This is a genomic window from Thermogemmatispora onikobensis, assembly GCF_001748285.1.
Classification (GTDB): Bacteria; Chloroflexota; Ktedonobacteria; order Ktedonobacterales; family Ktedonobacteraceae; genus Thermogemmatispora; species Thermogemmatispora onikobensis.
The window spans coordinates 1-57,671 of the sequence record NZ_BDGT01000037.1 but is presented as its reverse complement, the minus strand read 5'-3'; the positions used below and the strand labels follow the sequence as shown (position 1 = coordinate 57,671).

Annotated in this window: 42 protein-coding genes, 1 other RNA gene and 1 pseudogene; 15 read left to right on the top strand and 29 right to left on the bottom strand. The window is 60.0% G+C overall.

All coding sequences use genetic code 11. The annotated features are described in order from the left end of the window. The first annotated feature begins 136 nt into the window (after nucleotides 1-136). Nucleotides 137-568 carry a cyclic nucleotide-binding domain-containing protein gene (locus BGC09_RS15865; RefSeq protein ID WP_069805112.1) on the top strand — a complete coding sequence of 144 codons (432 nt, stop codon included), beginning with the start codon at nucleotides 137-139 and terminating at the stop codon, nucleotides 566-568. A 245-nt stretch (nucleotides 569-813) separates the two neighbouring features. Here the strand turns inward: BGC09_RS15865 and nrdR are convergent, their stop codons facing one another. Then, nucleotides 814-1,272 (bottom strand): transcriptional regulator NrdR, encoded by a 459-nt coding sequence (gene nrdR, locus BGC09_RS15860; RefSeq protein WP_052888556.1) that lies wholly within the window; start codon nucleotides 1,270-1,272, stop codon nucleotides 814-816. Nucleotides 1,273-1,550: 278 nt separating this feature from the next. Continuing rightward, nucleotides 1,551-1,835, bottom strand: coding sequence for a DUF6788 family protein (locus BGC09_RS15855; protein WP_141727814.1), 285 nt, complete (start codon nucleotides 1,833-1,835; stop codon nucleotides 1,551-1,553). 390 nt (nucleotides 1,836-2,225) lie between these two features. Here BGC09_RS15855 and hpf point away from each other — a divergent pair, with 390 nt between their 5' ends. Then, nucleotides 2,226-2,891 carry a ribosome hibernation-promoting factor, HPF/YfiA family gene (gene hpf / locus BGC09_RS15850; RefSeq protein ID WP_069805108.1) on the top strand — a complete coding sequence of 222 codons (666 nt, stop codon included), beginning with the start codon at nucleotides 2,226-2,228 and terminating at the stop codon, nucleotides 2,889-2,891. 342 nt (nucleotides 2,892-3,233) lie between these two features. Here hpf and BGC09_RS15845 read toward each other — a convergent pair whose 3' ends face one another. The 4 genes from BGC09_RS15845 to BGC09_RS15830 form a co-directional block, all read right to left on the bottom strand. Further along, nucleotides 3,234-3,872, bottom strand: a complete 639-nt coding sequence (locus BGC09_RS15845) for a ClpX C4-type zinc finger protein (protein ID WP_069805106.1) — start codon at nucleotides 3,870-3,872, stop codon at nucleotides 3,234-3,236. Between the two features lie 40 nt (nucleotides 3,873-3,912). After that, the gene (locus tag BGC09_RS15840; protein WP_084658991.1) at nucleotides 3,913-4,767 is read right to left on the bottom strand and encodes a type 1 glutamine amidotransferase; all 855 of its coding nucleotides are present in this window, start codon (nucleotides 4,765-4,767) and stop codon (nucleotides 3,913-3,915) included. 24 nt (nucleotides 4,768-4,791) lie between these two features. Beyond that, the gene (locus BGC09_RS15835; protein WP_176728949.1) at nucleotides 4,792-6,390 is read right to left on the bottom strand and encodes a MurT ligase domain-containing protein; all 1,599 of its coding nucleotides are present in this window, start codon (nucleotides 6,388-6,390) and stop codon (nucleotides 4,792-4,794) included. A 402-nt stretch (nucleotides 6,391-6,792) separates the two neighbouring features. After that, nucleotides 6,793-8,046: a glycoside hydrolase family 113 gene (locus BGC09_RS15830; protein ID WP_141727813.1), complete on the bottom strand. Its 1,254-nt coding sequence runs from the start codon at nucleotides 8,044-8,046 to the stop codon at nucleotides 6,793-6,795. 368 nt (nucleotides 8,047-8,414) lie between these two features. Here BGC09_RS15830 and topA point away from each other — a divergent pair, with 368 nt between their 5' ends. Both topA and BGC09_RS15820 read left to right on the top strand, forming a co-directional pair. Beyond that, nucleotides 8,415-11,024, top strand: a complete 2,610-nt coding sequence (topA, locus tag BGC09_RS15825; protein WP_084658988.1) for a type I DNA topoisomerase — start codon at nucleotides 8,415-8,417, stop codon at nucleotides 11,022-11,024. 159 nt (nucleotides 11,025-11,183) lie between these two features. Beyond that, nucleotides 11,184-12,269 carry an isocitrate/isopropylmalate dehydrogenase family protein gene (locus tag BGC09_RS15820; protein WP_069805098.1) on the top strand — a complete coding sequence of 362 codons (1,086 nt, stop codon included), beginning with the start codon at nucleotides 11,184-11,186 and terminating at the stop codon, nucleotides 12,267-12,269. A 267-nt stretch (nucleotides 12,270-12,536) separates the two neighbouring features. Here the strand turns inward: BGC09_RS15820 and BGC09_RS15815 are convergent, their stop codons facing one another. The 3 genes from BGC09_RS15815 to gmk all read right to left on the bottom strand — a co-directional run bounded on the left by BGC09_RS15815 (nucleotide 12,537) and on the right by gmk (nucleotide 15,020). Further along, the gene (locus BGC09_RS15815) at nucleotides 12,537-13,061 is read right to left on the bottom strand and encodes a cupredoxin domain-containing protein (RefSeq protein WP_084658987.1); all 525 of its coding nucleotides are present in this window, start codon (nucleotides 13,059-13,061) and stop codon (nucleotides 12,537-12,539) included. A gap of 273 nt (nucleotides 13,062-13,334) precedes the next feature. Further along, entirely contained in the window at nucleotides 13,335-14,351 is a 1,017-nt protein-coding gene (glpX, locus tag BGC09_RS15810) for a class II fructose-bisphosphatase (protein ID WP_069805096.1), read from the bottom strand. Between the two features lie 30 nt (nucleotides 14,352-14,381). Further along, nucleotides 14,382-15,020, bottom strand: a complete 639-nt coding sequence (gene gmk / locus BGC09_RS15805) for a guanylate kinase (RefSeq protein ID WP_069805094.1) — start codon at nucleotides 15,018-15,020, stop codon at nucleotides 14,382-14,384. Nucleotides 15,021-15,509: 489 nt separating this feature from the next. Here gmk and BGC09_RS15800 point away from each other — a divergent pair, with 489 nt between their 5' ends. Next, nucleotides 15,510-17,537 carry an Rqc2 family fibronectin-binding protein gene (locus BGC09_RS15800; RefSeq protein WP_069805092.1) on the top strand — a complete coding sequence of 676 codons (2,028 nt, stop codon included), beginning with the start codon at nucleotides 15,510-15,512 and terminating at the stop codon, nucleotides 17,535-17,537. On the opposite strand, the gene rpoN is transcribed toward BGC09_RS15800, so the two are convergent. The 3 genes from rpoN to selD form a co-directional block, all read right to left on the bottom strand. After that, a complete protein-coding gene (gene rpoN, locus BGC09_RS15795) occupies nucleotides 17,523-18,968 on the bottom strand; it encodes an RNA polymerase factor sigma-54 (RefSeq protein WP_069805089.1) in 1,446 nt (481 codons plus the stop codon). The two genes, BGC09_RS15800 and rpoN, sit on opposite strands and share 15 nt — an antisense overlap. 104 nt (nucleotides 18,969-19,072) lie before the next feature. Continuing rightward, entirely contained in the window at nucleotides 19,073-19,762 is a 690-nt protein-coding gene (rnc, locus tag BGC09_RS15790) for a ribonuclease III (protein WP_069805088.1), read from the bottom strand. A 5-nt stretch (nucleotides 19,763-19,767) separates the two neighbouring features. Further along, nucleotides 19,768-20,835: a selenide, water dikinase SelD gene (gene selD, locus BGC09_RS15785; RefSeq protein ID WP_084658984.1), complete on the bottom strand. Its 1,068-nt coding sequence runs from the start codon at nucleotides 20,833-20,835 to the stop codon at nucleotides 19,768-19,770. 131 nt (nucleotides 20,836-20,966) lie between these two features. Here selD and rnpB point away from each other — a divergent pair. Beyond that, an RNA gene (gene rnpB / locus BGC09_RS15780) (RNase P RNA component class A) lies at nucleotides 20,967-21,464 on the top strand. A 573-nt stretch (nucleotides 21,465-22,037) separates the two neighbouring features. Here rnpB and BGC09_RS15775 read toward each other — a convergent pair. The 6 genes from BGC09_RS15775 to BGC09_RS15750 form a co-directional block, all read right to left on the bottom strand. After that, nucleotides 22,038-22,238, bottom strand: coding sequence for a hypothetical protein (locus tag BGC09_RS15775; protein ID WP_052888571.1), 201 nt, complete (start codon nucleotides 22,236-22,238; stop codon nucleotides 22,038-22,040). A gap of 340 nt (nucleotides 22,239-22,578) precedes the next feature. Further along, nucleotides 22,579-23,742 (bottom strand): glycerate kinase, encoded by a 1,164-nt coding sequence (locus BGC09_RS15770; protein ID WP_069805084.1) that lies wholly within the window; start codon nucleotides 23,740-23,742, stop codon nucleotides 22,579-22,581. Between the two features lie 62 nt (nucleotides 23,743-23,804). Continuing rightward, nucleotides 23,805-24,380: a leucyl/phenylalanyl-tRNA--protein transferase gene (gene aat / locus BGC09_RS15765; RefSeq protein ID WP_069805082.1), complete on the bottom strand. Its 576-nt coding sequence runs from the start codon at nucleotides 24,378-24,380 to the stop codon at nucleotides 23,805-23,807. Nucleotides 24,381-24,494: 114 nt separating this feature from the next. Next, nucleotides 24,495-24,974, bottom strand: a complete 480-nt coding sequence (locus BGC09_RS15760) for a DUF4188 domain-containing protein (protein WP_069805080.1) — start codon at nucleotides 24,972-24,974, stop codon at nucleotides 24,495-24,497. 97 nt (nucleotides 24,975-25,071) lie between these two features. Beyond that, nucleotides 25,072-25,686 carry a TetR/AcrR family transcriptional regulator gene (locus BGC09_RS15755; protein WP_069805079.1) on the bottom strand — a complete coding sequence of 205 codons (615 nt, stop codon included), beginning with the start codon at nucleotides 25,684-25,686 and terminating at the stop codon, nucleotides 25,072-25,074. A 162-nt stretch (nucleotides 25,687-25,848) separates the two neighbouring features. Then, nucleotides 25,849-27,720 (bottom strand): S53 family peptidase, encoded by a 1,872-nt coding sequence (locus BGC09_RS15750; RefSeq protein ID WP_069805077.1) that lies wholly within the window; start codon nucleotides 27,718-27,720, stop codon nucleotides 25,849-25,851. Between the two features lie 915 nt (nucleotides 27,721-28,635). Here BGC09_RS15750 and BGC09_RS15745 point away from each other — a divergent pair. Continuing rightward, nucleotides 28,636-28,917 carry a hypothetical protein gene (locus BGC09_RS15745; protein ID WP_069805075.1) on the top strand — a complete coding sequence of 94 codons (282 nt, stop codon included), beginning with the start codon at nucleotides 28,636-28,638 and terminating at the stop codon, nucleotides 28,915-28,917. A 333-nt stretch (nucleotides 28,918-29,250) separates the two neighbouring features. Here BGC09_RS15745 and BGC09_RS15740 read toward each other — a convergent pair whose 3' ends face one another. Then, nucleotides 29,251-29,676 carry a hypothetical protein gene (locus BGC09_RS15740; protein WP_069805074.1) on the bottom strand — a complete coding sequence of 142 codons (426 nt, stop codon included), beginning with the start codon at nucleotides 29,674-29,676 and terminating at the stop codon, nucleotides 29,251-29,253. Between the two features lie 1,002 nt (nucleotides 29,677-30,678). On the opposite strand from BGC09_RS15740, the gene mnmA reads away from it, so the two are divergent. Both mnmA and lepA read left to right on the top strand, forming a co-directional pair. Continuing rightward, a complete protein-coding gene (mnmA, locus tag BGC09_RS15735) occupies nucleotides 30,679-31,833 on the top strand; it encodes a tRNA 2-thiouridine(34) synthase MnmA (RefSeq protein WP_069805072.1) in 1,155 nt (384 codons plus the stop codon). Then, nucleotides 31,830-33,644: a translation elongation factor 4 gene (gene lepA, locus BGC09_RS15730; RefSeq protein ID WP_069805070.1), complete on the top strand. Its 1,815-nt coding sequence runs from the start codon at nucleotides 31,830-31,832 to the stop codon at nucleotides 33,642-33,644. Before mnmA ends, lepA begins: the two co-directional genes overlap by 4 nt. 216 nt (nucleotides 33,645-33,860) lie before the next feature. Here the strand turns inward: lepA and BGC09_RS22595 are convergent, their stop codons facing one another. Beyond that, nucleotides 33,861-34,073 (bottom strand): hypothetical protein, encoded by a 213-nt coding sequence (locus tag BGC09_RS22595; protein WP_141727812.1) that lies wholly within the window; start codon nucleotides 34,071-34,073, stop codon nucleotides 33,861-33,863. A gap of 463 nt (nucleotides 34,074-34,536) precedes the next feature. On the opposite strand from BGC09_RS22595, the gene BGC09_RS15725 reads away from it, so the two are divergent. Both BGC09_RS15725 and BGC09_RS15720 read left to right on the top strand, forming a co-directional pair. Next, nucleotides 34,537-34,983 carry a cupredoxin domain-containing protein gene (locus tag BGC09_RS15725; RefSeq protein WP_069805068.1) on the top strand — a complete coding sequence of 149 codons (447 nt, stop codon included), beginning with the start codon at nucleotides 34,537-34,539 and terminating at the stop codon, nucleotides 34,981-34,983. A gap of 398 nt (nucleotides 34,984-35,381) precedes the next feature. Then, on the top strand, nucleotides 35,382-35,588 hold the full coding sequence (locus BGC09_RS15720) for a hypothetical protein (RefSeq protein ID WP_052888583.1): 207 nt from the start codon (nucleotides 35,382-35,384) through the stop codon (nucleotides 35,586-35,588). 300 nt (nucleotides 35,589-35,888) lie between these two features. Here BGC09_RS15720 and BGC09_RS15715 read toward each other — a convergent pair whose 3' ends face one another. Continuing rightward, complete coding sequence (locus BGC09_RS15715) at nucleotides 35,889-37,676, bottom strand: acyl-CoA dehydrogenase family protein (RefSeq protein WP_069805066.1); 1,788 nt, start codon at nucleotides 37,674-37,676, stop codon at nucleotides 35,889-35,891. 438 nt (nucleotides 37,677-38,114) lie between these two features. Here BGC09_RS15715 and BGC09_RS15710 point away from each other — a divergent pair, with 438 nt between their 5' ends. The 4 genes from BGC09_RS15710 to BGC09_RS15695 all read left to right on the top strand — a co-directional run bounded on the left by BGC09_RS15710 (nucleotide 38,115) and on the right by BGC09_RS15695 (nucleotide 47,575). Then, the gene (locus BGC09_RS15710) at nucleotides 38,115-39,980 is read left to right on the top strand and encodes a phospholipid carrier-dependent glycosyltransferase (protein WP_069805064.1); all 1,866 of its coding nucleotides are present in this window, start codon (nucleotides 38,115-38,117) and stop codon (nucleotides 39,978-39,980) included. A gap of 347 nt (nucleotides 39,981-40,327) precedes the next feature. After that, entirely contained in the window at nucleotides 40,328-42,709 is a 2,382-nt protein-coding gene (locus BGC09_RS15705) for a DUF2298 domain-containing protein (protein WP_069805062.1), read from the top strand. A gap of 46 nt (nucleotides 42,710-42,755) precedes the next feature. After that, nucleotides 42,756-45,074 (top strand): flippase activity-associated protein Agl23, encoded by a 2,319-nt coding sequence (locus BGC09_RS15700; protein WP_069805060.1) that lies wholly within the window; start codon nucleotides 42,756-42,758, stop codon nucleotides 45,072-45,074. A 218-nt stretch (nucleotides 45,075-45,292) separates the two neighbouring features. Further along, nucleotides 45,293-47,575, top strand: coding sequence for a flippase activity-associated protein Agl23 (locus tag BGC09_RS15695; RefSeq protein ID WP_176728948.1), 2,283 nt, complete (start codon nucleotides 45,293-45,295; stop codon nucleotides 47,573-47,575). A 138-nt stretch (nucleotides 47,576-47,713) separates the two neighbouring features. Here the strand turns inward: BGC09_RS15695 and BGC09_RS15690 are convergent, their stop codons facing one another. From BGC09_RS15690 to BGC09_RS22950, 8 genes and pseudogenes are all read right to left on the bottom strand, one after another. Continuing rightward, the gene (locus BGC09_RS15690; protein WP_069805055.1) at nucleotides 47,714-48,595 is read right to left on the bottom strand and encodes an electron transfer flavoprotein subunit beta/FixA family protein; all 882 of its coding nucleotides are present in this window, start codon (nucleotides 48,593-48,595) and stop codon (nucleotides 47,714-47,716) included. Between the two features lie 56 nt (nucleotides 48,596-48,651). After that, nucleotides 48,652-48,954 (bottom strand): ferredoxin family protein, encoded by a 303-nt coding sequence (locus tag BGC09_RS15685; RefSeq protein WP_069805053.1) that lies wholly within the window; start codon nucleotides 48,952-48,954, stop codon nucleotides 48,652-48,654. Between the two features lie 77 nt (nucleotides 48,955-49,031). Next, nucleotides 49,032-50,342, bottom strand: coding sequence for an FAD-dependent oxidoreductase (locus BGC09_RS15680; protein WP_069805051.1), 1,311 nt, complete (start codon nucleotides 50,340-50,342; stop codon nucleotides 49,032-49,034). Nucleotides 50,343-50,633: 291 nt separating this feature from the next. Next, nucleotides 50,634-51,581: a quinone oxidoreductase family protein gene (locus tag BGC09_RS15675; RefSeq protein ID WP_069805049.1), complete on the bottom strand. Its 948-nt coding sequence runs from the start codon at nucleotides 51,579-51,581 to the stop codon at nucleotides 50,634-50,636. Between the two features lie 190 nt (nucleotides 51,582-51,771). Next, nucleotides 51,772-52,806, bottom strand: a complete 1,035-nt coding sequence (locus BGC09_RS15670) for an electron transfer flavoprotein subunit alpha/FixB family protein (protein WP_176728947.1) — start codon at nucleotides 52,804-52,806, stop codon at nucleotides 51,772-51,774. A gap of 62 nt (nucleotides 52,807-52,868) precedes the next feature. Beyond that, entirely contained in the window at nucleotides 52,869-55,028 is a 2,160-nt protein-coding gene (locus tag BGC09_RS15665; protein ID WP_069805045.1) for a glycoside hydrolase family 15 protein, read from the bottom strand. A gap of 214 nt (nucleotides 55,029-55,242) precedes the next feature. After that, a complete protein-coding gene (locus BGC09_RS15660; protein ID WP_069805043.1) occupies nucleotides 55,243-57,249 on the bottom strand; it encodes a mycofactocin system FadH/OYE family oxidoreductase 2 in 2,007 nt (668 codons plus the stop codon). 78 nt (nucleotides 57,250-57,327) lie between these two features. Further along, nucleotides 57,328-57,671 (bottom strand): annotated as a pseudogene (locus tag BGC09_RS22950) (mycofactocin system FadH/OYE family oxidoreductase 2); the annotation flags it as partial.

Genomic DNA, 57,671 nt, shown 5'->3' with positions numbered 1-57,671 from the left:
AGTGCGTCGCAGTCAGAAAGTCAAAAAGGAGACAAGGCTGAGCCGCTGTGATACAATACAGCCGGGCCAAAACGATGGAAGCGTGGCAGGTGTCTGCTCGGGTAGCGAGCCGATTTTGCACGAGGAGTCATTTGCAATGTATGAAGATCTACTAAGAAAGGTGAGCTTGTTTTCGAGCTTGAGCGACAAAGAACTCAAAAAAATTGCTACAAGCGCTCAAGAGCGGCACTACAGCCCCGGCACAGCGCTGTTTCATCAGGGCGATACGGGAACTGGTCTGTACATTATCACCGCAGGGCGAGTACGCATTGTCCAGGCCACTGATCCTGATCGGGCGGAGGAAGTGATCGGGACAGCCGGGCCGGGGGAAGTGCTGGGAGAGATGGCCCTGCTGGATGATCTTCCTCGCTCGGCCAGTGTCATTGCCGAGGAAGAGACCAGGGCTGTCATTCTACCGATCTGGGAGTTTCGCACTGTCCTGCGGCAGCAACCGGAGCTTGCCCTCAAGTTGCTGGGTGTCCTCAGCCGTCGCCTGAGAAAAGCGGAGGGGCGTCTCGCGGAGCATTAGAGGGGCCGGGAGCGGGGGGCGAGGGACCGGCGAAGGCTGGAGCTGGGGCAGAAAACAAGGGGAGGTGACGGGGTTGGTGACCAGCGCAAGGCCAGAAAGGATGAGGCACGCAAAGATGATCAGCCCCATGTCAAGAGGAGATCAATGTGGTGAGTGAAGAAGAGCGCACAGGTCTTCCTGCCATGCCCATCAGGAGACAGCGCTGCTCACGTCGTGAGGGTGGCGGGATAAGCGTTGTGACGAGCTTATTCTGCCTTCTCGCGATTGAGCAGCTGCTGGATCTCCTCGAACATCGTTTCCACATCGCCGAAGGAGCGATAGACACTCGCGAAGCGGATATAGGCGATTTTATCCATGCGGCGCAGGCGCTCCATTACCAGCTCGCCGATCACGCTGCTAGGCACCTCCTGCCGGCCCATGCGATAAAGCTCCTGTTCAATTTCGTCGATCGCGCTTTCGATCTCGCCGACGGGAAGGGGCCGCTTCTCACAGGCTTTGCGAATGCCGATATAAAGTTTCTGGCGGTCGAAAGGCTCGCGGCGCTGATCACGCTTAATGACCATCAGGTGGGATGGTTCGACTCGCTCATAGGTACTGAAGCGCCCCTTGCAGCGTTCGCACTCACGTCTCCGATGGATGGCGTCTCCGATGTCACGCGAGTCTTTGACACGTGACTCGGTGCCGCCACAATATGGACATTTCATCCCGCAGCTCCCAACTCTGGGTAGAATCCTGTCGAGATGATTCTATCACAGAAGCAGAAGTGGCGACAGAGACAACGGAGTGCTGCGCTACTCTCCTGGCTGGATCTTGCCTTGCTCTCTGCTTCAGGACTCGGCCAGACCCTGGTCCTCGGGTCCGCGTTGCCAGCCAAAGCGGCCCCGACTGGTCTCCCCGTGCCTCACAGGAGGTGGAGGTGCTGGCGGTGGTGGTTGTTCCCCCTCACCCAGCTGCTGATCTGATCCTCTCTGGGCCGATCCTGTCAGCTCAAGACGGCGACCAGAGGTAAGGGAGGGTTTCCCCGATGCGCCTGGCGTTCAGTGCGTCCCCCTGCCGGGCGTCGCTTCCTCTCGCGCTCTGGGAGCTTGTCATCTGCCGGTCGCTCCTTGCCGACATAGCCTGAGCGTAGCCGCGATCCCTCGCGCCAGTAGGCATACCAGTAAGGGCCGTGTCCCTGACCGTCGCGACAGGTGCTGCAGGTTGGTTTCCCACATTTGCGGTACTGGAGCTGATAGGTAATGTGGTGATCGCTCGGAATCTGCGCCATGAAAGCCACTCCCCTTCCTTCATTCCACTGTACAGAGTTGCTGCAACGCTATCATTAGCTTAACAGTAATGGATGAACATTTTATGAATCCAGGACCTCTATAGATGAAAATTTGTTCATCTTTTGGGCCTGCGTCTGTGGCCCGAATGTCGCTCTTTCATAACACCTTTTTCATGAATGTCTGGAGGGCTGGCGGTCCGGGCTGAGTTGAGCTGTTGCGGGAGGGATGGGAATAGGGGGAAACTGGTCATGGCAATTCGAGGGGTGATATAATGAGCAAGACCCGACTGCGCCCACGGTTAGGGTTTGCTCTCCTGCGTTCAGCCAGACGCCTGCAGGTCTGCCTGGAGCGACCGGTGTTGTGGCCTTGGAAAGAGGGAGTCAGAAGCTATGCAGATCATCATCAAAGGCAAGCAGATGGAGGTCATGCCTCGTCTGCGACAGCACATTGAGCGTAAGGCCCACAAGCTGACGCGCCTCATCTCTCCCCGCAACAGTACCGCTCGTCTGGAGATTACTATCGCAGAGGAGCACGCGCGCAGTGCCCAGGACCGCTACACGGTCCAGATCCTGCTGATGGGAGTTGCGCCTGCTCTGCGTAGTGAGGTGAGTGCTCCTAAAGTCACCGTTGCCTTTGACCAGGCTCTTGGCAAGCTGCTTGCCCAGTTCTGTCGACAAAAGGATCGGCTGACCACCGCGCGTCGTCATCAGCGCCCGCTCATCAAGGTTCTGGCGCTGGCGCGTTCGGGGCAGCTCTCGCTGCTTGAGGGGGAGGAGGGGGCTGTTGTCACAGCGGCGAGGGAGGAGACTGAAGCGACGGAAGATCTGCCTGTTCCCACCAGTCTAAGCGAGGAGCAGAACGAAACCTTATGGGCCAGGATTAAAGAGATCCGCAGCCTTCCCACCAAGCCCATGAGCGACAGAGAAGCGATCCTGCAGATGGAAGCTCTCGGTCTTCCCTTCTACCCCTTTGTGAACGAGGCCACCAACAGCGTGAACGTCATGTATCGTCTGGAAAAAGGTGGCTATGGCTTGTTGATCCCCGCTCTGGAGTAGTCTTCATCTCTCTGCCCGCTTGGCCGGGTCGTTCTACCTGGGATGCTTTTTTTACTATCCTCCGCGAGGGGGTAAACAGTCACAATTGCCGGCGCAGGAGCTGTCAGGAGGGCGTCATAAGGTGCCGGAGCGAACGCTCTGGGGCCTGGTCTGTTGAGCAGTGGTTGTCTGAAGAGAAGAGGGGCGCCTGATCAGACCGGGCCAGATTGGCCGGATGGGCTAGCACAAAGGCTGAGGTGCAGTGGCAGCAGCAATGCCCTGCGCCTCAGCCCTTTCTTTCTCTGGATTGTGCTGCTCCCTGGCTGTCTGTCCCCCTTCCTGCCGTCCTCCGCGGGGGAGATCCTAGAACGTGATTTCGAACTGCCACGGACGTGGCGGGGGATCTTCGAACTGGCCAAGCGGGTCGGCGGCGCGAATAGTCAGATGGTGAGCCTCTGGAGAGGGCAAGGGACGGAAGCGCGCCCGCCCCTGGTAGACGGCATGGTTGGGATCACTGGCCAGCTCGGGTCGCGCCAGGAGCATTCCCCCCTGGTCTCCGCTCCACTGCTGGCCCAGATTATCCTTCAGGAAGAAGATCAGGCGTGGAACAAAAGCGAAGCCGGGTGTAAGCGGCGGCCTGATCCACAGGTAATGCAAATCAAAGTAATGGGCGTAGAACTGGATCTGATAGAGCATCAGCGTCATGTCTTGCTGCTTCTGCTCCAGCTCCAGGGTGAGAGTCCGCAGGGCCTCGCGTGGAGCTGGCTGCTCATCCTGGCTGCTGGTAGGGGGTTCCAGGGGGGCGGCGACGACCACGGGGGGGCGTGAGGCCAGCTCCAGGGCCTTGGGAGAGAAGGGCCTTGGATCTTGTAAGATCTCGTTGCAGGTCTGAAGGCAGGCTTCGCAGATATAGGCGGCGCCTGGCCCGGCTATCATCCGTCTGACTTCGGGTGGGCGCCGACCGCAGAAAGAGCAGCGAGCCAGTGTTCGATCAAAGCTCATAATGGCCCAATCCTCGATGCTAGAGCAAGCAAAGCAACCTCTACGCCGCCTTGGCGCGCCGCAGGGCGGCGACGGCCTCCTCGTAGAGTCCCAGGCGTTCCAGGATAGCTGCGTGGGCCTGCCACTCCAGGTGGTCATCCAGGGGCCGCAGCAGAGTGGTAGGGTCCTCCATCGAGGCGGGTTGGGCGGGCGTAGAGCCATTCATGATCTCGCCTGGCGGCATGCTCAAGCTTGTCAGCCGCCGGAGGCCGTACTTGCGCTGCAGTGCCAGGCCGATCAGATGGTCGGCGAAGTGCGGATTCTTTGGCAGGAGCGAGCCATGCAGATAGGTTCCGTAGGCGTTGCGATAGACCGCCCCTTCGGTGCCATCCTCGGCATTATTGCCGTAGCCTTTGAGGACCTTGCCCAGTGGGTGAGCGGTTCCCAGATAGGTACGTCCGCCGTGATTCTCGAAGCCGACCACTGTCATGCCATTCCAGCGAATGACCACGTCGCCGATGCAGCGCGGCGTTCGTGGCCCCTTATGGACTGTCCAGGCATCGAAGACTCCCAGGCCCTTCATATCGGGGCCTTCCGCTGGGCGATAGTAGTGGGCCAACAACTGATAGCCGCCGCAGACTGCCAGCACCGGCATATCATCCTCAATAGCGGCCCACAGGCCGATTCCTTTCGTCTCAAAGAGGTCCTGGGCCACGGGAGCCTGCTCCTTATCCTGACCACCGCCGATGAAGAGCAGATCGTACTCGTCTGGTGCCAGGGCATCGCCAATGCCCAGCCCTACGACGCGCAATTCGATGCCCCGCAGCTCGCAGCGGCGTTTCAACGTCAGAATATTGCCGCGATCCCCGTAGAGATTGAGCTGATCTGGATAGAGATGCCCAAGCGTGAGCGTCAGCCGGGCCTCATTCCTACCGTGCATCTAATCTCGTCCCTCCCAATAATGAGGCGTCAGCCCGCGCCGTTCTAGCTCGCGATGAATCTCCAGCAGTCCTGTGTAGGTCGGCACGATAAAGAGCGTTTCCCCGGCAGGCGTCTGCGCGATGGCCTGTTCCAGCGCTCTTGCCAGTCCGTAGCCTGGGAAGGAGACAGCCATCTCTTGCAGACTGGCGGTCGTTTCCTCTGCCGGCGGCGCGGCTGCGCTGCTCGTCATCGCGGCGGCTGCCTGGCCTTCCTGCAGCTGGCGTCGAGTCCGGCCTCGACCTTTCCCTTTGCGTCCTCGCGGCTGTGGGCCGGTTAGCTCTTCGAGAGCGCGTAGCGGTGTTGACGGAATGAGCGTCATCGCTTCGGGAGCGAAACCGGCGTATTTGAGGCGTAAGGCCAGATCGAAAGCGCGCGTGCCGGTTACCGTCAGGCTGGCGGTCAGGCCCTTAGCGCGTTCGAAGTCGACGTCCCAGATCCAGGAGACATCTCGGCCATCGGCGATATTATCGTTGAGCACGAAAAGCACATGGCGAGGTGTGCCCTCGCTGAAGAGCGTGCGTAGCACCTCATTTAATCCTGTCGGATTCTTCGCCAGCAGCAGGCGCAGGGTACGGCCTGCCACCTGCACGCGCTCACCCCGTCCAAAGGCGGGCTTGAATTGCTCGATCCCTGAGACGATTGGCTCCCAGCTGATCCCCAGGGCCTGGGCTGCCGTGATCGCGGCCAGGGCATTATAAACATTATACAGCCCGGGCAGGGGGATCACAATCTCGCCCAGCTGGGTCGGTGTCTCGACTGTCACGCGCAAGCGATCGAAGGTATCCTGGCGCACGTGGAGCGCGCGTACGAGTGGAGAAGGACGCTCCAGGCCGCAGTGGGGGCACTGATAATGGCCCATGTGACTATAGAAGCGAGCGCTATAGTGATAGTCGCTGCCACAGCGCACGCAGCTGCGGCTGTCCACGACCTGGTAAGTGCCTGGGGTTCCCTGGCCATCCTGGCCACTTACATCGAGCGTCAGATCCTCCAGACCGAAATAGAGGACGGGCCCGCGGGCCAGCTCGCCCAGGCTGGCCGTTGTTGGGTCATCAGCGTTGAGAACCAGAGCCGTTGTCTCTGGCAGCTCCTTGACCATTTGCCGCCAGAGGGAAGCGACGCTTTCCACCTCCCCGTAGCGGTCGAGCTGGTCGCGGAACAGGTTCACGAAGACAACCGCACGCGGCTCTAGCAGGCGCGCGGCCTGGGGTATGACCGCCTCGTCGATTTCGAAGACGGAGATGGCCTGACCCGCACGGCGCAGATTGCCGTTGGGGAGGGCGCGCACCACCAGGGCACCGGCGACGCCGCGCAACAGATTGGCCCCCTCGCGGTTGCGCCAGACGCGCAGGCCGGCGTCGCGCAGGATTGCAGCCAGGAAGCCGCTCGTGGTCGTTTTGCCGTTGGTACCAGTGATCAGGACGCTACCATGTTCCAGTTGGGCGGCCAGGTGGCCGATGATATCCGGGTAGAGGCGTTGAGCCACCAGGCCCACGATACTGGTACCGCCTCCGAGCCGGAGACGGCGACTTAAAGCTCCTGCTGCCCGTCCGCTGATCACCGCCAGGGCTGCCCTCAGCGAGAGGCCTCGCCTCCGTGAGCGCTGGCCGGCTCTTGCCGCTCCGGTGACTGATCCTGGCTTAACTTCTGGGCGGCCTTTCTTTGTCCGAAGCCATCTGCTCCCTCTCGACTCACCTTGGTTGGACCCTTGAGGGAGCACTGGAGATGGCCGATGTTGCTGCATGCTTCTCCTCCGAACCAGCGCCTGTGTCAATAGTTGTATCTATTTTTCTCATTGCCTAGTTGCAGCATAGCATGCGCGCGTGAAGCGGTCAAGACCGCAAGCCAGAGATAGATCTTCTGGTCCCCGAAAGCCTTGGCCCTCCCACGACCAGGAACGCGGGCCAGAGCTGCCAGTCTTGAGGCTCCGCTCTCCACGCTAGAAGCATTCCCAGACCTTCCCTCACGAGCTACTGGGACTCGTGCCGCTGTACCAGCGATGGAGTACTTCGGTGGCCTTCTGACCGCGGATTGAGAAGCGCTCTACTTCGTCCCAGCCCCAGAAGAAGATGCCGGCGATATGCTCATCGGCCATGACGTTGGTGAGTGCGGCGTTGTAAGCATCGGCCTGCTCTTGGGGGTCTGCTGGGGCTGCTGAGGTGGGTGACCAGACCTGGTAGAGGGCGTCAGTGCTGTTGCGATAACCAATTTCACTGATAACGATGCGTCGGTTCAGTTGCTCGGCAAGCTGGTCGAGCCGCGTCTTGATTTGCTCGCGCCAGAGCTGGATCATGGTCTGGGCATCCAGACGTACGGGAGCGTCGCTGAGGGAAATGTACTCAGAGACGCCAATGAAAGTGAGGCGAGAATCATGCAACCAGGCCGGCGGCTGGTCCATTGTGGACCAATTGATGTCATAGGTCAGGTTGCCTGTGTAGATGCTGCGCACGCGCTCAATGAGCTGGCGCCAGAGGGTGCTGGGAGCGTTGCTCTGCAGCCACTCCATTTCAGTAGCCAGGGCAATCTGTTCAACGCCATTGGCCTCGGCTGCCTCAACATAGGGCCGTAGAGCCTGCCAGTAGTGGTCAAACCAGCGCTGTTGGCTCTCAGGAGCTGGCATGACTAGCGCGGCCCAGCCGCCCGGCTGGCGTACGGTCAGCAGGGGGGCGAGAAAGACTTTGAAGCCGACCGCATGCGCTTTGCGCACTCCCGCCACAAAGGAGGCCACACTAGGTGCCGCCTGATCTGCCCCGATGTCGACGGCATCAGGAGTTGACTGGGAGAAAAGTACTGGCATCTCTAGCCATTCAGCAGCGGTGCTGCGCCGAATCTCTTGCAAACTCTCTTGCCAGCGACGGTCACTGAGACCATAGGCGCTCCGGCTCCAGCCAGGGTAGACGATTCCTTTTTGAAAGCCGTACTGTTCCACTGGCCGCGGGACCGGCGTCGGCGTCGGGCTGGCAGTTGCTTGTTTGGGAACAGCGCCTGTTCGTTGGGTGGCCGGCCCCGCACCGCTTCTGCCAAACGGCTCACAAGCGCTGCTGAGTAGCAGGAGAGCGAGGGTGAGGCCATAGAGCAGGAGCGACTGAAGCAGGCTCAGCAGGCGATGAGGCCGGGGACACAGCAGCCTCCTATCAATACAGTCACGGCGCGATCCGCAGCGCGCGAAAGTACCAGACGACATTTTATCAACCCTCCCATCCATCGTTCTGCCCACACTCTCCTCTCGCGCTCTTACCCTCGGAGGCAGAGGACCCCAGAGCTTCCCTTGTATTGTAGAGTAAGAGCAGCGAAAGAGCGGATTCTCCACTATTGTACTCCCGGCGGGAAAGATGGCCGGCGTGCGCAGGAAACTGAGGCCACTCGCTCTGGCTGCCGGGGGAAGATCGGGGGGCTATCTTGTGTTATCTCACTCAGAAGGCATACGTAATGAGAGGAGAGAGAAGTGAGAGGCTGGGGAAGCCGTTGGCCGGTGATCCGGTTTGTCACCCCTCTTGTCAACGTGTGCTATCCTATCCTGTGAGATTGAACGGCTCACCTGGCGTTCAACCGCATAACATCTGCAAATCAGGTACAGGTTGATTAATGGCAAAGAAGCTTGTCATTGTTGAGTCTCCGGCAAAAGCCAAGACCATTGAGAAATTCCTCGGGCGCGATTTCGAGGTGCGCGCCTCAATGGGGCACATTATCGATCTGCCCAAGAAGGGCCTTGGCGTCAACACGCGCAAGGATTTTGCGCCACAATATGAAATTATCGAGGAGCGGAAGGGCGTCATTGCCGAGCTGAAGGCGGCGTCGAAGAAGGCCGAGGAAGTCTATCTGGCTCCCGATCCTGATCGCGAAGGGGAGTTTATCGCCTGGTCCCTGATGCAGACCCTGGGACTCAAGAATCCGCGCCGCGCTGTCTTTAATGAGATTACGAGGAGGGCTGTACAAGAGGCGATTCAGAAGCCGCGGGCCATAAATGAAGACCTGTTCAATGCACAGCAGGCGCGTCGAGTCCTTGATCGTCTGGTGGGCTACAAGATTAGTCCCCTGCTGTGGAGGCGTGTGCAGTCGGGTACCAGTGCTGGACGTGTGCAGTCGGTCGCCCTGCGCCTGATCTGCGATCGCGAGCGGCAGATCCGTGGCTTTGTGCCCCAGGAATATTGGACGATTACCGCCCTCCTGAGCAAGCAAGGCGAGCAGGAACGCTTTGAGGCGACGCTGGTGGCTCGCCTCAACGAGCTGGCTGGCCAGCAGCCAACGGACGGAGAAGAGGAAGGGGCAGCCGAGGGCGAAGAGGGTGAGGGGTCGCAGGAGGGAGAGGGCGAGCGCCGTTCTGAGGAGACGCGGCGACGCTTGCATATCGCCAATCAGCAAGAAGCCGAGGCCATTCTCTCCGAGCTGCGCGGAGCAAGCTTCGCGGTCTGGCGCCTGCTCCAGCGCGAAGTGCGCCGTCAGCCGCCGCTCCCCTATACGACCAGCACCATGCAGCAGGATGCCTCGTCGCGCCTCTACTTTAAGCCCAAGAAGACGATGAGTCTGGCTCAGCAGCTCTATGAAGGCATCGAGCTGGGGCCGCGCGGCTCGCAGGGACTGATTACCTATATGCGCACCGACTCGACACGTGTTTCTGACGAGGCGAAGGCCAGCGTGCGTCGCTTTATTGAGCAGACCTATGGCCAGCCTTTTGTCGGCTCGGGGCGCGTTGGCAAACTCAAGGCCACCGCGCAGGATGCCCATGAGGCTATTCGTCCAACGGATGTGACGCTCACTCCTGAGCAGGTGCGAGAGTATCTGACGCCTGATCAGTACAAGCTCTACAGTCTGATTTGGCGCCGCTTTGTGGCCAGCTTTATGACTCCGGCTCTCTTCGATACGGTGCGTGCCGACATTGTGGCAGGCCAATATGTCTTTCGGGCCACTGGCTCCCATCTTCGCTTTCCCGGTTTCTACGCCGTCTGGCCGCGTGAAGAAGAGGAGCGTCTGCTGCCGGTGCTGGCCGTTGACGAGGTACTGGCTCTTCACGAGCTGCAGCCGCAGCAGCACTTTACGCAGCCGCCGCCGCGCTATACGGAGGCCAGCCTGATCAAAGAGCTGGAGGAGCTGGGCATTGGGCGGCCCAGTACCTATGTGCCCATCATCTCGACCATCCAGGAGCGCGGCTACGTCACTCAGGAACAGCGTCGTTTTGTGCCAACCTGGCTTGGTGAAACGGTCAACGAGCTGCTCAATAAGCACTTCCCTGAGATCGTCGATGTCGGCTTTACCGCCGATATGGAGCAGAAGCTAGACAACGTTGAAGAGGGACGCCAGTCCTGGACCGAGTTTCTGCGCGATTTCTATGAGACCTTCAAGGAGATGGTGGCCAGAGCGGAAACCGAGATGGATCGCGTGCAGAAGCCGGTTGAGGAGCTAGACGAGCTGTGCCCCGAGTGTGGTCGGAAGCTGGTTATCCGCAGCGGGCGCTTCGGGCGTTTTATCTCCTGCTCGGGCTTCCCGGAGTGCCGCTATGGGCGCTCTTTTGTCAATAAGACTGGCGCGCTCTGCCCGCAGTGTGGTGGCGATCTGGTCGAGCGTAAAACGCGCCAGACAAAGCGCACCTTCTATGGCTGTAGCAACTACCCGACCTGCAACTTCGCGATCTGGGAGCGCCCGGTACCGGAACCGTGCCCTCGCTGCGGCGGACTGATGGTGATCCCACGTGGGGGCCAGGAGCCAGTCTGCTACGAGGAGGTCGTGCTACCGCAGCAAAACCCCGAGGAACAACCACAGCAGAATGGTCTGGCATCTTCCTCGCGAGGCGCAGGAGCCAGACGCAGAAAGGTCCAAAAGAGCGCGAAGCAAAGTACGGAGGAGAGTCCTTCTCTGAATGGGGCGATGGAGATGGCCCAGCTACCTTCGACTTCGACAGCCGGGGAACCAGCCTTGTCTGCGACTGCCAGGGGCAGAACCGGGCGAAGGCGTTCAACCTCTCAAGCGACCTCCAATGGAAATGTCAGCAGGAGCGGGCAGAGGCGGAGCACGGCTAAAGCCTCTACTGGTAAAGGCCAGAGGAAGAAGGCAGAAAAGCAAGAGACAAAAGAGTCTGCAGAGAGTGGTAAGAGAAGAAGTAAGCGAGTAGAAAAGACAACGGAGGCAACAACGGCCAGAACTACCAGGGCGGCGCGCGCCTCGCTCGCTGCTACGCCTGCTGAGCCAGATCAGCGCTAAGGCTGCACCTTCTCTCTGCCCAGGCTTCCAGGGTGCCTGGTCCTCGTACTGTCAAGGCTGGTAGCACGGGTGGGCTTGCGGCTGGCATTCGTGCTATAATCTCTACATGATTGCTTAACCTCTTTGCTACAAACAAACTCTGCAGTTCTGGAGGACTTCATGCCGCATGCGGTAACCCTCATCCCTGGAGATGGGACTGGACCGGAGATCACCACGGCGACCCGCCGCGTGCTGGAGGCGACGGGGGTAGAGTTCCGCTGGGAGGTCTGCCAGGCGGGCATGGAAACCCTGGAGAAACAGGGCACGATCCTGCCCGATGAGGTGATTGAATCGATCAAGCGCACCCGGGTGGCCCTTAAGGGGCCGATTACCACTCCTGTGGGCAAAGGAGTGCGTAGTGCTAACGTCACACTGCGCAAGAAGCTGGACCTCTACGCCAATGTTCGCCCGGCCAAGACCTACCCTGGACTCCGCTCCCGCTATGAGCATGTTGACCTGATCATTGTGCGTGAGAATACTGAGGATCTCTATGCTGGAATTGAATTTCAGCGTGGCTCGCCCGAGCTGGCGGAGCTGATTGAACTGGTAGAGCGCGCAACTGGGACACGTCTGGACCCTGAATCGGCGATCAGCCTCAAGTATATTTCGGTAGCCGCCAGCCGCCGTATTGTTCGCTTCGCTTTTAACTATGCTCGTGAGCATGGTCGTCGCAAGGTCACGGCTATTCATAAAGCGAATATTATGAAGTTCTCCGATGGCCTCTTTCTCGCCACTGCCCAGGAGGTGGCCCGTGAGTATCCCGATATTCAGTTTGAAGACCGCATTGTCGACAATATTTGTATGCAGCTGGTGCAGAAACCGGAGCAATACGATGTCCTGGTACTCCCCAATCTCTACGGCGATATTGTCTCCGATCTGTCGGCGGGCCTGATTGGCGGGCTGGGCGTGGCTCCTGGGGCCAATATTGGCAACCAGTACGCTGTCTTTGAGCCAGTGCATGGCAGTGCTCCCAAGTATGCGGGGCAGAACAAGGTCAATCCGATGGCCATGATGTTCTCCGGTGTGCTGATGCTCCGTCATTTGGGCGAGAAGGAGGCGGCCAACCGTCTGGAAAAGGCTATTGCTCAGGTGATCGCTGAAGGGAAGAACGTCACCTACGATTTGAAGCCGCGCCCCGATGATCCAAGCGCCGTCGGTACGTCCCAGGTAGCTGATGCGGTGATTGAGAAGCTCCAGCGCCTCTGAGCGATGAGAACCCTTCGACCCGTTGCTTGGCCCATCCAAGACGAGACGCTTTCATAAAGACTCGTTGCCCTCTTGCGGTGAAGACTGCTGAACGAAACGGCTCATGGGACTCGCTTCAGAGCGCTTTTCTCCGCTTCATCGCCGGCTGGCTTCTCCTCAGCTGCTGAAGCGGGGACCTGAAACGAGCCCCTGGCTTGTGTCCTCGTGGAGCCTCTCTCCGCTCCTCTTCAGTTCAGCCTCTCCTGCTTGCCCTTCTGTCTCGTCAGGTCAGGCCGTCACAATGATGGTGGCAGTCATGTAGGTGTGAATACTACAGTGGTACTGATAGGTGCCTGCTGTACTGAAGAGCAAGGTGAAGGTCGCGCCTTCCCCGATGGTACCGGAGTCGGAGAAGGCTCCCGTATTGCTCGTGACGGTATGCGGTGCATCCGATTTATTGACCCATTCGACTCGCGTGCCTTTCTTGATGGTCAGCGTCTGCGGCGAGAACTGATAGCGCTCGTTCTGCTCAATAATCTGTACTTGCACGATAGGAGCTGTGTCAGAGGCTGGCTGGGTCGCCGGTGGCGTCGTGGTCGAGGCTGTGCCAGGCGTGGACTGGCTGCTGCTGGCCGTCGGTGTGGTGGTGCTGCCTGTGGAAGACCCGCCGTTGCCGCAGGCTACCATAAGCAAGGTGACAAGGACGGCCAGCCCGAGCAATAGTGGCCAGAGGCCGGCTCGCTGACGCTGCCTGCCTGGGTCGTTCCCGTTATCATGAAAAGCCGGGCTCTGATGAAGGGGTTTTAAGGACATGATATGCTCCTGATTGGTTGGGTGGTTTTGTTAAGGGATGCGACTCATCTGTTGGCAGGCCAGGCGGCGCCGTCTCTTGACCTGTCTCTATGAAAGCAATACGTCAGGGGGTTACATCCAGGCGAGGAAGGGCAGCAAGAGAGCAGCGCTCCCCATTCAGCTCGCCTGCTTGCTGAGAGAAGAAGTTGGCCGAAAAGTAGCTGCGGGGTGCAGGGCGAGAGCTGGAAGAATGAGGAGCGCCACCGGGCAGCGCGTCAGGGGTGAGGGCGCTAACTAGCGTGTTGTCTGGGTGTGGGGAGCGCTAAGACCGCGGCGCCACTTATGGCGTGCCTGGATATAGCGCACGGTGCCAGAGCGCGAGCGCATCATAATAGAGGAGGTACGGGCGCCCCAGCCGAAGTATTGGACACCGTCGAGTAACTCGCCGCTTGTAATGCCCGTAGCGGCAAAAGAGACATCATTACTGCGCACCAGATCATCGATGGTCAAAACCTGATCGAGGTCGATCCCTTCGGCTTTAAACTGCTCGCGCTCCTCATCCGAGCGTGGCCAGACCTTGCACTGCATCGCGCCGCCCAGGCACTTAATCGCTGCTGCCGCTAGCACGGCCTCCGGAGCCCCACCAATCCCCATCAAGACATCGACTCCGCGATAGTCCTCCATCGCGGCCAGAATTGCCGCGGCTACGTCGCCGTCGCTGATCAGGCGGATGCGTGCTCCGGCCTGGCGAATCTGGCGGATGATCTCCTGATGGCGAGGGCGGTCCAGAATGATCACCGTCAAATCGTCGATCTGAGCGTCCTTGGCCTGGGCGATCCGCTCCAGGTTAACAGCGACAGGAGCGTTGATGTCGATGACATCCTTAGCCGCGGGGCCGACAGCGATTTTCTCCATATAGAAGACCCCGGGCGGTGCAGAGTACATGCTACCGTGCTCCGCGGTAGCAACAACCGCCAGCGCTCCGGGCAAGCCCAAGGAGAGCAGGCGTGTTCCGTCGATCGGATCGACTGCCACATCGACTTGTGGGGGGGAGCCGTTTCCGACGCGCTCTCCAATATAGAGCATGGGCGCCTTATCCTTCTCGCCCTCGCCGATGACGACAATGCCATCCATGTCCACGCCATCAAGGGCCTGGCGCATGGCGTCCACAGCGGCCTGGTCGGCCTTCTCCTTATCTCCCCGTCCCATCCAGCGGCCTGCGCTCAGGGCCGCCGCCTCGGTAACACGTACCAGCTCCATTGCTAAGTTACGCTCTTTGGTACCGGATTGCTCAAAACGTATATCCGTCATACGGCCTCCTCTCAATCGTCTGAAGCTGCCTTAGAGTTCTACGTAATGCGGTTGTACACGGCAATGCTCGGCGATCATAATCGCCCGAACCTGCTCGACCGCCTGAGCGAGCTGGCCTTCGCGATTAATGACCAGATAATCGTACCAGTGGTACTGGGCCAACTCGTTGGCCGCATCGGCGAGACGCCGGCGAAATTGCTCCTCGTCTTCGGTCTGTCGTCGACTCAAGCGCTGAGCAAGCTCTTCCTGCGTCTCGGGGGCCAGGAAAATAAGGATGGCCTGGGGGATTTTGCGCCGGATGGTGGCGGCGCCTTGCACATCGACCTTAAGGAGAACATCGCGGCCTGCGGCCAGGTTTTCTTTAATCTGGCGTCGGGGCTGCCCATACCAGTGGCCATGAACGTTGGCGTACTCGATCAGCTCGTCGTTGGCCACGAGCTGTTGAAATTCCTCGTAGCTGATAAAATGATAGGGGTGGCCTTCGCTCTCCCCAGGTCTGGGCGCACGAGTTGTCACCGAGGTCACGACATGGAAGTCCATCCCTTGCCGCTTTAGGGCCTCAATGACGCTATCCTTGCCCGTTCCCGAGGGCGCGGACAACACAAAGAGCAATCCTTGCTGCTCTGCTGGCCGGAGCGTGGTGCTTTCTCTCTCGGCTGTAGGCTCCATCTCAAGGTGCATGCTGCTTTTCCCGCTCTGCTGTGCTATGCTCCGTTGTGCTGCTGTCCCAGGTATATCCCTGGCAGGCCGCCTGAGCTGATTCGCGTCTCCCGCCCAGTGCAGGACCGGCAGGGCAGAAGAGTGGCTTCCTTCCCTGGAAAGTGACCTGACTCGTGGATGGTGGTGGACGTCCTTGTCTGTTGGCGTCTCGACGTTTGTGATTGAGTTGGGCCTGCTCAGGCGGGCGGCTGAGATCCCTGCCTGCAGACTGCCCCTCGGGCGACCGGGCCGACTGGATAAAGCGATCCGCTCAACTGGCTACGCGGGCATCGCGACGCGCAGATGAGGCTTTCCGGGGGCACAACGCTTGCGAAGAAGGCTGCGCGAAGGAGGTGCCGCTCTGCTCTCCCTGGCGCCTGCCCGGCGTAAGGGATGAACCAGGACTGCTATAATTGTACAATATCCCGAAACGCTATAGCCACCGGTGAGGTTTCTCGCATGTACGTCGATGCCATCACCCTTGCTGCTGTCGCTGATGAATTGCGCGTGCTCTTAACTGGCGCGCGTGTCGAGGCCATTATCCCACCCACGGAGCACTCCATTGCCATCGAATGCTACTGTCCGCCGCGGGCAGGTGGAGATGAGAAGGGGCAGAAACGCTGGCTCTATCTGTCGGCCCATCCGCAGCTGGCGCGCTTGCATCTGACCCTGCACAAACCGCCGCGCGCAGTGCCCGAGCCGCCGCCTTTTATAATGCTCCTGCGCAAGTATCTGGAGGGGGCCCGCCTTGAGACTGTCGAGCAGCCACGCTGGGAGCGTGTGCTCCATCTGATCTTTCAAGCGCGAGTTCGGCATGGCGATGCAGATGAAGCTCCTGCTGAGGAGACTGAAGAAGCTGACAAGCCGGCTGGGAGTGTCGAACAGAGGCCGACTGCTCGCTATCAGCGACTGCGCCTGATTGCTGAGATCATGGGGCGTACCAGCAATATTGTGCTCTGCAATGAAGAGGGCCTGATTCTTGGCTGCCATAAGCGCGTTGGGGCAGACATGAACCGTTATCGTGTAATCATGCCTAACGTTCCCTATGTGCCGCCACCTCCTCAGCAGCGCACTTTTGCCGGTCAGCTCTTGCCGCGCCTGGAGCCGACGACCGTCACCGCCGCCCAGCTGTCCATCATTCCGGGCAACGAAGGGAAGGAATCAGCCTTTGTGGAAGGGGGAGAGGCTGCCGCCAGGACTGTGCAGCGGCGCAAAGAGGTGGCTCCGAGGCTCTGGCAGCTTCTTGTGCGTCATCTGCTTGGCTTCAGTCCTCTGCTTGCGCGGGAGGCAGTCTATCGTGCCCTGGGCGAGAGCGAGGCCGGGCTGGAACTCAGTCGAGAGCAATGGGAAGAACTGGCCTGGAATATTCGCGATCTGGCGGCCCTCTATGAGACCCATCGCTGGCATCCGCAGCTCGTGGAGCGTCTGGCACCAACCTCCGCAGCCGGAGCGGAATCGGAAGCGCGGGCGATGCCGCTCGCCTTTGCACCCTATGTGCTGGAGCAGTATAGCGCCGTGGAGGGGGTGCGCGTTCACGAATCGCCATCGATCAATGTTCTGATCGACAACTTCTATGCCCGTAGCGAGTGGCTCGACGCGCTTGAGGGCCGGCGGGCGCCGCTACGCAGGTTGCTTCAAAGAGAGGTCGAACGCTGCCGGCGACGTGCAGCTGCTCTGGAAGAAGAGCAGCGGGCGCTGGCTGAGGCAGAGAACTATCGTCGGCAAGGCGAGCTGTTGCTTACCTTTCAACATGAGATAGAGCGGGGGTGGACACAGGTCAGCCTGCCCGATCTCTTTGCTGTCGAGGGGGTCCAGGACAATCCCCCCAAGACCGCTATCGAGCTTGACCCGCGTCTCGATGCCGTGGGCAATGCCAACCGGCTCTTTGCCAGATATCAGAAAATGCGTCGGGCGGCGGCGCTGCTGCCCGAGCAAATAGAGCGCAACCGGGCTGAGCTGGCCACCCTGGAGCAGTTGCTTACCGACTTGCAGTTAGCCGAAACGCCAGAGGAGATCGAGCTAGTCAAGGCCGAGATCCAGGCTGCCGGCTATCTGCATGAGAAGAAAAGCGCTGAGGCGAAGGCTGGGAAAAAGAAGGCCCATCGTGGAAAGGCCCTGCTGCCGGGGGGAGGGGTCCCGCTCTACGTCCAGAGTCGCGATGGCTTCACGATGCTGGTGGGGCGCAACAGTCGTCAGAATGAGGAGGTCACCTTCCGCCAGGCGAGTGGAAACGATCTCTGGCTGCATGCGCGTGGCGTGCCGGGGGCCCATGTCATCATCAAAGCAGCGGGCCGCCAGGTGCCGCGGAGCACCCTCGAACAGGCGGCCAGCCTGGCGGCTTACTACAGTCAGGCGCGTGACAACAGCAGCGTTCCTGTGGACTATACCCTGCAGCGTCACGTGCGTCATATGAAGGGAGGTGGCCCGGGCATGGTCGTCTACGATCACGAGCGCACCATCTACGTGCGTCCGTCAGCGCTCCCGTGAGGAGCCTATCCCCATCTCCTCCCGGTACTTGGTCACGGTACGGCGGGCCAAATGAATGCCGCGCTCGGCCAGCAAGCGGCGCAGCTCCTCATCGCTCAGGCGCCGTTGAGGCGCCTCCTGCTGAATGATCTCGCGCAGAATATCCTTGACGCCGAGCGAGCTATCAAAAAAGTCGGAGAAAGGGATCAGGCGCCCATTAGGCAACAGGGCGTACTTGTTGGCGGTGGCGCGGCTCACCGTACCCTCGTCGAGGCCGAGGCGGGCCGCCACCTCGGCCCGGGTCAAGGGGCGCAGGTAGCGAATCCCTTTCTCTAGAAAATCGCGTTGCTGTTCGACAACGACCTCTGCCACTTGTTTCAGCGTGCGCCAGCGGCGCTGAACACAATCGATGAAAAAGCGCGCCCGATCGCTCTGTTGAGAGAAATAGCGCTGCAGGGCGGGACTTGCGCGCTCGCCATCTGCAGCCTGGTAGCCGCGGTTGACCACGAAGTGATAGCGCTTCTCTTCGATGACCTCGACCTCGAAGCCGTTATCGCCGCGGCGGATAATGACATCTGGGCGCACGTACATGGCGCTACTCTCGCGCTGAGGGAGATGGCTATCGAGGCGGTAGGTGTGGGCAGGGAAAGGATAGAGGCGGCTGCGGATATAAGCGCTTGCGGCGCGGACCTCCTGCTCAGGCACCTTTAGTTCGCGGGCGATCTCCTGGTACTGGCTGCGTCCCAGGCGATCAAGATAGCGCTCGATGAGCGTGCGGGCCAGTGGATGGGGCGTTTCCTGCTCGGCTAGCGCTTCCAGCTGGATCAACAGGCACTCGCGTAGGTCGCGGGCGCCGATGCCTACTGGTTCCAGGGTCTGGAGCTGCTTGAGGACATACTCGACCCGTTCGAGCGGGACATCGAGATAGCGGCTGATCTCTGCCGTACTGATCTCCAGATAGCCTCGCTCGTTCAGATTCCCTACCAGGTGCTCAGCGATGGGGGCCTCTTCAGGAGGAATAAGGGCTTCCAGCTGTTGAAGAAGACGCTCAGCCAGGGGTTCTGAGGTGGCGATACGCGCCAGAGGATCGTCCTCGGCCTCGGCGTCAGCCTCGACGAAGCCGTAGTTATCCATATCGTAGAAAGGCTGGAGGAAGCGCTCCCAGGCGGCGCCGGCGTCATTCTCGCCGGGGGGCGTAGCGCTGCCCTCTGGGGCCCCTGCTGGGGCATAGTGGCCGCACGAGGAGCAAACGCTGCTGCTACCGCGGAGCAAGGCCCCGCAGAAGAGGCAGACGCGCTGCTCCTGAACCTCCAGGGCTGGATTTTCGGTCTGCTCTTGTGTAATGCAGCGCTCCAACTCATCAGAAGACAAATGCAGGATCGTACTCGCTGTGATCAGCCGCGCGCTGACTCGCAGGGTCTGCTCTGGACGCGGCGTTGGCTCCAGTCGCATGCGTTCTCCTCCTCCCTATCCTGCTAACCAACCAACCCTTTCTTCCCGAAAGAGTAAGCATCGTGCTTTTCAAGCAGTCCTTCACGGCGCACGGAGCTGCCAGGCTACAGCCAGCCGCGGCTATCCAAAGCTGCGTGGGCGGCTTCCTGCTCGGCTGCCTGTTTATTGCGTCCCTGACCACGCCCAATAACCCGCTCGCCCAGGAGCACCTCAACAGTGAACTCACGGTTGTGAGAAGGGCCTTCCTGGCTGACCAGCCGATAGGAGGGAGTGATGCCCTCGCGGGCCTGTGCCAGTTCCTGGAGTAAGGATTTGCTATCCTTAAAGAGGCGCTTCTCAACAATAGTGCGGGCCAGTGGCTCCACGCGGGGGATAATTACGCCACGCACTGCCTCCAGCCCTTGATCGAGGTAGATCGCCCCCAGCAGGGCCTCGAAAGCCGAGGCCAGCACGCGCTGGCTGCCTCCGCTCTGCTGTTCGCCTTTACCGAGAAGCAGGAACGAACGCAAATTCAGATCACGTGCAAACTGAGCGAGGGTCTCGGTCTTCACCAAAGCGGCCCGCAAATTGCTCAGCTCGCCCTCATTGAGCTGAGGAAAAGTGCGGTAAAGGAAATCAGCACAGACAAAAGCCAGGATGGAATCGCCGAGAAACTCCAGGCGTTCGTTCGACTCGCGCCCGGCGCCGGGGGTTTCATAGATATAGGAGCGATGGGTGAGAGCCAGTTGCAACAGTGCAGGGTCGTGAAACTCGATACCCAAGGCCTCTTCCAGTGCTCTATATCCTGCTGCCATTGTCGTTAATACACCTCCAGTAACACCTGTGCCTCCTCAGCATGTCTGGTTGTCACCTCGCCGATGAGCCAGAATGGGACAGAGGATCGCAGAGCGGCCAGACGGGGCCACAGCTCTGGTGCGATTGCCGCCAGCAGACCGCCCGATGTCTGCGGGTCCCAGAGAATTGTCTCTGCCGTAGCATCCAATGTCTGGCCCAGATGGGTATGGGGGCCAAAGTAGGCTCGGTTACGGCTTGTCCCGCCTGGAATGCAGCCGCGCGCCGCGTATTCCGCAGCATGGGGCAGGAGCGGCAGCGCGGAGAAGGCCAAGCGCATGCTCGTCAGGCTCTGAGAGGCCATCTCCCAGGCGTGGCCGAGCAGACCGAAGCCGGTCACGTCAGTGACGGCATGTACGCCTCCGCTGCTGGCAGCCAGCTCGGCCAGAGTGCGACTGGCTTCGCGATTGAGGCGTGTCATCGAGGCCACTGCAGCTCTCAGATCCTCCTCAGCGACCTGGTCGCGCTTATGGGCTGTCGTGATCAGGCCCGTGCCCAGCGGCTTGCTCAAGACCAGCACGTCGCCAGGTTGGGCCCCGCCCTTCGTGAAGATGCGCTGGGGATGAACGCTACCGGTGACGGCCAGCCCATACTTTGGCTCACGGTCGCTCACTGTATGCCCCCCGGCGATGACGGCCTGGGCCTGAGCTACTGTCTCGGCTCCGCCACGCAGAATCTCGCTCAACAGCTCCGTCTCCAGATCGTCTGGCCAGGCGACCAGATTAATGGCCATGAGGACCTCACCGCCCATAGCGTAGACATCGCTCATAGCGTTGGCGGCAGCGATCGCGCCAAAAGCATAAGGATCATCTACCACGGGCGGGAAGAAGTCCGCCGTGCTAATAATCGCCTGCTGCTCGTTAATCTGGTAAACTGCCGCATCGTCGGCGGCGCTCAAACCGACGAGCAGAGAGGGCGGAACGCTCTGGGCTTTCAGGGGACGCAGAACCTGCGCCAGGGCCGCCGGGCCCATTTTTGCCGCTCAACCGGCGCAACTGGCGAGCGAGGTTAAGCGAATACGCCGACCGGTGCTCATAGCTGGAATGTTCCGTGCTCGTAACCCGTTTGAATCAGGTGCAAGGTCATTGTAACGCCTTGGTATAAGGCTCGTCAACGCTGTAGACGGACTGTTCTCACTGTGCTACTCTATATTCAGCTGTGCGGGCCTGAGCAGGTCAGGCAATCGCGGGTCATGTCAGCCGAACGTTCCCAATCCTTTGGCCTTCCAGCCCTGCGTACAGGCGGGCCAGGAGAAGGAGCGGCAGGCTGCTGGCTCGAGGAAAGTCCGAACTCCACAGAGCAGGATGCTGGCTAACGGCCAGTGGGGGCGACCCCAAGGAAAGTGCCACAGAAACGATACCGCCCGCCGGCTGAGAGGCCGTTGCGGGTAAGGGTGAAATGGTGGGGTAAGAGCCCACCGGCAGGCGGGTGACCGTCTGGCCGGGCAAACCCCATCCGGAGCAAGACCGAGCAGAGGGAGTAGCATACCCGCTTGTGGGCTGCGCTGGAGGCTACGAGCGGGCGATGCTCGCAGGTTGCTCGCCTGTTACCCCTCGGGTTGGTCGCTAGAGGCGGCGGGTAACCGTCGTCCCAGAGAGATGATTGCCGCCCGGGCCACCGTGAGGTGACACGGGAACAGAATTCGGCTTATGACCTCCTCAGACCCGCGCAGCAAGCCTTGCTACGGAACGAATCTCTTTTGCTTGCTGGAGCTGCAGGAGACCTCGCTGCTTCTGCCTTATACCACCTCCTTTGAGCGATTCCTCGATCTTCACCGTCAAAAAAGATCCCTCGGCGACAGGATTGCCCATCCTTTCCTTCCTCTAGCGAGGAGGGCTGATCGTCTCCTTTCCGCCGTACTTGCTTCCCGGCTGCGTTCTTTTGTCTCACAGTGGCCTCTAAGCGTTCATGAACTACTGAGCGGGTCGAGGTGGTTGAGCGAGCCTTTCGGGAGCGGGGGCTGGGCCTGCTGTCCCTGCAAGGGCGGCTCCTGCTGAAGGGGGGTGCGAGAAGGAAGATCCAGGCCGCTTGCTCTGCCTGGTTAAAGGGACAGCTATGGCCCGACCACCTCCTTGGTGCCAGAGTCTCCAGTGTGTGGGGTAGCAGTGGAGATTCTGCTCTTCATTGGTCTCGTAAGGGGCCAGGCGGCAGTGGTGGGCTGGCGAGGTGATGAAGCAGAAAAAGCGGCAGACCTCTAGTCTGCCGCTCTATTCTACTTTCTGGCTTAATCTATCTGCATTACCTGCTGATCCGATCGTGCTCGATCAGCCAGCGGATAAAGTTAAGTCGACGGCTTTCCTCTAAAATTTCGCGATATTCGACTTGCTCATCGACATGGTCTCGCAGATAGAGAAGCCGCTTGGCTTCGCTTTCTGTGAATCCCAGTGACAGCAGGCGTTCGAAGTCTGCGTTATCGGTCGCGTAGAGACGGTCCGGCATGATAACGGCGCTCCCTCTATTCTGGACTACCAACGGATTGAGCAAGCGTCTCCTGTTATCGCTCTGCTTAATTATAGAGACGCTTGAAACCGTTCACAGGATACAACATCTTTTCACCCTTCCAATATTTCTCAGCTGGCGGGTTGGAAGTGGCAGTCAAGAGTTAGTGATCCTGTTGCTTCCGTAGCCTACCTGGTCGACTCATTGGACTGTGCCAGCGGCCTGAGTGCCCGGGCGCTGTGCTTGCCCAGCGACGAAGGGACAGGCAGGGAGGATGTGGCGGTTTCTTCACGTCTCCGACCCTGAGAAGAGTTCCCATTAGTATAGACGAATTATATCGCTAGAAAGTAAACCCTTCAAGGGGTGGCAGGCGCCGGCCCAGCAGCAGCAGGCGGGCGGCCCGTTCGCTGGCATCGGCCAGCAGTGAGGCGGCCTGAGTCATGGCCTCGTTCAGCGAGAGGGGGGCGGCCAGCAAGGTCATAACCGCCTCGACTCCCAGCGCATAGACCACCTGGTACTCCTCTCCCAGGCTGCCAGCCAGAGCCAGGACGGGGACCCCGCAGCGCTGGGCCAGGGAGGCCACGGCGCCTACACTCTTACCGTAGGCAGTCTGGCGATCGATCTGTCCTTCAGCAGTCACGAGCAGGCTGGCACCTTGCAGACGCTTGGCCAGGCCGACGGCTTCCAGCACGAGGTCGGCCCCCGGGCGGAGAGTGGCCTGAAGGAAGGCCAGGAGGCTGGCCCCCAGTCCGCCGGCGGCTCCCGCCCCGGGCAGATTGCGCACGTCCCGGCCCAGATCGCGTTGAATGATCCCGGCATAGTGAGCGAGAGCTGCGTCGAGCTGAGCGACCATCTCGGGGGATGCTCCCTTCTGAGGGCCGTAGACCGCTGAGGCTCCCTGGGGTCCACAGAGAGGATTGGTCACATCGCAGGCGACCTCAATACGACACTCCTGCAGGCGTGGGTCAATGCCATCGGGCACGATGCGTGCCAGACCTGCCAGGGCGGCCCCGCCGTAGGGAAGATCCTTCCCCTCTGCATCCAGCAAACGGACCCCAAGAGCCTGAGCCATGCCGGCCCCGCCGTCATTTGTCGCACTGCCGCCGATGCCGATGATCAAATGACGGCAACCGCTGTCCAGGGCGGCGCGAATCAACTCACCTACCCCGTACGTTGTAGTCAGGCGAGGATCGCGTCGCTCCGGGGGAACCAGTGGCAACCCAGCGCAGGCGGCCATCTCAATCACCGCCGTCTGCCCATCCCCGAGCAGCCCGAAGGTCGCTTCCACTGGCTCGCCCAGAGGCCCCGTAACCTGCGCATGCAAAAGCTGACCGCCTGTGGCGCTGACCAGAGCCTCAACGGTGCCCTCGCCTCCGTCAGCGATAGGAACGAGATCCAGCTCAGCTGTTGGCAGCACTTTCTGAAAGCCGCCAGCAATGGCGCGGGCGGCCTCGGGAGCCGTCAAACTCCCCTTAAGGGCCTGGGGAGCGATCACAATACGCATGGCTGGCTTCCTTCCTCTCTGCTCTTTGCCTGTGCTTGCTTCTCCTCTTTGCGATTTCTACTCTACCAGGTGCAGGGCAGTTGCAGCGCGTGGCGCAGGCGGCGCTCGTATTCGCGTCGAGGGATCTCGCTGGCCCCCAGGCTTGCCAGGTGAGGGGTCAGAAACTGGACATCGTGAAGGATATAGCCGCGGCTTTTAAGGTGCTCAACGAGTGCTACCAGACAGACCTTCGAGGCATCGGGGGCGCGCGAGAACATGCTTTCGCCCATAAAGGCCCCGCCCAGAGCTACACCGTAGAGACCCCCCACAAGCTGACCGGCGTGCCAGGCCTCGACACTATGGGCTAGACCGAGATGGTGCAGCTCAGTGTAGGTCTGAATAAAGGTTTCGCTAATCCAGGTCTCCTCACGGGCTGCGCAGGCGCGCATCACTTCCGCGAAGGCGCTATCCATGCGGATCTCATAAAGACCTTTGCGTAGGGTAGCGCGTAGAGAACGAGAGACATGCAGCCGCTCGTGTTCGAGGATAGCACGCGGGTCTGGGGCATACCAGTGGATCTGTCCCTGGGAGTCAGCCATAGGAAAGATCCCCCGCGTGTAGGCATAAAGGACAGTCGCGACATCAAGCTGGTCCGCCATCCGGTTGGCCCTCCATGCTGAAGCTAGAGCTGGAGCGCGGGCATTGTGGCAGGCTTGAGCCTGACCTCTTCTCTTGTTTGGGGCCTTGCAATCTATTGTAGCATAGCAGGCTCGCTAGCTTCTGACAAGCCGCCCAGCTGCCGTCGTTTTGCGCCCCACTGCGGAAACGAGCTGACCAGCCTGGCCCAGCCCATAGGGAGGCATATTGTTATAGATGCATTCGTAGGCCCCGGCCTCGACACAATAGGTTTCGTGCCAGATACCAACCGCGCCGCTGCTTCCAACCCGCCGGTTAAAGGCGACCCAGGCCGGCCAGTGCTGAGCATCGCGCTTTCCAGCATAAGCAGCGAGCTGCTCGAAAGAACGCCAGTACTGGACGACCATGCTGATGGGAAAGCCGACGTGAAGATGATAACCGAGCAAGCCAAGCTCGGGCTGCCTCTGAAGCTCCTTGAGCATGCGTGGCATGGCCACAAAGACCGGGAGCCATTTGTAAAGCTGCCAGGGCCGATTGATACGTATGCCGATTAGGAAGACAACAAAGCTGCCTTCGATCTGAGCGGTCATGCGTTGCTTGATGATGGAATGCGCCATTGAAGCTCTCCTTTGTCTGGTAACAACGGCACTCTGTACCTTTCCCGTACAGCTCTCAAAAATCGAACGTTGTTCGGTTATGAGAAGCACAAAAAAATCAGGGGCACTGCAAGCCGGTGATCAGGCCCCGGAGAACCCGCTCGTGCAGATCCTCAAGATCCTGGCCTTCGCTGCTGAGCAGCGTAAGGCGTAGCATCGCCATCCCGTGGACCACAGCCCAGCAGTGGTAAGTCATTTCTCCAAGGCTATAGTCGGGGCGGGGAAGGAAGACGCCCTGGTCGATGCCATCGGCAATGATCTGGCGCAAGAGACTATATGCGCGACTGGCTTCGACGAGACGCAGGGGATCTTGCTCGCCCCTGCTGCTACTAAAGGTGAGCAGGTACTGCTGAGGGAAGGTACGGGCGAAGCCTAGATAGGCCAGTCCTGCTCTAAGCAAGCGCTCGGCAGGTGGCAATTGGGGAGGAATCTTGCTGAGCGTCTCGGCGAGACCTATCAATGTCTTTTCACAGAGAGCAGTCACGATCTCTTCCTTGCTGCCAAAATATTCGTAAAGCGCAGCTGGACTGTATTCGATGCGGCTGGCCAGCTCGCGCATTGATAAAGCCTCCGGTCCCTTCTCGCAGAGGATCTCTTCCGCTGCGCTCACAATGCGCTGTCTGGTGCGAGCACGCCGTCGCTCTCGCGCCTTGCCTGGGTGCTGCTTTTCCATAATTCTAACACCATTTGAAAACTGAACACTGTACGGATAGGATACACGAATACGGTGTTTCTGTCAAGAGGAAGCGGGGGTAGAGAGGGAGAAAGGAGACCTTACTGGTGCAGGAGCAAGGGCAGGAAGCTTTTCTGCAGCCCCTGCCCCTGCTGGCTGCTCTCAGGCCGACTGCAGGCACTGGAGGAGGGCGAAGAAGTTGGGTGAGCCCCAGCCTGTAACGTAGTCCCAGCCGGGGGTAGCGCGGTAGAAGCCGTTATCACCGCTCACAATATCGTTGAAGGGTTGGAAGCTCCCGGGATGGTTAGCCAGCCGGTAGGTGGTCGGTGTGCTGCCGAAGAGGGGCTTCTGCTGCTGGCGCAGGCCCTGGTCCAGCAGAGCCAAACCTGCGGCCCAAATGGGGGCGGCGGCGCTGGTGCCACCGGCTCTCACCCAGCGTCCACTCCAGAAGATGGCGATGTTGTCGGCAGCGGCGGCCACATCGGGGACCTGGCGCAAGCCATTTGGAGCCTGCACGGGAGTAAGATTCGGGGTAAGGATCAGGCCCGCTGTCCCATCGTAATGGCTATTCAGGCCGGGACCGACCTGCCAGGAAGGGCGCTTAAAGAAAGAGGACTGAGTGACGCCTCCGCCGCTCCCCCAATCGTTCTGGCAAACCGATCCGGAGCCGCTCATACGTCCCCACGCCTTTTCGGCAGTACGCACATTATGAGCATTCACCTGCAGAATCGTACCGCCCACAGCGATCGCGTAGGGAATAGCGCTGGGCATCTCCACGAGGGCAAGATTGGGAACACGCTGTGAGAAAGCCCCACAGTCCCCGCTGCTCACCAGCACGGAGATCCCCTCTGCCGCCATAATGCGCAACTCCCGTGCCAGGCTCAGCTGCTCATTGGCGCTGAGAGCACTCTCTGGGGCTCCATAGCTAATGCTGAGCACTGCCACTCGCTTCTCTGCTGCGACGCGCTGGAAAATGGCCAGCATGTCCTGGACCGAGGCCCCCTGAGCCTGATAGACTATCAGGTGAGCCTGTGGGGCCAGGCTGCCCGCCAGCTCGATGTCGAGAGCGGCCTCCCCCTCCCCTGGTCCGGGTGCGACCCTTCCCACAACGTTCTCCACCTCGATGGAAGGGGGCTGGACTCCCGCGCAGGAGAAGTACGTGGCAACATCGTGCGCATCGAACGGCTCATTCAATTCGAGAATGCCGATGCTCATGCCCTGGCCTTGCAGGCCACGCCGATAGAGCTGATCGAACTGGTAGGCGGTGGCTAGCTGGGCGCGTGTCAGCGTCTGCCTGGCTCCATACTTGGCACAACTCCCGGAGCCGCTCGTCACCGCTGGAACCAGCGGTCGGAAGCGCTGCTCTGGCTGGAAGATGCTAAAGGTGCTCAGCCCGATGATCGACTGGATCAGAGAGGCAATGGGGGCTGGCAGGCTCGGCTGGCCGGTGGGCAGGTAGAATCTCTGACTGAGCTGACCGGTCTCCTGAATGTACTGCTGCAGCTGCAGATGCAGGCTACGTTCAATGGTGGCCACCGAAGCCTCGACCTGCAGCGAGGTGGCCAGACTATCGACCCCCAGGATGCGATAGCCCTGGCTGCTAAACCACTGACGCACGCTTTGGATCTGGTCATCGCTAGGACCGAAGGCCTGGCGAATCTGCAGCGGCGTCAGGTAGTGCCCGTAGAGTGGCGAACCAGGCGTATAGATCTGAGTGAGCGTCCGCTCCAGAGCCATGTCATTGTACAGCAAATTGATAGTCAAAGAGAGCACGAGACCCTGGGGGACAGCTTGACCGGGGGGGAGATTGCGGATCATGGGGCGATCGACGATGGCGTGGTTGCCAGGAAGGGGGGCAGGAGCCTGTCTGGTGACGACTGTCGCTGCTGGAGTGGCATGGCGATCAGCCTCTGAAGAACCAGGGCCGGGGAAGAGACAGGCGCTCAGTAGGAGCGCCAGAAGCAGACTAGCCAGGAAGGCACCTCTGCACCTGGGCAGAGAGACTCCAGCTCGAAAGGGGTCACTGCTGCTCATCGGCGATTCTCTCCTCCTAATCGGTCGAGACTGGCCAGTGATTGTCTGCACGACGAGTGGACCTGGCTGGCATGGCCGTGGATCTGGCCGCTCGCCCGAATTCTTCTCACTCAACGTCGGTCATGCCTGGTGAACGTGAGGCCACGAGCAAGCGGCATACACCCATCGGAAAAGCAAGCGGTGTTCCGCTGGTTGGCCAGGCGCTGACAATCATGAGTGTAGCCAAGAGAAGGCAGAGAATGCAGTGAAGTGGCTAACACTGCAGTTGTGAATCTGGCCAGTCCAGAGAAACGGAACAGAGCAAGGTCTAGCAGGGTCTGGCACGGTCTCTGGGGGGCCATCTCTCCCCCTGGACATTCACACCAATCTGTGGTATACTTTGTCTTACCAGGACGGTGCAGAGTTTCAACGGGGAAGACATCAATTACGAGGGTTGCCGCCTATGCACTCAGAGAAAGAGGATGCAAGGGTTACGTCGCGGAAGGCAGGCGTGTCAGCCCGTACTGCCAACGGCTAGCATGCATACACACTGGGGAGGTTCGGCCCTGGTGTTTTTTATTTCTCTTATCACGGTCAACATGCACTCATCACCAGACTCTACGCAGATTCTTCACATGATTGCGTCGTGGGAATGTCTCCCAGGCGCAGGTGGCCTCCGTATCTGATTGCGAAGAGAAGTGAGTGGGCCAGTGTTGGTAGCTGATCGTCCCTCTGCTCCGGGGCGAGACTTCGCGTGAAAGGAGGGTGAGACACGCTCTCGGGCCATCAGCCCTTGTGCATTGAGAACATTGCTGATGGGATTGGGATAGACCATACCTATTGGCATGAGCTGTTGTCCACGCCTCGTGAGGCAGTTACCGTTGATCTGTCTGCGAAGTAAGTGGTGCTTGCTATACCTGAAGGAGAGTACCGACCGTGAATTCAAGCATGATCAGCAAGATCGCTAAAGCCAAGCGCTATGCGGAAGAGCCGGAGCGTATCCAGTTCACACGCTTCGAGGCCAAGTTTCGTGGCGAGAACGATGTCCATACCACCAATTATGATCATGGGGTCTGGAGCTGTACCTGCCGTTTCTTCCAGGACTGGGGGCATTGTTCGCATACTATGGCCATGCAACGTGTGCTGGGCGTAACAATCCCGGCTGAACATCGCCAGGGTATTTCCGCCGGGCTGAATACTGGTCCCTTGATGCACTAGGGCCAGCCAGGACAGGGGGCAGAGCAACGCGAGCTTTGCATGTGCACAGCTCTTTCCCCGCTCGGTCGTCTGGCTGCAGGCGGCTGTGCGGCCTCTGGGCAAGCCATTCAGGATAAGGGTGAGATATCCTCGACACCGAAGAAGAAGAAAAAGAAGAAGCACTGAGGAGAGGAGGAAAGACCTCGGTGCTTCTGTTCTTTTCTCTGCGCTGGAGAGCTGAGTGGATCGGCGTGCGCCTTGTTCTGGAGGGAGCAACGACTTCCCTATCGCCTTTGCTCCCCGGCCTGCCAGGTGGGGGTGCGCACGCGATGGGGGGAGCGCTGCTGTTCTGTTCTAGCCGCCGAGAGCTGGCACGAAATGGAGAATAATCAAGGTTGCGAACATGATAGCTGCCAGGATCACAATCATCACCAGATCGCGGCGGACATAAGCGTAGTGCTCAGGGGTCACTAAGGCGGCGCTGCGCTGAGCGGCCCGGCCTGCCTGACGACGAGCAGCCAGCTTGCCAGCGGCGCTGACCGGACGAGAAGTTTCGGCAGGAACCGCCGTCTGTTCCCGCGTATGTGTTTCCGCGGGACGAGTCTGGGCGACGGCGGTGCTCGAGGTGTTCTGCTGGCTCGGTGAGGCTGCGGCGCCTTCCAGGGTAGAAACCCTGCTTTGTTTCTGCTCTCCCTGCCCTGCCTGGCGAACCAGCTCGATGTGCTTCTGCGCGCGGGCCTTCTGCCGTGTCCCGCTGCGTGCACCTGCTTTCTTTGCCATGCTGACTCACTCCTGCTTACACGGGCCTGCTGCCGCAGCCTGGGGTCTCTCGGAGCCTGCTAACAAGGTATGCTGCGGTCGGCGCGGCGCCGCAAGATCTTCACTTCAGCCAAGGCGGCTGCTCTTCCGTTACTGATCTGCCTTGCTCCCCAGCTCGGCTTTCGTGAGCGCGACGAGCCTGGCTCGATCCGCTCTCCTGCCGCTGAGTCGAGCTTGCCCGGGTATCGATCGATCCTTCCCGGCAGCCAGTTGCTGCCAGGTCTGTTGACGTTGCGCCTATTATACACGATGGCAGCCCTCTCGTCGAGGGGGGCTTGCAGCAAGCATGACTGGCCGAAGCGCGCTGGCGAATGGCTCCATCCATTTGACAAGGGCGGCAACCTGTGCTACGCTGAGCGAAAGCAAAGGGCGCTCCTAAAGTGTCGACCACGCACGTTCTCTGAAGAGCCGGTTCGGGCGAGAAGACTGAGATGAGGCGAGCCATAGACAGTCCGAGGTCCGGGCGGCTAAGCTGGAAGACAAGGCGAGGAAGCCGCTCCGTCGCTGGCAGGCCAAAGACCCACTCCGGGATGCTTCCCCAGTTCCAGACCCTGGAAGCTCTGGCTGCGGCCAACCTTCGGGGTATGAGCGGAAACGGGCCAGAGCAGATGGCCGGCTGGCAACAGAGGCGAGGGGAGCGGTTCAAGAGCGTCCGCGCGGGCCCGTAAGGGGGTCCTGGAAGGGAGGAAGGGAAGGATCATAGCGTTTGTGCTGGACGTGTGGAAGTCCCGAAGAGCAAGCGCTCCGGATTCCATAGTGGCCCTGCGCGTGCCTGTGGATCGTCTCGGGTGGAGACAGTGAATGGGATATCGTGGAGGCATTGGGTCGCTTGCTCTGGCGGACAGATGCAGTAGATGTATACGGATAGATAAAAGGAGGAAGTGGCGCCTTCTCCCCAGGTGGAAACGCTGGGGCATCCGGCGCCGCGTAGTTTGGTGAGAGTAGCGGGAGGGGAGCAGCAGTATGGCGAGGATTGTCGTTGCCATGAGTGGGGGCGTGGATAGCTCAGTGGCGGCTGCCCTTCTCAAGGAACAGGGGCATGAGGTCATCGGCATCATGCTGCGCCTCTGGGCCGAGCCTGGCAATGAGGAGGATGACGGCGTTGAGCGCGTGGTGCAGAACAAGTGTTGCTCGCTAGAGGCGGTTGACGATGCCCGGCGCGTTGCTCGCCTACTTGACATTCCCTTCTATCTGATGAATGTCGAGCAGGAATTTAAGGATCAGGTCGTCGACTACTTTTATCGCGAGTATGTAGCTGGCCACACCCCTAATCCCTGTCTGGTCTGCAATCGCTTTATTCGTTTCACCGTGCTCTTGAGGCGAGCGCTGGCACTAGAGGCAGACTATCTGGCCACTGGCCATTATGCACGAGTTGAGCGTGATCCCCTGACGGGGAAGTATCGCTTGTTAAGAGCGGTTGATCGGCAGAAGGATCAGTCCTATGTACTGCATGTCCTGAACCAGGAACAGCTTGCGCACGCCTGTTTTCCCCTGGGGGCCTACACCAAGGAGCAGGTGAGGGCGATGGCGGCGGAGCGCGGTCTGCCTGTGGCCAGCAAGCCAGAAAGCCAGGAAATCTGCTTTGTGGCGCGCGACGACTACCGGGGCTTTATCCAGCGCTATGCGGTCAGCGAGGTTGCCGCTGAGGTTGCCGTAGCCGGAGGTCAGCGCAGCAGTTTCCTGCCGGTTCCGCGTCCTGGTCCGATCTATGACCGTGAAGGCAATCTCCTCGGGCAGCATCGGGGTCTGGCCTTTTACACCATTGGGCAGCGGCGTGGTCTGGGAGTGACCTCATCTCGTCCGCTCCATGTGCTCAAGATTGACACTGAGCGCAATGCCCTGATTGTTGGCCCGGCAGAGGCTCTGGAGCGTACCAGTTTTACTGTTCACTCCATGCACTATATCAGCGGCGACGTACCAACGGAACCATTTGAAGCAGCGGTCCGCATCCGTTACAAGGCCAGCGAGCAGCGAGCGTGGGTGAGGCCGCTAGAGGGCCGGCGCGCCCTTGTCACACTGGAGCAGCCGGTGCGGGCTGTCACGCCAGGACAGGGCGCAGTCTTCTACGGCGGCGCTGATGGCGATGAAGTGTTGTGCGGAGGCATCATTGAAGCATGACGGATCAAGCCCATATTCGTAACTTCTGCATCATTGCGCACATTGATCATGGCAAATCGACCCTGGCCGACCGTCTTCTGGAATACACCGGTACCATTTCCAGCCGCGAGATGACCGAGCAAGTGCTCGACCAGATGGAGCTAGAGCGGGAGCGGGGCATTACCATCAAAGCTCAGGCCGTACGCATGCTCTATACAGCGCGCAATGGTGAGCAGTACGAGCTGAACCTGATCGATACACCAGGACACGTTGACTTCACCTACGAGGTTTCGCGCAGCCTGGCCGCCTGTGAGGGGGCCTTACTCGTCATTGATGCCACGCAGGGAATCGAAGCCCAGACCCTGGCCAATCTCTATCTCGCCCTGGAGGCGGACCTCACCATTATCCCGGTCATTAACAAGATCGATCTTCCGAGTGCTGATCCTGAGCGGGTGCGTCAGGAGGTCGAAGAGGTCATCGGCCTGCCTGCCAGCGAGTGCCTCCTGGCTTCAGCGAAGGAAGGGATCGGCGTTGCCGAGATTCTGGAGGCTATTGTCGAGCGTGTTCCGCCGCCGCATGGCAACCTTGGGCGTCCCTTACGGGCGCTGGTCTTCGACTCGCACTATGATAGCTACAAAGGGGTCATCGCCTACGTTCGCATCGTAGATGGAAGTGTGCGCGTTGGTGATCGCATTGCTCTGATGGCCACCGGCAGCGTTACTGAAGTCATTGAAGCTGGCTACTTTCAGCCGCGCATGGTCTCAACCCAGCTGCTCAGTGCCGGTGAGGTTGGCTATCTGGCCACGGGCTTCAAAAACGTCAAAGATTGTCGAGTTGGCGACACGGCTACCGTGCCCGAGGCCCTGGGCGAGATTGAGCCGCTACCGGGTTACAAACCGGCCAAGCCGATGGTTTTCGCCGGCTTTTACCCGGTGGATAGCGATGACTACCCGCTGCTGCGCGAGGCCCTGGAGCGGTTGCAGCTCAATGATGCTTCGCTCTCCTTCGAGCCAGAGACCTCGGCGGCTCTCGGCTTTGGTTTTCGCTGTGGGTTCCTGGGTCTGCTCCATATGGAGATCATCCAGGAGCGGCTGGAGCGCGAGTATGGCTTGCGTATTCTGGCTACGGCGCCCAATGTGGAATATTATGTCACGAAGCGTGGCGGAGACATCGTCAAGGTGGATAACCCCTCGGCCTTTCCCCCGCCTGGCGAGATCGAGAAGATTGAGGAGCCGTGGGTGGAGCTGTCAATTTTCTCACCGGCCCGCTATATCGGCCCGATTATGGAGCTGGTCACTGCCCGGCGTGGCGTCTTCAAGGAGATGAAATACATTGAGGCCGATCGTGTCCTGCTGACATACAGCATGCCCCTGGCCGAGTTGATCGTGGACTTCCACGATCAGCTCAAGTCGCGGACGCAGGGCTATGCCTCTCTGGACTACAGCTTTGCCGGCTACCGCGAGGCTGATCTGGTAAAGTTGGACATTTTGGTGAACGGACAGCCAGTCGACGCGCTCTCCATCATTGTCCATCGCAGTGAAGCTTATCGCCGGGGGCGTGCACTGGTCGAGAAACTCCACAAACTGATCCCCCGTCAGCTCTTCGAGGTGCCAATCCAGGCGGCTATTGGTTCGCGCGTCATCGCGCGTGAGACCATCAAGGCTCTGCGCAAGGATGTCCTGGCCAAGTGCTACGGAGGCGATGTCACACGCAAGAGGAAGCTGTTGGAGAAGCAGAAGGAGGGTAAGAAGCGTATGAAGATGGTAGGCAGTGTTGAGATTCCCCAGGAAGCCTTCATGGCGGTGCTCTCGCTGAAAGAGGACGGGGAGTAGGAGAGGGATGGAAGAAGGGTATAATCCCCCAAAAATAAAAGGACGGGGCATAAATAGATCTTACGTATGCCCCGCATACCCTCTGTTTACGCCTGCCAGGACCCGACGGTCACCCCGTCGTCGCGACCGCACATAAGCCTCGCAGTTACAGCGGTTGTCAGATCGATGGCGCAGCGCTCAGAGGCTCGGATAGCCCGCTTTTACGGGCGCTCCTAGTCAATTTGGAACACCATCCCTAAGAGGCGTATCGGTTTCTTCATCTGCATACAACCTCCTTTCGGGATTCCAAGCAAAGCCTGCGCCTTGTGCCAGGGTCGTTCCCTGGAAATGTTCCCTGCCAGGAACACCTAGAGTATACCATGTTGTTTCACGGAAGTCAAGGAGGGCCTGGGCAAGAAGGGGTAGCTTGTTGAAAATTTGCAAAATCAATGTCAGGCTGCTTGTAGCGGTCCTGCTATTCAAGAAGCCTGAAAAGCTGGAGAAAGATAATGAAGGTGGGGCCGGTCGGACCGACTTCTCCTGTAGCGCCTATCGAGGCTACTGGCGGCCTCTCTGCCGCTCGCGCTCGGGTGTAAAAGCGGGGCCTGGCTTCTGTTCGTGACGAGCTAGCGGCTGGGCCAAAGGGGGGAGGAGCGGGGGTAGCGATTGCTGCTGGGATGCTGCTCTTTGCAGTTGAGCTAATAGATCAGGTAAATACCCGACGCAATATCGGGTATTTGCCGGATTTGCAGGGGCTGCGAGTCGCCGTATCATATTCCCGAAAGCAAGAAGAGCCGAGAGACAGAGAGAGCGTTACCTCTAGCTCCACTAGCCAGGGGCTACAGCGCTCTATTGTGCGTGCAGATTGTTCTGCTTTCGGCATCGGCTAGGATTGAGAGGCTACAAGGTTGCTATGGAGCAGAAACCTCTACGCTTGCTGTGGCTGGTGTTGACGGCGCTGGCGCTGGTGAGCCTGCTGCTGGTGGCCTGTACGCGGCCTGGAACGACCAGCTCGACTGCGGCCAATGCAAACAGCAGCGGTAGTTCTTCGGCGGCGAGCAGTGCCAGTGGGGGGAACACGGTGAAGATGGATGCCGCGAACTTCGAGGTCTCCTCTATCACCATTAAAAAGGGCGAATCGATTACGCTTGTCAATACTGTCGCTGTACCACACATTATTCAGAACGGCTCATGGGTCAACGGGACTGCCAAGCCTGGAATCGAGGCCGGTGCTCCCAAGATCGATGTGCAGTTCAGCGGCAACGATACCAAGCAAATTGGCCCTTTCACCACCGCTGGTACATTTAAGCTCTACTGTACGATCCACCAGGGGATGAACTTGACGGTGATCGTCAAGTAGACGTGCCTTACGACAGGGGAGGAGGTTGAGGGTGGCAGGCGACGTCATGAGATGAGGCTTCCCCCACTCCTCCTCTCGAGAAGAGCTGGCAGTTTGGAATTTTTGCAGATAGGAATGTCGGTAGCCCCTTTATACCGTTTTTGGCGCCAGACGTATCATAGAAATGGAGACTATGAATAAAGTCGGCGGTGGTGCGGGGGCTGCAACCTGTTTCGGCGTTCACACGTATTTTGTTGAGGAGCGAGAATCTCTATCGGAGGAGTCTCAGCTGGTTCCGCTCTGCTGTCATGTGGGCTGGTGAGATAGCTTGAGACTGGCGAAGCTCCGGTTTTTATTTCTTGGCTTGTGATGGACTTGCTTGCTGTCAGACTCAGTTCTTGATCGAGAGGTGACACGCCATGTCAACGGTAGCTGCAACTGAAGATCCCAGGCTCCATCGTGCTCTAGAGCTACTTGGCGGCTCGATCGATCCCGAAATCGAGCAGTCCTTCTCTTCCCTAGAGGAACGCATTCTGGCCCAGGCTCTGGAGAATGTGGAACGGGCTGAGTGGCGCTTGCGTGAGATCCAGCGTCTGGTTGGGGAGCGCGACGGCGTGTTGGCCTGAGTGAGTACTTGCGATTGCCCTCTCTCGGGTCTCCAGAGGCCCCGTCGCGCCTCGCCTTTTTCCCCCGTTGTCTGACTGAGACCGCCGGGCCTGCCTTGAAGGGCAGGTGGAGGCAGAGGTTTTTATCTCTGTGTCTTGTCCCGTTCTTCTGTGAGCTTCACTCTCTCCTTTGTCTGTTCTTCGTTCTTCTCCAGCTACGGAGATCGTCTATGGTCACCTGTCTGCCGTTGCGATGCCGGCCCTTCTATGCCGGTCCCGCATCGACGCCGGGCCGGCATCGCTGAAGGCTTTTCCTCTTTTTTAGGTTCCCTGCCGGAAGCGTACGGCTCCCTGAATCAGGACCTCAAACTGCTCCAGCGGTCGGCGATCGTTGTCCGCCTGCCAACCGTCGGGGTGAGGCTGCAGATGACGCCGCATAAAGAGTTCGGCGACCAGCCGCTGCCGTGGGCCACCTCGCTGTGAGGTCCTGCGGCTGGTAGCGGCCTGCTCTAGCAAGAGCATGGCGATGGTGACTTGAGCCAGCCGCTCGACCAGGCCACGTAGGGGGAGCTGGGCGCTGTCAGGATCAAGGGTCATCAGGGCCTCGAAGCGGCTGGCAAGGTGCTGCAGGCTGGTCTGTAGATCGTGAACACTCTCAGCCAGCTCAGGGTCCTGAAGGGCACGCAGTCGCTCCTCTAGCCAGGTGAAGAGCTGCTGGTGGCTTCCCTCACGGCTCATGGCCCGGGCGACATCGAGGACGATGACGTTGCTGGCTCCTTCCCAGATGGCGTTAACGATGGCATCGCGCAGCAGGCGGGGATTCACCCAATCCTCAACATAGCCGTTGCCTCCCCGCATCTCCAGGGCTTCCAGGGTAACGTACTCACCCCGCTTAGGGATATAGTATTTGCACAGAGGCGTCAAGATGCGCAGCAGGCGGCGATCTTCCTCGCGTCCGTAGCGGTCAACTCGTTCCAGAACCGCCGTCGTTTCGAAGGCCAGCGCGGCACAGCCTTCGACTTCGAGGAGGAGATCGACCAGTTGGCGTCGCATGAGAGGGTGGTCACAGAGGCGGCGCCCGAAGACGATGCGTCCGTGGGCGTGCACCGTGGCCTCTAGCAGGCTGCGCCGCATGGCGGCCAGGGAACCAATGGCTGCCCAGATACGTGTCAGGTTGATCATCTCGGTCATCTGGACGAAGCCACGTTCCAAAGCGCCAACCTGATAGGCCAGCGCTCCCTCCAGGGTTACCTCGCCTGTGGCTAGTGAGCGGGTGCCCAGTTTCTCCTTTAAGCGGTTAATGGTGTAGGCGTTGCGCCTCCCATCGGGCAGACGACGGGGTACCAGGAAGAGGCCCAGACCCCGTGTTCCGGCTGGGGCGCCGCTGGGACGGGCCAGGGTGAGAATCAGGTCGGCGGAGACGTTGGAGCAAAACCATTTCTCTCCCCAAAGCTGCCATTGGGGCCACGACTCGGCCTCGTTCTGGCTGCTGCCCTCGTTGATCTCGTGCCGACGGGCTATGGTGGCAGTCTGGCCGACGTCTGAGCCCCCCTGCTTCTCCGTTAAGAACATGGCCCCTTGCTGGAGCTGGTCCAGGCTGAGGGCCGTCAGATGAGGAAGAAAGCGCTGCTTGAGGAATTCATCGCCGTAGCGCTCCAAAACACGGGCCAGGGCATCGGTCATGGAAACAGGACAGAAGACGCCCGCTTCGGCTTGCATGCCAAGATAGGCCAGGGCGAATTTAATGGGCTGAGGAACATGCCCCGGCCAGCCCAGAGCGCCCTCGCGATGAGTGCAGGCGGCAATGGCAAAATCCTGGTAGGCAATGCGTTCAAGTTCATGATAGGCTGGGTGAAAGGTGACTTCGTCGATACGCTGACCACGCCGGTCGTACTGACGCAGCACCGGCCCGTGTCGGTCGGCAATGGCTGCCAGTTCATCCATGCGCTCGGAAGCCACTGCTCCCATGCTCAGAAGCAGTGGCTGGGCACGCTCGTAGTCCTCGAAAGAGAGGTGACGCTGGAGTAATTGCTCCAGGATGGGGTCAGCCTCGTAAAAGTTTATGCCTTCGGTGCCGGGCATCAGGCTCTGCTCGTCCAGTGCAGGCACTCGTGGCCTCCTTTCCGCTTCGCTGCTTGTGATGAGGATGCTGATTTTTTTCACTCCCTCCTCCCTCCCATAGGCAGTGTAGCATATCCGCGGGCGTTGGGGGAGTGAAGCTGAAGCGGCGCCTGTTGCCTGACTGCCAGAGCTGTGGTATCCTTTAGACAGAGAGCAGTGATGCTGCCATTTTGCGGAAGGAGTCCGACTATGTTCACCAGCATCTCCCCTCGACTTCTGGCGCCACTCGGGATCATCGCTTTAAGCAATAGCTCTCGATGCTTTGCGGCCCCACCATCGGTAGTCGTTCCCTCTCTCTTGACCACCGCCGGCAATCCTCCTATACTAGAGGCCACAACCACAGGAAAAAGACGATAGCTTGCTGTAGTAGGCAGCGGTGACAATAGATGGTGCATCTTTGCTAGAGAGAGACGACAGAGGCGCTCCGTGAAGCTTGTTATTCGCTGGCGTCCACTTGCGCTGATCGCCTTGACGGTGCTCGGCTTAGCGCTTCGCCTCTATGGTCTGAATTGGGATGATGGTAATAGTTTCCATCCCGATGAGCGCGAGATTCTCTTTCACGTGGTGGCGATCGCTCGGCCCACCAGCTGGGCCCAGTTTCTGGACGCCGCTCACTCTCCTCTGAATCCACAGTTCTTTGCTTACGGCTCGTTCCCGATCTATCTGCTGGCTGCGGTGGGCACGGTCCTGAAGCCGTTCTTCCCCGCTCTGGCAAATTTTGCCGCGCTCACACTGTTAGGCCGCGTGATTTCGGCCCTCTTTGATAGTGGGACCATTGCGCTCACCGCTCTGTTGGCGCTCTTCTTGGTGGAAGACGAACAGCCGGGCCGGCCTCGCTCCTGGGTGGTGGCTTTGCTGACTGCCGCCTTGATGGTGTTTACTCCCCTGCAGTTACAGCTCTCACATTTTTATGCCGTCGATACCATTCTGGTCTTTTTTGTCACTCTCACCGTGCTGGCATGTGTAGCTCTGGTCAAAAGTGAGCGGCCACTCCGCTGGGCACTCCTGGCCGGTGTGGGCTATGGCCTGGCGCTCGCGACTAAGTTTAGCGCGGCTCCCTTGATCGTGCCTCTGGCGCTGGCTTTTGGACTGCGTTGGTGGCGTCAAGGCTCCCTGCATGGCTGGGGTCTGTTTGCACTCTCGCTGGCCACGACTGGACTGGTCTTCTTTGTGACCATGCCCTATGCTTTGCTCGATGCGCGGGACTTTCTCCAGCAGGTCTCGTTTCAGGGGGACCTGGCCCGCGGTCTGATCGATCTGCCCTATGTGCGCCAGTTCGCTGGTACGACCCCCTATCTTTACGAGCTGCAGAATATGGTCCTGTGGGGCCAGGGCCTGACATTGGGTCTGGCGGCCCTGGCTGGCTTGCTCTGGCTCTGTTGGTATCTGCTCAGACACCGCCTGCTCTCAGCCTGGCTGGTTCCGCTCTCCTGGATCGTGATCTACGGCGCTATTACGGGCAGTTTCTACGTCAAGTTTATGCGCTATATGCTGCCGCTCTATCCTTTCCTCGCCTTGCTGGCCGCGCTTCTGTTGCTGCAGCTTCAGGATTGGCTGGAGCGCTGGCTAACGAGCAGCCGGGTCCAGGTCCAGGATAAGGCTGGAATGGGCCGCGGGCACCTGGCGGGCGTTGTTGGCTATGGACTAGTGGGGGTGGTTTTGGCTGGCACGATCTTTCAGGGGCTGGCTTTGTTGAATGTATATAGCGAGCCAAATACGCGAGTAATGGCTTCGCGCTGGATTTATGCGCATCTGCCACCGGGCAGTGTGTTGACCTACGAGCAGTGGGATGATCCTTTACCTGTGCCGGTTGATGGGCACGATCCCGGTCTCTATCGGCAGGCAACCTATTTGAACGCTGCTGGCCAGCCTCAAACTGGCCTGGATCTCTATGGAGATGATACACCGCAGAAGGCCTGTACCCTGGCCAGGCTCTTGCCGACAATCGATGCGATTACGATGCCTACTGATCGCCTCGACAAGTCGATCCCGCGCTTGCCTGCACGCTATCCGCTCACGATTCGCTACTATCAGCTTCTGTTTAGTGAACAGCTGGGTTTCCGTCTGGCTGCTCAGTTTGTGGTGCGTCCGCATCTCTTTGGTATTACGCTCGACGACAGCGGAGCCGATGAGAGTTATTCGGTCTTTGACCATCCGGTCGCTCGCGTCTTTGTGCGTGATACTCCCTATCCGTATACGCCGCAACAGCTCTTTGAGAAGCTCGTGGCTGGAGTGCACTGGCCCCAGCCCCAGCCTGTCAGTTCGCTGAGCTGTGCCTTCTCGACGCCTTAGTCAACGTTGGGTTCTCTATCCTCCCAGGGTGAGGCCGCTTGCGGGACAGAATGGGCGCTAGATTCGTTGGTAATTGGAGACAGTGAGAGCTGCTGAGGGGCCTACTGAGGGGCCTACTGAGGGGCCTACTGGCTCCGGACCCGGTCGCTGGCTCAGAAGTGCTGCCGACCGCCTGCTGGCGTACAGGTCTGTGGCTCTGTGGCTTGCGGGTGTTTGTTCTGATCAGGCGAGCTGAGCGTGGGTGGCTTCAGGGATTCTCTGCCGCCAGATGGCTCGTGCCTGCAGGTGGTGGTGACGAGGTGGCTCAGGAGCTGAGAAATCTATGGTGGTACTGATCGAGTATTCCTATGCTTGACTTGCTCTTGATGTGGGCGTTGGTGGAGCTGCTGGGCCTGCTCTGCCTGCCATTGACTGTCACGGTCTTGTGCAACCTCCCAGACCGCGGCTGGGCCTTTAGCAAGGCCCTGGCGCTGGCGCTCTTCGCTTTCTGTGTGTGGCTGCCTTTGATGTGCGTCCATTCGTGGCCCTTCAGCCGCGCCTTCATCGCCGGCGTCTTCGTGCTGCTGCTGATCCCTGCTCTTGCGGGCCTGCTGCTGATGCGTGCGACGCTCTTCAAGCTGGTGCGTGCGAATGTGGTCTATCTGGTCGGTTGCGAGCTGGTCTTCCTGGGCATGGTCTTTTTGCTCGGCTGGATTCGCTCCTATGGCCCTGATATCCGCGGCTTTGAGATGTTCATGGATGAGGGCTTTATTGCTGCAATTATGCGCAGTCCTCATCTACCGCCAAATGATATGTGGTATGCTGGCTACCCGATCAATTACTACTACTACGCTCACTTTACGATCGTGGTACTGGCAAAGCTGCTGGGACAATCCCCGTCTATCGCTTTTAATACAGGGATCTGTGTCTTCTTCGGGCTGACGGCGGTGAACCTCTTCGGCGTGACCTGCAATATCATCGCCTGGGCCAGGCATGCCCGTGCTGCTGGCTTACCCCCTGATGATGGACGTGCTGAGGCGCCAGCTCAGACTTTCCCGCGCCTGACGGCAGCTATCCCTTACGGACTGCTGACAATGGCGCTCGGTTTGATACTGGGCAATCTGGCCGCAACGCAGCAGTGGTGGCGTGATCATGGCGACCTCAGTCAGTTCGATTGGTTTGCCCCCTCACGGGTGGTTGATAAGACGATCAATGAATTCCCCGCTTTCAGCTTTCTGCTTTCCTGCTTCCATGCCCATGTGCTGGCTCTGGCGTTCACGATTCTGGCGATCGCTTTGGCTTTCAATCTCTTCCTGGAACGTGAGGGGCTGGGGATCTTCATCTTTGGACGTGGCTGGCGTCTGCCGTTGACCCTGGGCGCGACAGCACTGGTCATCGGGGCCCTCTTCACGATGAATGGTTGGGATTATCCGACCTATCTGGGCCTGACCCTGGTCTGTATTGCTCTACAACAGTGGTTGATTCATGGGCGCCGCTTCCGGGGGACATTCCTGGTGGATGTTGCTGCGGCGGCGATTCCCCTGATCATTCTCTCGCTGGCCTTCTATTTGCCTTTCTATTTGAGCTTTGTGTCGCCATCTCAGGGAATCGGGGTGGTTGGTCCTGCTGATCGCTCGTCCCCGGGCCAAGAGATTCTGATCTATGGCCTGTTCGCTTTCGTCTTTCTCTCTCTGCTGGTGGCGGGTGTGGCCAGATTGCCCGCCTTTGCTGAGGAGGAGGCCGCCACGGAGAAGGAAGAGACCTCGGCTGCTTCTGCTCCCGGTTGGCTCAAGTGGTTGGTGCGCTTCAGCGCTCAGTGGTTGAGCTTCTGGGTGATTGCTCTGCTGGGCCTGCTGACGCTGCTTCTGATGCGCAATAGCGGTACATTTGTGGCGGCGGGCGTTCTGGCGGCAGTGGGGGCTGTTCTGGTCCTCTCTCACCTGCGCGATAGGGCCTTGGCTTTTACCCTGTTGCTTGGCTCGCTGGCTTTTGCTCTGGTGGCCGGCTGTGAGGTGTTCTATCTGCGCGATGTTTTTGCCGATAGCTACCCACGCATGAATACGGTCTTTAAGTTTTATTTCCAGTCGTGGGCTCAGCTCTCAATTGCCTGTGGGGCTGCTCTCTTCTTTATCCTGGAGGCCCTGCGTCCTGGGGAGATGGTGGCGCCGCTGCAGCGTCTGCTGTCCGAGGGTCTGCAGGTGGTGTGGACGGCGGCCCTTTGCCTCTTGTTGCTGGCTGGAGCGGTCTATCCAGTGGCCGGAAGCTATGCCCGCACAGAGCATTTCGCGCAACGGAGCAATAGCCTGGATGGGCTGACCTATCTTTCCCAGACCGATCCCAGCGATTATGCAGCGATTCGCTGGCTGAATACCCATGTCGATGGCGACCCTGTCATTGTGGAGGCGGTTGGCCCGGACTATAGCGACTACGCTCATGTCTCGGCCTTTACTGGCTTGCCGACCATTATGGGCTGGGTTGGCCATGAGTATCAGTGGCGGGTGAATTGGTTGAATAATCTGGCCTATGCCGCCGATTTTAACCGACGAGCCAGCGATGTAGCAACGATCTATACCAGTCCTCAAGCCAATGTTGTCCGCTCGCTGCTGACGCTTTATCATGTGACCTATGTCTATGTGGGACCGCTGGAGTTGGCGAAGTATCAGACGATCAATCTTGGTCACTTCCCTTCGTTCTTACAGGTCGTCTACTCCGCTGAGGGTGTGACAATCTATAAGGTCGTGCTGTCATAGGGGTGACCTCCGCTCTTCCGGTGAAGGTTGTATGAGGAGTTGGGCCTTGAATTTGAAGAGGTTTGAGCATCAGCCTGTAGATAGTCAGTCGGATCAGAGCGAGCTGCTGGCTGGAGTGGTTGCTGAGCAGACGGACTCGCTTGAACAGGAGAGGATGGCGAGTCACTGGCCTCCCGGACGTGCTATGCGCCGTCAAAGACCGTCCCGCAGCCAGATTCTGGAGTGGGTGGCGTATGGGGTGGTGTTGGTGGTGGCGGCAGTGTTGCGCTTCTGGGATCTGGGAGTCCGCCCGCTGCACCACGATGAGAGTCTCCACGCCTACTTCTCCCTTCAGCTGTCGCTGAATATCTTGAGCTACCACTATGACCCGCTGTTGCATGGACCATTTCAGTTTCATGCGATGGCGTTGGTCTACAAGCTGGCGCAGCTGGTGGGTGTGCCCGATAACGGGGTGAATACGACGACGGTGCGTCTGCTGGCGGCGACGCTGGGAACGGTGATGGTGGGGCTGCCGTATCTGCTGAGGCGTTCGCTAGGGCGGCTAGCGGCCTGGCTGGCGACGGTGCTGCTGGCGGTGTCGCCGAGCCTGGTGTACTACTCGCGGTTTGCGCGCGAGGATATCTACATGGCCTGCTTCACGCTGTTGCTGGTGGTGGGACTGGTGAGGTATGGGCAAGAGAGGAAGCTGGGCTGGCTGCTGGTGGGGGTGCTGGGCTTGGCGTTGTCGTATGCGACGAAGGAGGCGACGTTTTTGACGATAGCGGTGGTGGGCAGCTATGGGGGGGGAGTGCTGGTATGGGAGCTGGGGAGTCGTTGGGGACTGAGGGAGAAGGTGGAGGGAGAGCCGGGCTGGCTGCCGAGGACGTGGGCGCCGTTGCTGCTGCTGGCCTATGCTCTGGTCGGGGCCGTTCTGGCCAAATGGCTTCTGGGTTGGCTACATAATCTCTCGTTCTATATTGCTGCTCACCAGGGCGTCTCCGATGAATTTGTCGCTGTGCTGAAGGACGATACGTCCCTGGTCGTCCCCTGGCTAGGGGTGGCGCTGGGTCTGGTGGTGTTGGTGATCTTGCTGCGGGAGATGTTCCAGGGGGAGGCGGCAGTGAAGGCTGGCCGTGGAGGATGGCGTTTGCGACTGGCGCGCTGGGTGGATGAGGAGAGGCAGCCGGTGCTGGCGACGCTGGTGAAGATGCCCTGGACGCACTGGTTCTTTGGGCTCTTGCTCTTCTGGGCCGTCTTCCTGGTCCTCTTTACGGTCCTCTTTACCAATGTCAGGGCTGGCATTGGTGATGGTATCTGGGGGGGTCTGTACTATTGGATCGAGCAGATTGCTGTCGCGCGAGGAGGGCAGCCGTGGTACTACTATCTGCTGCTGATCCCGCTCTATGAGCAGGTGGGGGTGGTCTTTGGGATAGTGGGACTGGTGCGCTGTTTGCTGAAGCCGACGCGGCTGCGGTTGTGGCTGGTGTACTGGTGCGTGGGGAACCTGGTGCTGTACTCGTGGGCGGCGGAGAAGATGCCGTGGTTGACGATCCATATCACTTTGCCGTTGCTGCTGCTGGCGGGGATTGGCCTGGAGCCGGGGGTACAGCTGGTGGCGAGCTGGCTGCAGGAAGGCTGGAAGCGCTGGCGAGAGAGGAGAGAGGAGTGGGAGCCGAGGGAGGAGAGAGGGGGGAGAGGGAGGCTGGAGTGGGGGCTGCTGACGGTGTTGGCGGGGATAGTGTTGCTGGTGCCGACGGTGCACAATATGTACGAAGTGACGTATGTCTACGAGGCGGATGCGCCGCATGAGATGCTGATTTATGTGCAGACGACGGTGGATGTAAACAGGGTGATGGCCAAGATTGACGAGCTGGATCGCAAGCTGGATGGCGGTCGCCATCAGCTCGCCATCGGCGTCATGAACGATGCAATCTGGCCTTTTATCTGGTACCTGCGCGACTATCCCCATGCCTGCTATAATTACCCTGCAGATTGCCCTAATCCCAGTAGCTACCCTGTCATTATTGCCGGGGGGGACAATCTCTATCTGGCTGAGACCCAGTATGCTGATACCGCCACGCATACGGGCGCCTATCTTTTCCATCAGTACCACATGCGTACGTGGTGGGATGAAGGCTATAAACCGCCCCCGTGTCTGCCGAGCAAGGCTAACGATAATTGCGCAGGACAGCAAACCTGGGGGGGAGTAGGGCCGCTGCTGTGGCTCAGCTATGGAGACAATCCGCCGCCGGGGGCGCACTTCAATCCAGTGCTGGCCGCCGAACGCATCTGGGCCTGGTGGTGGCAGCGCCAGCCCTTTGGGGCGACCGATGGTGCTTACGATATGGGCCTCTTTATTAAGAAGGGCCTGGGTGTTGCTCCATGAGTGGCCAGCACCCAATAAGGGCCTTGAGTGAGTAGAACGGGGCCTGACGCGGGAAAGGCTGAATCAGGCAGTACCAACTTTGACTCTACGCTGGAAGGAGACCTCACTTGGACTTGAAAGGAGAGCATGCGCGATCTCCTGCTGAAGAATGCGCTGAGGCAACGTCATCTGGGTCTCAACAGCTGCCCGTTGAGATTCAAGAGCAGGAGAATACGCCTGTGAGCACGCAAGAAGCTGTGCAGCCTGTCGAAGCAGGTCAGGATGACCAGCCTCTCTCTCAGGCTCGTGGTGGTGCTGACCGGGCGAAAACCGTTAGCCGTGGGCAGATTCTAGAGTGGGTGGCGTATGGGGTGGTGTTGGTGGTGGCGGCAGTGTTGCGCTTCTGGGATCTGGGAGTCCGCCCGCTGCACCACGATGAGAGTCTCCACGCCTACTTCTCCCTTCAGCTGATGAATCAGCTTGCGAACTGGGAGCATTGTTTCGCCTTCGGCGATTGCTATCACTATGACCCGCTGTTGCATGGACCATTTCAGTTTCATGCGATGGCGTTGGTCTACAAGCTGGCGCAGCTGGTGGGTGTGCCCGATAACGGGGTGAATACGACGACGGTGCGTCTGCTGGCGGCGACGCTGGGAACGGTGATGGTGGGGCTGCCGTATCTGTTGAGGCGTTCGCTAGGGCGGCTAGCGGCCTGGCTGGCGACGGTGCTGCTGGCGGTGTCGCCGAGCCTGGTGTACTACTCGCGGTTTGCGCGCGAGGATATCTACATGGCTTGCTTCACGCTGTTGCTGGTGGTGGGACTGGTGAGGTATGGGCAAGAGAGGAAGCTGGGCTGGCTGCTGGTGGGGGTGCTGGGCTTGGCGTTGTCGTATGCGACGAAGGAGGCGACGTTTTTGACGATAGCGGTGGTGGGCAGCTATGGGGGGGGAGTGCTGGTATGGGAGCTGGGGAGTCGTTGGGGACTGAGGGAGAAGGTGGAGGGAGAGCCGGGCTGGCTGCCGAGGACGTGGGCGCCGTTACTGCTGCTGGCCTATGCCCTGATCGGTGGAGTGGTGGCGCTCCTGCTCTTCCGCTGGCTTCATAATCTCTCGATCTACATTACAACCCATCAACAAGTATCCGACGCCTTCGTGGCAGCGTTGAAGGATCGCACCGTGCAGGTGATTCCCTGGCTGGGCATCGCTTTGGGTCTGGTGGTGTTGGTGATCTTGCTGCGGGAGATGTTCCAGGGGGAGGCGGCAGTGGAGGCAGCTCGTCAACGGCAGCGGCGTGGTCTCGCGCGCTGGGTGGATGAGGAGAGGCAGCCGGTGCTGGCGACGCTGGTGAAGATGCCCTGGACGCACTGGTTCTTTGGGCTCTTGCTCTTCTGGGCCGTCTTCCTGGTCCTCTTTACGGTCCTCTTTACCAATATCAGGGGCGGCATTGGCGATGGCATCTGGGCCGGTATCTACTACTGGCTTGAGCAGCAGCAGGTTGCGCGAGGAGGGCAGCCGTGGTACTACTATCTGCTGCTGATCCCGCTCTATGAGCAGGTGGGGGTGGTCTTTGGGATAGTGGGACTGGTGCGCTGTTTGCTGAGGCCGACGCGGCTGCGGTTGTGGCTGGTGTACTGGTGCGTGGGGAACCTGGTGCTGTACTCGTGGGCGGCGGAGAAGATGCCGTGGTTGACGATCCATATCACTTTGCCGTTGCTGCTGCTGGCGGGGATTGGCCTGGAGCCGGGGGTGCAGCTGGTGGTGAGCTGGCTGCAGGAAGGCTGGAAGCGCTGGCGAGAGAGGAGAGAGGAGTGGGAGCCGAGGGAGGAGAGAGGGGGGAGAGGGAGGCTGGAGTGGGGGCTGCTGACGGTGTTGGCGGGGATAGTGTTGCTGGTGCCGACGGTGCACAATATGTACGAAGTGACGTATGTCTACGAGGCGGATGCGCCGCATGAGATGCTGATTTATGTGCAGACGACGGTGGATGTAAACAGGGTGATGGCCAAGATTGACGAGCTGGATCGCAAGCTGGATGGCGGTCGCCATCAGCTCGCCATCGGACTCACCGATGATGCAACCTGGCCGCTGATCTGGTACCTGCGCGACTATCCCAACGTTTGTCTGGAGTATCCCAATGGCTGCCCGGCCATAGCTAAAAACATTCCTGTTATCATTGCGGGGGGCGATAGTATCGCCAACGGTCTCCCACAGCAATACGCTGGCCCCAATGGCGATTACCTCTATCATCAGTATCAGATGCGCTCGTGGTGGGATCAGGGTTACATGCCGCCTCCCTGCATTCCCAGCGCCAAGCAGCAATGTGGGCCGCCGGCCCCCTATGTTGGAGTAGGGCCGCTGCTGTGGCTCAGCTATGGAGACAATCCGCCGCCGGGGGCGCACTTCAATCCAGTGCTGGCCGCCGAACGCATCTGGGCCTGGTGGTGGCAGCGTCAGCCCATAGGAGAGGACGCCGGCTATTATCCGATGGGGCTTCTTATCCGTAAGGACCTGGGGGTCACACCCTGAGCCAGTCCCAGCCCTGGGGATGGAGACAGACAATCCCTCACTCCTGGCGGAGCATATGCCCCGCCAGGACAGTGGGGGTGATCCTTGCCACAGCTTGCTCGTCCTCTGCTCTAGATGAACAGGCAGCGAACAGCTTCTTCAAACAAAGCCTCGTTCCCTCAGAAAGCGCACCAATTCATGGGCCAGCTCTTCTGGCTGCCCCTCGACCAGACGAGTCTGCCGCCGGGACGTACCACCAGAGACGATCTCTCCAATGCGCTCAAAAGGACTTAGCTGACTATCGGGAATAGACAGGCGATGTGGCCGTGGACGCGGCATTCGCACCTCAACGATTGTTGTCTCCTCTGCCTCCTCATCAGTGACAAACTGAGGCAGACTCAGCGGATCGCGCACAGTGATCGTAGCTTGCAACGCTGCTAGATGGGCAGGCAACGAAGGATAGCGCGGCTCGTTGAGCGTCTCATGAACCGTGAGCAACAGGGGGAGCCTGGCCAGCAACCGCTCGCGATAGCCACGCTCGAGACGGCGAGTGACCCGTAGAAGGAGCTGGCCAGAAGGGTCTTGCTGCGGCTCCAGCCCGATCACACCCGTAATTTGGGGCAAACCCAGGTAGGCGGCCAGCGCTGGCCCCACTGTCCCGGAGGCCCAGTCGCTGCTCTGTTCCCCGCAGAAGATCAAGTCGGGCAAGGAAGAAGAGTCAGCGCGCAAGCGCGCTGCCAGGGCGGCTGCAATCCTTAGCGGACCCCAATCGACAGCGCTCGGATGCCAGAGGCGTTCGACGGTATCGGCCCCCATCGCTAAAGCGACGCGCAGCACCTCATCGCTCTCGTCTGGTCCCAACGTGAGAGCGAAAACCGATCCGCCTCGTTGCTCTTTCAAACGCAGGGCTGCCTCCAGCGCACAAGCATCAGCGGCGTTCAACGTCTGAACGAAGCGCTCCCTATCCACCTCGCCGCTGACGGGATCAACATAGACCGAACTACAGTCAGGAGCCTGCTTCAGGCAGACAGCGATGCGCATGGTCTCTCCTTTGTTTGTGATCCTTTCCTTCGAAAAAGTCTGAACCAGAGAGCCTCTTATGAGGCGCGAAAACTCACGCCCCAGCCTCCGCGGGGATACTCCCACTCAATGGCTTTGCGCTCGCAGGCCACATAGCACGTCCCGCACTCCAGGCAATGCTCGTAGGAGAAATGCATCTCGCCCCCAAGAATCTCGAACAGCCCCGCCGGACAGACATAGACGCAGGGAGTCAGGTCACAGCCCCGGCAGGCCTCTGTATGAACGCGAATGTGTGGCCTCTTGTCGACCTTGAAACGCACCAGTTCCAGCCGCTCTTCGATAGGCTGCGTCACCACTGACTCAGATGCTAGCTCTTGCATAGTCACATCTACTCCATGCACTTCTCAGGCGCACTCACAAACAGAGCAGGACGGGCAAAGCGCGCCTGACTGCTCATTCAAAAGAAGAGCGCGCGGCCTGCCTGCCACCCATCGCGCAGGAGCGTCCACAGAGAGACCTTACTGCGCAGCGTCGTCAGAATCGTGGACCCCAGCTTCTTGCGCGGCCTGCCCTCCGAGCGAAAGACCTGTTCAGCTGCCTGACATAGTAGTTCAGGATAAAGATTCTGCAGGCGTTCATTATTGACAAAGGCGGGAGTCAGGCGAAAGCGTCGCAGATCCTGCAGCACAAAAGACTGCTCCAGGCGTTTCCGATAGCCTGAAAGGGTTGCTGCAGAGAAATCGCTGTTCCGGTGGGCCTCCAGGGCCGTTTCAGCGGCAGCCAGGCCGGAAGCCACAGCGAAATTCATACCTTCCAGAAAGATGCCGGCGGCGAAGACCAGGGCTGCGGCATCGCCAGCCACCAGCAGGCCGGCGCGTGCCAGGCGAGGGACAAGCTGCCAGCCTCCTTCGGGAATCATATGGGCCGAGTACTCCAGTGTCACGCCATCGCGCACCAGGGGGGCGACCGCCGGATGCTGCTTGAAGCGGTCGAGCAGCTCGTAGGGTCTGATTCGCTGTTGAGCCAGAGAGGCGATCTGGACAATGATTCCGAGCGAGAGTGTTTCCCGATTGGTATACAGAAAAGCCCCTCCTTTGATGGGGCCTGTGGCCTCGCCCACATACTCGCTGGCCATTCCCTCATCGCCCGTCAGATGAAAACGCTCCTCGATGGTACGTACTCCCAGGCGGAGCACCTCCTTCACGCCCAGGCTCATCTCTTCAGCGGAGAACTCTCGTTGCAAGCCGGCTTTTTTGGCCAGGAAGGAATTGGCGCCGTCAGCAGCAATGACCACAGGAGCATAGAGGGCACCGTCGTCGCGTCGGCATTGAACCCCGATGACGCGCTCTCCCTCGTAGAGCAGGTCATCGACAACTGTCGAAGTAATGAGCAGAGCGCCGGCCTCGACAGCCTTGCCAGCCAGCCAGCGGTCAAACTTGGGGCGCAGGACCGTCACCCCATTGTAAGGGGGGAGAGCGAAATGGCGGGTGTGAAAGTCGAGTGAGAAGGCGGATTCCCTCCCCAGGAAAGTCAAGACTCGGCGCGTAATATAGCGCTCGAAAGGGGCCTCATCCCAGAAAGTGGGGAGTAGTTCGGCCAGCAGACCAGGCGCATAGAAGACTGCCCCAGAGACATTCTTTGCGCCGGGATACTCGCCACGCTCGATCAGGGCCACGCGCAAACCGGCGCGCGCCAGCACCAACGCTGCACTGCTGCCCGCCGGCCCGGCCCCTACAACGATCACATCAAACTGCTGCTGCGCATGCATCGCTTTGTCTCAGCTTTCATTGTCACACTGTACTGCTGTACTGCCTGTACCGCTGCTTCGCGATCAGCACGTGCCAGCCTGGCCGGGTGGGCCTGGCGTCGGAGCGCGCTCCTCTGCCGCGTTCGCTGCCGATAGCCACAATGCTAGCCGCTGCGCCAAACGCTCTGAGGTATCTGAGATCCTGGAGGGAAGGTCGGCCTGGATCAGATCGAACCACGAACGCCGATGGCGCGCTCGCGGCGCTCCAGACCAGCTTCCCTCTTCATCTTTTTCCCGGCTACGGGTAGCAGCTCAGGCATGCAGAAGGACAATCTTGCCAGTGACCTCACCGGTTGCCAGGAGCCGATGGGCTTCGGCCACCTCGGTGATCGGCATGACACGCGCTATGATCGGCGAGACCGCCTTCTCGGCAATCAGCTGCAGAATACGCTGCTCATTGGCTGGGGAAGTGCGTAAAGTGCCGCCGCCGATAACCTTCACCCGCTTGAGGCGCCAGGATTGCGTGTCAACAGTCGAGTGCTGGCCGCCCAGGTTACCGATGAGCACGACACGCCCATCGTTCACACAGGCATCGATGCTATCCTGTAGAGTGGTACCGACTAATTCAATGACCAGATTGACGCCGTGGGCATTGCGCACAACTTGACCAACTTTTTCCTCACGATAGTTAACGATCATATCGGCTCCAAGGCGGCGCAGCGTCTCGGACTTCTCCGTATTACTGGCTGTCGTCGTAACCCAGGCGCCAACGTGCCTGGCGAACTGGATGGCCCAGGTTCCGACTCCACTGGCACCCGCCCAGACGAGCACACGCTCACCTGCCTTGAGATTGCCCAGATCGAACAGCGCAGCCCAGGCCGTCGAGGCTGCCAGACCAGCCGCTGCCGCCTGCTCGAACGAGACATCATCAGGAATACGTACCAGATGAGAGGCAGGCACCGCGATCCGGCTGGCGTAACCACCGCCACCGCGTGCCTCTGGCGCCCGCGTGGTGAGCACGCGCTCGCCTGCCTTGAAGCCATTGCTCTCCTCAACCACTACACCCGCCGCCTCTAGACCTGGCGTGTAAGGCAGGCCAGGCACCGGTCTGCTGCCTGCCCGCTGAAAGAGATCCAGACGATTGACGGTCGTCGCTTTCACGTCGATGAGCACTTCGTCTGCTGCGGGAACAGGGTCCGGGACCTCGCGTAGTTCCAAAACTTCGGGTCCGCCGCAACGAGCAAACTGCACAGCTTTCATGGCGATGTCTCTTGCTCCTCGCTTCTCGTGAATTGTCTGTCAGGATGTGTTGCTCCTGGCTTGATATATTGTATCCATTCCTTCTGGCGACTGGCAAAGCCAGAGAGAAGACCATTGCCATCGATCAGTCAGCTAGCCAGCTCAATCGGAATAGAGCCAGATAGCTGGACGGAGAGAGCCGCGGAAGCGCTTAGACCCCTACCGACTCTTCCTGCAGGAGCTGAATGGCCCGCCGCAGAATCTCTCTGGCATCGCCCAGGAGTCCGAGATCGGCCAGAGCAAAGATCGGCGCATTGCGATCGGGATTGATGGCCACAACGGTCTGGGCTTCCCGAATGCCGCTGGTATGTTGGGCTGCACCCGAAATACCGCAGGCGATGTACAGTCTTGGACTGACACTTTTGCCGGTCGCTCCAATCTGGCGCTCTGGCTCAACCCAGCCGCGATCGGTGGCCACGCGACTGGCTCCTACGGCGGCACCTAGCAGACGAGCTAAGGCGGCCAACTCGGCAAAGCCCTCGCGACCAACACCCCGACCGCCAGCAACGATCTTCTCGGCAGCTTCTAGCTCTACTTCCTCTGCTGAGGGGGCCTCAATCCCAAGATGCTGCAGAGACGGGTTCCGCTCCTCAGCCGCAAGCCGAGGCTGGTAGGTGATCACCTCTGGCGCAGGCAGGTCTGCTACTGCTGAAGAGCCAGTCGCCGGCGGTGTACCTCGCGTGCCTGGCGCAAAGGTCACCAGCGCCGGCTGTCTCCCCAACCGGGTGCGCGTCTGGACGTACGCCCGCCCACCATACAGGGCTCGCAGCGTCAACAGGGCCTCTGGCTCCAGAGCGAAACGCAGGCAGCGTGCCACAAAAGGCAGCCCAAGCTGTGCTGCCAGACGCGGGGCCCAGTCCTGGCCATTGACAGTCGCACTGGTCACGATCAACGCCGGCGCGTGTTCCTGGATGAGCCAGCTCAGCGCTGCAACATAGCCCTCGGTTGTGTAACGCCCCAGTGCGGGATGCTCCAGCACATACAAGCGTTCAGGCACAGTTGCCTTGAACAATGGCACTGTGCTCTCCTCTACAGGAGGAGAAAGAGGAGCGCGTAGCTGCACCGCACAAAGCTGCAATTGGCCAGGATGTTGCCCGGCAACCTCCTTTGCCTCTGCCAGCACCTCCTGATTATACTCAGGGGGCAGACCCTCTTGTTCCTGTAGGACGACCCAAAGTTCAGCCACACTCTCACCTCGCATGGACACCGCATCATCTGCAGCGTTGTTGATGAGACTCACTCGTTCCCTTAAGCCTCTCCAGGCGCCCGCACCTGGAGCCGGCCCCTGGCTCTCAACACCTGAGTAACCAGCACAAACATAGCATGCGACCAACCAAGGGGCATAATCCAGCAAGGCTGGCCGTCCTGGCGACTGACTTGCTCGGCGAGCAGATCGAGGGGAGTGCGATGTTCAACGGCCCAACGATAGAGCTGCTCGGCTTCGGCAAGGTTTCCCGTCAGAGCCTCGTACCAGGCCAGCCAAAGGGTGCACAGTATCCAGGGGTTACCTCCGCGATAGCTATCTCCCTGGTAACGCAGAATGCCGCCGACAGGACTGCGCAGCCGCTCGGCAATAGCTCTGGCTGTGGCCTGTAGCCGAGGGTCAGCCGGATCAAAGACACCGCAGGGAACCGCCAGTCCCAGGATCGAGATATCGAGTGTCGGATCGCTAAGGCGCGCGCGCCAGCGTCGACCCCGGATCGTGATCGCTACCTCATCGGCTGCCAGGGCTGTCCTTTCGTCATCTTCCAGCGGAGCCACTTTCAAGCGTCCACCGCGTAGGAAGTGCCCTGCTGACTCGCTCCACAGATGCTGCTCAATGGCCTGCTTCAAGCGCGCGGCAGCTTCCTGCCACTGCTGCGCCTCGGCCTCCGCGCCTAAGAGCGTGGCAAGGCGGGCCAGGGTGGCAAAACCGGCCCAGGTCGTGGCACAGGCATAGGTGCTGATGCCGTCGAACTCTTCCCAGAGATCCTTCGTGATCGGTGCCAGGCCCGTCTCCGGGTCCAGCTCGCGCAGCATATAGCTGCCAGCCCGTTTCAGAGCCGGCCAGACTGAGCGAGTGTACTCTACATCGCCAGTCAGACCCACGTGTTGGCCCAGGGCCCAAACAAAGATGCCGATCTCATCAAATTGAATCAGTCCCCAGGTTGGTGCCAGATTCCCCTGAGTATCATAGCGCTGGTACCAGCAGCCAGATGCCTCTTGGACCCGCAGGGCCCAGTCAAAGAAGGCACGGGCACGCTCGTGCTCACCGGCCACATCGAGGGCATAGGCATTATATGCCCCATCGCGTAGCCAGCACATCCCGTAACCTCCACTTGAACGAAAAGTCGGGTCCATCTCCGGGGCCGCGAGGATAGCTCCCGTCTCTCGATCGCTCAGCAAGCGAAGCACCATCAGCGAACGCTCGTAGAGTCGGCTGATCTCATCTGACGCACCACTGAGTATGAACCGCGCGCAGCGCTGCTGCCAATCCGCGAGCGTCTCCTCAAGCAACTGGCTGCTGTGGTCTCGCTGCTGGATCAGGGTTGTGCGCACTGCCTCCAAAGTGGGCCCGAAAGAGAGAAGTAGAGCACCGCTGCGGCTGGCCCCGGAAGGCAGCTCACCGAGATGATGGCGTAGAGCCGCCGCCACCTGGCCAACAGCAAACTCCTGGCGGCTGTAGCGCTGCTCAGCGGCCATCTGGAAAGCTAGATCAACGACGCCGGGGCGACTCTGCTCACAGGCAAAATCAGCCACGGACCAGTCACTGCCCAGGGCCAGGTAGCGATCAGCATGGAAGAAAGTCAGCAGTTCCGTTTCAGGATCGTACCAGGCACAGTTGCCTGCCGGGCGCAGGTCGATGTCAATAGCAGCGTAGGTGACCAGGCTGCAGCGAAGCGTGGCCTGACTCTGATTAGCCAGGCGTAACTCAATCACCAGAAGATCGCGCTCAGGATGGACGGCGAGGCGTCGCTCAAGGACCAGCCCAAGGCTGGGTTGCACCGAGCGCACGACCACCACTGCGCTGGCTGGCAGATATCGCAGCTCGTGCGACCAGCCTTCTTCAGCGAGCCAGCTCACCTGCGGCGCTTGGCCCTCGCGCTCGACCTGGACTCCCTGAAGCAGGGAACGCACATGAGGGCCACCGTCGATATGCGGATAGAAGCATTGCACGGGGGTTGCGCTCTCATCAAGGCAAACGAGCAAGCGACCATTGCCAAGGAGCGCGCTATAGAGCCAGGCCAGGCTCAAGGCCCGTTCGGGGGGAAGAGGAGGAACGCTCGCCCGCCGGACAGGCGGCTCCACCAGGTAGTTGGCATTAATGCCAGCACTCAGCTGAGCAGCCAGATCAGGCGACGGTGACACGGCAGCCTGGGTCTGCCTTCCCTGTTCTTCTGATGAAAAGGAAGAACGCTCAACAGACATACCTACTCCACAAACAGCGTTTGGCCTTGGGCCCACCACTGGCTGAAGACCAGGGCTACTCGCGACCAGAAACCAGGCGAACGCTGCTTTCCTGGCGCCACGCCCTGGCCTCAGCACGGCGGGTTTCCCTGTATTGTAGCATCTAAGGCGAAATCGGCAAGCCGTTGGACCTCCTCCGAGGCAAGAGAAGCCAACGGCGAAACCAGTGCCTCCCTCACTCGCCATCGACAGGAGCCAGACCATCCAGCCTCAATGCCCGCCCAACGCGCTCCCCATCGAGAATAGCGTGCTCCACACGCCGCGGCGCCAGACAGTCTCCTACGCGGTACAGGTGTGCAACGCGCCCCTTGAGGTCCTGATAGAGGGCCTCATCGGCGACCTGGGGAGCGACCACGACCACCAGCGCCAGCTCGTCAATGGTGCGGGCCTGGCCGGTATAGTTATTGACAATGGTCGCTCCGCCGGGGTGCAGGGACGCCAGGTAGTGATGTGGGGTGAAGAGCGCCCCGTGGGCCAGCATGCGCCGATACCATAGCTCGATATCCAGGGTCACGCTCAGATCGCCGCCTACGTAGAACTGCGGCGTCACCACCTCAACCTGACAGCCGCGCTCAGCTAACAGCTCTGCTACGCTGGTCGCCTGATGGAAGCCGACCTGATCGTAGACCAGAACGCGCTGGCCGGCAGCCGCCGTTTTCTCTCCCAGAAGCACCTGCCAGGGATTGGCCACGTGGGGCAAATCGCCGCCCGGCACGGGAACTGGCCCCGGGCGCGAGCCAGTGGCAATGATCACCGCGTCCGCCTGCTCTCTCAGAACAAAGTCGGCGTCGACCTCGGTGGCAGTGATCACCTCAACGCCCACTTCAGCCAGCTCGCGCTGGAGATTCCGCGCCGCATCGCCGAACTCAACGCGACCGGGCACTCGCACAATAAGGTTGATCTGGCCCCCCGTCTCTGGCTGGCGCTCATACAAACGTACCTGGCCTCCACGTTGCGCAATCACTTTGGCCGCCTGCATGCCCGCTGGTCCACCACCCACAACAAGCACCCGTGGGCGACGAACGCCGCTCCGCGGCGAGGACCGTGGGGGCAGGGGCCGGAAACGCAGCTCGTTTCCCGTAGCTGGTGTCTGGATACAGCCCAGGCTGAGATTCAGACCCATCCGACCGATGCAGTACTGATTACAAGAGATACAGAGGCGGATACTCTCGCTGTGTCCCTCGCGGGCCTTACGGGCAAAAGCGGGATCGCAGATCTGGCCGCGCACCACGTCGACCATGTCGGCCAGCCCTTCGCGCAGAATACGCTCTGCCTGGACGGGGTCCTTGATGCGCCCAGTACAAAAGACAGGGAGCTGCACGACCTCGCGCAGACCCGCCGAGACGAAGAGCTGATAACCAGGCGGCGTATGCATCGACCCCTCAACCATATAGAGGTTATGAAATTCGCCGATGCTCGTATTAATAAAGTCAAGCTGTCCGGTAGCCTCCAGGCGCAGGGCGATCTCGCGCACATCGGAGAAGGTCAGGCCGCTGGGAATCAACTCGTCGCCGCAAAGGCGAATCCCCAGAGGAAAATCGCGACCGACCTCGGCGCGGATAGCCTCAATGACCTCCAGCACGAAGCGCAAGCGATTCTCCAGCGAGCCGCCGTAGCCATCCTGGCGGCGATTGTAGTAAGGAGAGAGAAATTGACGAATGAGGGAGCTATGGGAGGCTTGCAATTCGGCCCCATCGAAACCGCCCTCGCGCACATGGCGAGCCACCAGTGCATAGCCGCGCACGATCTCGGCGATCTCCTCGGCCTCGATCTCCTTACACATCTCGCGGTGGATCGGATCGACCAGCGGCGACGGGCCAAGCACGGGGCGGCGCGAGTAGATGCTGCTCGCCTGCATGCCGTTGTGGTTCAGTTGAGCAAAGATACGTGTCCCATAGTCGTGAACGGCGCGCGTCAGGCGGCGGTAGGCGGGAACCACCTGCGGATCGAAACCGTGGATCAGTTTCTGATAAGCCCAGTCGCTGGGATGAACCGACTGTTCCTCGGTAATGATCAAGCCGCAGCCGCCGCGGGCGCGCTCAACATAGTAGGCAGTCAAGCGCGGGCCGGGCTGATTCTCCTCGGCCAGATTCGTCAAATGGGCGGCGAAGACGATGCGGTTGGGTATCACCACTGTGCCAACGCGCAGCGGCGTAAATAAATACTGAAACTGGCCAGCCATTGGCGGACCCTCCTGTGCTGCTCAGGCGCAGGCTTACCTGCTCTCTGCTCCACTCGTGCGTGAGTGGGCTGCTGATGCTCAGGCCCAGAAGCCGGCCTGGCGTCCCTCAGTGATTGCCTGCTCAATGCGGCGGGGCGCAACGCAGTCGCCGGCGCGGCGCAGACGAGCGAGGCGCCCTTTCAAGGCGAAGTAGAGGTCCTGGTCGGGCTGCTCATAGACCCCCAACACCACCATATCGGCGGGCAGGGCGCGCTCTGCCAGGGCGAAGCGCTCGCGCACGATCACCTGTCCAGGCTCAATGCGCACAACGCTGGTATGGGGGGTCATGACCACCCCCTGTGGAAGCACCCGTCCCAGCCAGGCCGGCAGATCATGCGTAGCGACCAGATCGCGCCCGACATACCAGTCTTCGGTCACGATCT

Coding starts and splice junctions, on each gene's coding strand:
- BGC09_RS15865 (WP_069805112.1), top strand. CDS start 137: ATGTATGAAGATCTACTAAGAAAGGTGAGCTTGTTTTCGAGCTTGAGC.
- nrdR (WP_052888556.1), bottom strand. CDS start 1,272: ATGAAATGTCCATATTGTGGCGGCACCGAGTCACGTGTCAAAGACTCG.
- BGC09_RS15855 (WP_141727814.1), bottom strand. CDS start 1,835: ATGGCGCAGATTCCGAGCGATCACCACATTACCTATCAGCTCCAGTAC.
- hpf (WP_069805108.1), top strand. CDS start 2,226: ATGCAGATCATCATCAAAGGCAAGCAGATGGAGGTCATGCCTCGTCTG.
- BGC09_RS15845 (WP_069805106.1), bottom strand. CDS start 3,872: ATGAGCTTTGATCGAACACTGGCTCGCTGCTCTTTCTGCGGTCGGCGC.
- topA (WP_084658988.1), top strand. CDS start 8,415: ATGGCAAAGAAGCTTGTCATTGTTGAGTCTCCGGCAAAAGCCAAGACC.
- BGC09_RS15820 (WP_069805098.1), top strand. CDS start 11,184: ATGCCGCATGCGGTAACCCTCATCCCTGGAGATGGGACTGGACCGGAG.
- BGC09_RS15815 (WP_084658987.1), bottom strand. CDS start 13,061: ATGTCCTTAAAACCCCTTCATCAGAGCCCGGCTTTTCATGATAACGGG.
- glpX (WP_069805096.1), bottom strand. CDS start 14,351: ATGACGGATATACGTTTTGAGCAATCCGGTACCAAAGAGCGTAACTTA.
- gmk (WP_069805094.1), bottom strand. CDS start 15,020: ATGGAGCCTACAGCCGAGAGAGAAAGCACCACGCTCCGGCCAGCAGAG.
- BGC09_RS15800 (WP_069805092.1), top strand. CDS start 15,510: ATGTACGTCGATGCCATCACCCTTGCTGCTGTCGCTGATGAATTGCGC.
- rpoN (WP_069805089.1), bottom strand. CDS start 18,968: ATGCGACTGGAGCCAACGCCGCGTCCAGAGCAGACCCTGCGAGTCAGC.
- rnc (WP_069805088.1), bottom strand. CDS start 19,762: ATGGCAGCAGGATATAGAGCACTGGAAGAGGCCTTGGGTATCGAGTTT.
- BGC09_RS15775 (WP_052888571.1), bottom strand. CDS start 22,238: ATGCCGGACCGTCTCTACGCGACCGATAACGCAGACTTCGAACGCCTG.
- BGC09_RS15770 (WP_069805084.1), bottom strand. CDS start 23,742: ATGCGTATTGTGATCGCTCCCCAGGCCCTTAAGGGGAGTTTGACGGCT.
- aat (WP_069805082.1), bottom strand. CDS start 24,380: ATGGCGGACCAGCTTGATGTCGCGACTGTCCTTTATGCCTACACGCGG.
- BGC09_RS15760 (WP_069805080.1), bottom strand. CDS start 24,974: ATGGCGCATTCCATCATCAAGCAACGCATGACCGCTCAGATCGAAGGC.
- BGC09_RS15755 (WP_069805079.1), bottom strand. CDS start 25,686: ATGGAAAAGCAGCACCCAGGCAAGGCGCGAGAGCGACGGCGTGCTCGC.
- BGC09_RS15750 (WP_069805077.1), bottom strand. CDS start 27,720: ATGAGCAGCAGTGACCCCTTTCGAGCTGGAGTCTCTCTGCCCAGGTGC.
- BGC09_RS15740 (WP_069805074.1), bottom strand. CDS start 29,676: ATGGCAAAGAAAGCAGGTGCACGCAGCGGGACACGGCAGAAGGCCCGC.
- mnmA (WP_069805072.1), top strand. CDS start 30,679: ATGGCGAGGATTGTCGTTGCCATGAGTGGGGGCGTGGATAGCTCAGTG.
- lepA (WP_069805070.1), top strand. CDS start 31,830: ATGACGGATCAAGCCCATATTCGTAACTTCTGCATCATTGCGCACATT.
- BGC09_RS15725 (WP_069805068.1), top strand. CDS start 34,537: ATGGAGCAGAAACCTCTACGCTTGCTGTGGCTGGTGTTGACGGCGCTG.
- BGC09_RS15720 (WP_052888583.1), top strand. CDS start 35,382: ATGTCAACGGTAGCTGCAACTGAAGATCCCAGGCTCCATCGTGCTCTA.
- BGC09_RS15705 (WP_069805062.1), top strand. CDS start 40,328: ATGCTTGACTTGCTCTTGATGTGGGCGTTGGTGGAGCTGCTGGGCCTG.
- BGC09_RS15690 (WP_069805055.1), bottom strand. CDS start 48,595: ATGCGCATCGCTGTCTGCCTGAAGCAGGCTCCTGACTGTAGTTCGGTC.
- BGC09_RS15685 (WP_069805053.1), bottom strand. CDS start 48,954: ATGCAAGAGCTAGCATCTGAGTCAGTGGTGACGCAGCCTATCGAAGAG.
- BGC09_RS15680 (WP_069805051.1), bottom strand. CDS start 50,342: ATGCATGCGCAGCAGCAGTTTGATGTGATCGTTGTAGGGGCCGGGCCG.
- BGC09_RS15675 (WP_069805049.1), bottom strand. CDS start 51,581: ATGAAAGCTGTGCAGTTTGCTCGTTGCGGCGGACCCGAAGTTTTGGAA.
- BGC09_RS15665 (WP_069805045.1), bottom strand. CDS start 55,028: ATGTCTGTTGAGCGTTCTTCCTTTTCATCAGAAGAACAGGGAAGGCAG.
- BGC09_RS15660 (WP_069805043.1), bottom strand. CDS start 57,249: ATGGCTGGCCAGTTTCAGTATTTATTTACGCCGCTGCGCGTTGGCACA.